This window comes from Ideonella oryzae, from assembly GCF_024055665.1.
In the GTDB taxonomy this organism is placed as follows: Bacteria; Pseudomonadota; Gammaproteobacteria; order Burkholderiales; family Burkholderiaceae_C; genus Ideonella; species Ideonella oryzae.
Window position 1 is genome coordinate 1 of the sequence record NZ_JAMXMC010000001.1, and the last position, 54,532, is coordinate 54,532.

A 54,532-nucleotide genomic window follows, 5' to 3' on the forward strand; every position below is an offset into this window, starting at 1 on the left:
TTCCGGCAGCAGGCCGTGCGGGGTCTGCTTGGCGCCGGTCTCCGACAGGAACAGCACCTCGTCCTCGGTGACGGGCTGGTTCAGCGGCGCGCCCAGTTCCTTCCAGTTCGGGAACAACTCGGTCAGGGCCTTGGGATCCATCACCGCGCCCGACAGGATGTGCGCGCCAGGCTCCGAGCCCTTCTCCAGCACCACCACATTGACCTCGGCGTCCTTCTCGGCAGCCAACTGCTTCAGGCGGATCGCGGTGGACAGCCCGGCCGGGCCACCGCCGACGATCACCACGTCATATTCCATCGATTCGCGGGCGGCATCCATGCTCAGACCCGCTCCAGCACCATGGCAATGCCCTGGCCCACGCCGATGCACATGGTGCACAGCGCGTAGCGCCCGCCCGTCGCGTGCAGGCGGTTGACCGCTGTCGTGGCCAGGCGCGCGCCGGTGGCGCCCAGTGGATGGCCCAACGCGATCGCGCCGCCCCAGGCGTTCACCCGCGCATCGTCATCGGCCAGACCCAGCCGACGCAGCACCGCCAGGCCTTGAGCGGCAAACGCCTCGTTGAGCTCGATCACGTCCATCTGGTCCAGGGTCAGGCCGGTCAGCGCCAGCACCTTTTGTGTGGCCGGCACCGGGCCGATGCCCATCACCCGCGGCGCCACCCCGGCCACCGCCATGCCCAGCACGCGGGCGCGCGGTGTCAGCCCCTGCTGCGTGGCCGCGGCCTCGCTGGCCAGCAGCAGGGCGCAGGCCCCGTCGTTGACGCCGCTGGCATTGCCGGCGGTCACCGTGCCGTCCGGCGTCACCACACCCTTCAGGCGGGCCAGCGCCGCCAGGGTGGTGTCGCGCGGATGCTCGTCCTGCGTCACCTGCAGCAGCTCGCCCTTGCGCTGCGGCACCGGCACGGACGTGATCTCGCGGGCGAGGTGGCCTGACTGCTGGGCCGCCAGAGCGCGCTGCTGGCTGCGCAGCGCGAAGTGGTCCTGCGCCTCGCGCTCGATGGCGTGCTCGCAGGCCACGTGCTCGGCGGTCTCGGGCATGCTGTCCACGCCGTAGCGGGCCTTCATCAGCGGGTTGACGAAACGCCAGCCGATGGTGGTGTCGTACAGGGCGCTGCTGCGGCTGAAGGCGCTCTCGGCCTTGGGCATCACAAAGGGCGCGCGGCTCATGCTCTCGACCCCGCCGGCGATCATCAGCTGGGCTTCGCCGGCCCGGATGGCGCGGGCCGCGCTGCCCACCGCATCCAGGCTGGAGCCGCACAACCGGTTGACGGTGGCCGCGGGCACCTCCGGCGGCAGGCCGGCCAGCAGGCTGGCCATGCGGGCGACGTTGCGGTTGTCCTCGCCGGCCTGGTTGGCGCAGCCCAGGCTCAGGTCGTCCAACGCGGCCCAGTCCACCCCGGGGTGGCGGGCCATCAGGGCCCGGATCGGAATCGCCGCCAGGTCGTCGGTCCGGACGCTGGACAGGGCGCCGCCGTAGCGGCCGATGGGGGTGCGGATGGCATCGCAGATGTAGGCGTGGTGCATGGTGATGAGCAGGTGCAGCGCCGTTGCCGGCAACAGAGGTCCCACCGGCCTGCCGCAGCACGCCGGGGAGCGAAGGAATCAGCGGAAAGCGAGGGGCTGGGGGGCCGGCTCAGACCAGCAGCACGCGCAGGTCCCCCTGGCGGGCGCCAAAGCCGGCGGCCGCGACCAGCGTCGCCAGCTCGTCCGCCAGCGCCACCGGGTCCTGCTGGCGGGCCCAGAACACCGGCCCGCCTTCCCAGCGCGGGAAGCCATAGCCCTGGACCAGCACCACGTCGATGTCGCTGGCGCGGGTGGCCACGCCCTCGGCCAGCAGCAGCGCCGCTTCGTTGACCATGGCCAGCAGCGCGCGGCGCCGGATGGTTTCGGCCGCCAGGGCCTGGGGCGTTCCGCCGCGGGCAGCACGGGCCTGTTCGATCAGGTCGCGCACGGTCGCATCGGTGGCGGGCGCGGCCTGGCCGTCGGTGTAGACGTAGTAGCCGGCCCCGGTCTTGCGGCCCAGCCGGCCGCGTTCACACAGGCCGTCCAGGATGGGCACGTAGCGCTCACGCGGGTCGCGGCTGGTGGCCTGGGCCTGGCGCATGCGCCAGGCGATGTCCAGGCCGGACAGGTCCGCCACCGCGAACGGGCCCATGGCGAAGCCCATGCCGGTCAGGGCCTGGTCCACCTCTTCGGGCCAGGCGCCGTCTTCCAGTATGAACTCGCACTGGCGCCGGTAGGCGTTGTAGATGCGGTTGCCGATGAAGCCGAAGGCATTGCCGCAGCGCACCGGCAGCTTGCCCAGGTGCTGGCCCAGGGCCATGCCAGTGGTCAGCACCTCCGGGGCGGTGGCCTGGCCCTGCACCACCTCCAGCAGCTTCATCACCTGGGCCGGGCTGAAGAAGTGCAGGCCCAGCACATCCGCCGGCCGGCCGGTGGCGGCGGCGATCCCGTCGATGTCCAGGTAGGAGGTGTTGGTGGCCAGCACCGCGCCCGGGCGAGCATGGGCGTCGATGCGCTGGAACACTGCCTGCTTGACCGCCAGATCCTCGAACACGGCTTCCACCACCAGATCGACCTGCGCCAGGGCGGCCCAGTCCAGCGTGGCGGTCAGCCGGGCCAGGGCTTCGCCGGCCCGGGCCGTCGTGAGCTTGCCCGCCGCCACCCGGCTGCTGTAGTGCGCATGGATGCGCTGCACGCCGGCTGCCAGCGCCTCCTGCGCCTGCTCCAGCAGCAACACGCCCAGGCCGGCGTCCAGCGCGCTGATCGCGATGCCAGTGCCCATGGTGCCGGCGCCGATCACCGCCACCCGGTCCACCGGCCGGGGCGGCACCTGCAGCGCGGCAGGCAGTTTCACCACCTCGCGTTCGGCCTTGAACAGATAGCGCAGGGCCCGCGCCTGCGGACTGGCCACCAGGCCGAGGAACAGGGCCCGCTCTCGCGCCAGGCCCGCCTCGAAGGGATCGGCCACCGCGGCCAGGGCGTCCAGCAGAGCCGTGTGGGCGGACTGCAGGCGTTGGCGGGGCTGCAGCCGCGCGCGGGCGGTGTCCACCAGGAACCGCACCGCCGCCGCCTCGGGCTGCCGGTCTCGCGCCAGGGGCCAGGGGGCGCCGGCCTCGGCCTGGCGCAGCGCCACCGTGGCGGCGGCCGGCACCAGGTCGTCGGCCACCACGCGGTCGAACAAGCCCGAGTCGGCCAGCGACCGCGCGGTGCGGGCCTGGCCGGACTGCATCATCTCCAGCGCGGTCGGCAGCCCGACCAGCCGGGGCAGGCGCTGGGTGCCGCCGCCACCGGGGATCAGGCCGATCTGGATCTCCGGCAGGCCCACGCGGGCACCCTCCAGCGCCACCCGGGCGTGGCAGGCCAGCGCCAGCTCCAGGCCGCCGCCCAGGGCCACGCCGGCCAGGGCGGCCACCACCGGTTTGGCTGCCCCCTCCAGGGTCGCCAGCAGTTGGTCCAGCCGGGGTTCGGCCGTCTGCAGCGGGGTGCCCATCTCGCTGACATCGGCACCGGCCGAGAAGGCCCGCGCATCGCCGGTCAGCACGATGGCCCGCACCGCGGCGTCGGCCTGGGCCGCCGTCAGCGCCTGCAGCAAACGGGCCCGCAGGGCATGGCTCAGGGCCTGGACCGGCGGGTGGTCCAGCGTGATGACGGCGACAGCGCCTTGCAGGGTGTAGAGGGACACGAACACGCCTCCGAAAACGATGCACCATTCTTCGGGAGCGAATCTCCTTTGACAATTGGAAAGCCAGTAGACAAACTGTCAAATCCTCTTTGACATTCAAGCCCCATGGACGTCAACGCCCTGCTGCTGCTGGTGGACATCGTCGAGGCCGGCAACCTGAGCCAGGCCGCGCGCAAACGCAAGATGAGCCGGGCCAACATCAGCTACCACCTGACCCAGCTGGAGAAGTCGCTGGGCCAGCAGCTGGTGCGCCGCACCACCCGCCGCATCGACCCGACCGAAGCCGGGCTGCGCCTGTACCGGCATGGCTGCGTGATCCGCGACGAGCTTCAGGCCGCGCAGGAGTCGGTGGCCAGCCTGCGTGAAGGCCTGCACGGCAGCGTGCGCCTGGCCGTGCCCACCGGCTTCGGGCAGCTGGTGATGTCGCACTGGCTGATCGAATTCAAGCGTCAGCACCCCAGCATCCGGCTGGAGCTGTTGTTCGACAACCGGGTGGACGACCTGCTGCGCGACGAGGTGGACCTGGCGATCCGCGTGCTGTCCGAACCGCCGCCGCAGCTGATCGCCCGCGAGCTCAGCCGCATGCGCCACATCGTCTGCGCCTCCCGCCAGTATGCGGACGAGCACCCGCTGCCCACCCGGCTGGAGGACCTGGCGCAGGTGCCGCTGATCACCTCCAACGTGGTGGGGCGCGCGCTGCGGGTGTCGGCCTACCGGGGCGAGGAGCGGCACGAGATCGCGCTGCAGCCCACGCTGGCCTCCGAAAACTTCCAGTTCCTGCACGAGGCCATCCTGGCCGGCCTGGGCGTGGGGCTGGTGCCCGACTACGTGGTGGCCCGTGAACTGGCCACGGGCGAGGTGGTCACCGGTCTGGACGACTGGCGCCTGAGCATCTTCGGCTCGCGCCTGTTCCTGCTGCGCATGCCCGACCGCTACGAGACCCTGGCCACCCGCACGTTGATCGACTTCGTGCTGGCGCAGGCCAAGGCCTGGGCCAGCACCGGAGATCAGGCCGGCAGTTCGAGCACCACCTTGCCGAACTGCTGACCGGAGGCCAGGCGGTCCAAGGCCGCGTGGATGGCCTCCAGCGGATAGCGACTGTCGATCACCGGCCGCAGGCCGGAGCGGGCGACAAAGCGCAACAGCTCGTCGAATTCCTGCACCGTGCCGTAGGTCGAGCCGATGACCTGCAGCTGGCGCACGAACAGGCGGCGCAGGTCGGCCGGCGGCTGGTCGCCACTGGTGGCACCACAGGTCACCAACCGGCCGCCACGCACCAGCGATTTGAGGGCACTGCCCCAGACCGCCTCGCCGACGTTCTCGATCACCAGGTCCACGCCGCGGCCGCCGGTCCAGTCCAGCACGGCCTTCGCCACGTCCTGGGAGGCGCTGTGGATGGCATGGTCGGCGCCCAGCGCCCGCGCCTGGTCCAACTTGGCCTCGTCGCGCGAGGTGACGATCACCCGTGCGCCCACCTGCCGGGCCAGCTGCAGCGCAGCAAGCGACACCCCACCGCCGATGCCGAACACCAACACCGTCTCCCAGGGCTGCAGGCGTCCGCGGGTGAACAGCATGCGCCAGGCGGTCAGGTGGTTGACGCCCAGCGCCGCGCCCTGCACGAAGTCCAGACCCTCCGGCAAGGGCAACACATTGACGGCCGGCAGGCTGACCCACTGGGCGAAGGTGCCGTCGCGGTGTTCGCCCAGCAGCTTCAGCCGGGTGCAAAGCACGCCCTCGCCACGGCGGCAGAATTCGCAGCGCCCGCAGGCCACGCCCGCGTGCAGGGCCACGCGCTGACCCACGCGCAGCAGGGGCTCGTCGGCGTCCACCTCGTCCACCCAGCCGGCGCCGTCCAGGCCCATGATCTGCGGCAGCGTGTGGGTGATGCCCGCGCCGCTGTCGCGCATGTAGAGGTCCACCCGGTTCAGCGTGGCCGCCTGCAGGCGCACCAGCACCTCACCCGGCCGCCGCTCGGGCCGGGGCCGCTCGCCCACCTGCACCACCTCGTTGCCACCGTGCCCGATGATGTAGGCTGCTCTCATTCCTGTCCCTCGATTCACCCGAATAAATGACAACTGATTGTCATTTCTTGGGCACACCTCGACAAGCACCCCGACATGCCCCCCTCCGACAAGAAGACCGACGAAGCCCGTGAAGAGATTGCCAACCGCTTGTTCTTCAAGCTCTATCAGTGCGCCAATCTGCTACACAAGACCGGCACCCGCGCGGTGGAGAGCGAGGGGCTGACGACGCAGCAGTGGGCGGTGCTGGGTGCACTGTCGCTGCCCGAGTCGGCCCAGGGCCGCAGCGTGGGCGATCTGGCGCGCTACCTGCTGGTGAGCCGGCAGAACCTGGCCGGGGTCATCGGTCGCCTGGAGCGCGACGGCCGCATCCGCATCGACCCGGATCCAAGCGACCGGCGCTCCCGTCTGGTTCGACTCACCGAGGCCGGCATGAAGGTGTGGCACCAACAAGCCCAACCCAAGATTCACGCGTACTACGAGCAGGCCACCACCGACTTTTCTTTTGGCGACCTGATCCACACCACCCATTACCTGATGCGGCTGCTCGAGAACATGCAGCGGCTCGACCAGGGCCAGGGCGAAGACGAGCCGGAGGACGACGGCGCCTGAACCCTCAGGCCATCTGGCTGATGGTGCGCCGAAAGCGCGCCAGCGACAGGCCGAACAGCACGCTGCCGATCACCGCCAGCGCCAGGAACTGCACCCACACCACCTCCAGCCCGGCACCGCGGTAGAGGATGGCCTGGCTCAGCTCGGTGAAGTGGGTGGTGGGCGCGGCCAGCATCAGGTCCTGCACGAAAACGGGCATGCTCTCGCGCGGGGTGGTTCCCCCGGAGAGCATCTGCAGCGGAATCAGCGTCAGGATCAGCAACAGGCCGAACTGCGGCATGCTGCGTGCCACGGTGGCCAGGAAGATGCCCATCGAGGTGGTGGCGAACAGGTGCAACAGCGTGCCGAAGAAGAACAGCACCAGAGAGCCCTCGATCGGCACCTTCAGCGCACCCTGGATCACCAGGTTGAGCGACAGCGTGGAGGCGACCACCACCACCAGCGCCATCGACCACACTTTGGACAGCATGATCTCGCCAGGGGTCACCGGCATCACCAGCAGGTGCTCCACCGTGCCGTGCTCGCGCTCGCGGATCAGCGCCGCGCCGGTCAGGATGATGGACAGCATGGTGACGTTGTTCACCACCTCCATCAGCGCGCCGAACCAGCTGCCTTCCAGCGCGGGGTTGAAGCGCATGCGCAGCGCCAGCTCCACCGGCAGCGTGCCACCGCCCCGGTACCGCTGGACGAATTCGTTGACCTCGTCCTGCACGATCTGCTGCACCGCGCCATTGCCGGTGAAGGCCTGGCTCATGCGGGTGGCGTCGATGTTGAGCTGCGCAGCCGGCGCGCGGCCGGCCAGCACGTCGCGCTGGAAGTTGGGCGGGATGTCCAGCACGAAGGTGTAGATGCCGGCATCCATCCCCGGGTCCACCTGGTCACGGGTGATCATGGCCGGCGGGCGGAAGTGCGGCGGGTAGAAGGCCGAGACAATCTGCTGCGACAGCGCGGACTGGTCCTCGTCCAGGATGGCGATGGGCGCCTGGTGCAGGGTCTCCGGCACAGCCGTGGCCGCCACGTAGACCGACACCGTGAAGGTGTAGACGATCAGCACCAGCATCGTCGGGTCGCGCCACAGGCTCCAAAGCTCCTTGATGCCCAGGCGGTAGACATTGGCCAGGTGGCGCCGCCAGGCGGGCCGGTGCGGAGCGGGTGCGTTCGGGGTGGCCATCTCAACGCTCCTGCTTCTTCAGCAGCGCGATGGCGCCGCCGAGGATGACCGGGAAGCTCAGCAGCAGCGGCCAGATCGCCCCCTGCAGATCGCCCAACGACAGGCCCTTGCTGAACACGCCGCGGCTGATGGTGAACATGTAGGTGGCCGGGTAGAGCGTGCCGATCACATGACCCGCGCCCTCCAGCGAACTGACCGGGTTGAGCAAGCCGGAGAACTGCACCGCCGGCAGCATGGTGCCGATCATCGTGAAGAACATCGCGGCGATCTGGCTGTTGGTGACCGTGGAGGCCAGCAGGCCCAGCGCGGTGGAACTGAGGCAGAACAGCACCGTGGCCAGCGCCAGCGTCGCAAAGCTGCCAGTGATGGGCACGCCGAACACGGTGACGGCCAGCAGGCTCATCAGCGCGAAGTTCAGCAGCGCCAGGCCCACGTAAGGCATCTGCTTGCCCAGCAGGAATTCGGTGCGGGTGACCGGCGTGACGTAGAGGTTCAGGATGGAGCCGAGCTCCTTCTCACGCACCACCGCCAGCGCGGTCAGCATGGCCGGCAGCATCAGCAGCAGCAGCGGCATCACGGCCGGCACCATGGCCGGCAGGCTACGCACATCGGGGTTGTAGCGGTAGCGCGTCTCGACCGAGGCCGCCCCTGCCAGCGTCTGGCCGGTGCGGGCGCGGATGCGATCGACCAGCCAGAGCTGGTGCATGGCCTGCACATAGCCCTGGATGGTCTCGGCCCGCTGCGGCATCGCGCCATCGACCCAGGCGCCCACCTGCACCGTCTGGCCGCGCAGCACGCTGCGCTCGAAGCCGGGCGGGATCTCGATCACCAGCGACAGCTCGCCGCTGCGCATGCGCCGGTCCAGCTCGCGGTAGTCCTGCACCGGCGCTTGCTCGGTGAAGTAGCGCGAGCCGCTGAGCTCCAGCGCGTAGCTCTGACTGAGCGGGCTGTCGTCGCGGTCCAGCACCGCGTAGCGCAGGTCCTCCACGTCCAGGCTGATGCCGAAGCCGATCACGAACATCAGCAGCACCGAGCCGCCCAGAGCCATGGCCGCGCGCACCGGGTCGCGCCGCAGCTCCAGCGATTCGCGCCACATGTAGCTGGCCATGCGCCCCAGGCTGGCTCGCCACCGCCGGCCCAGCGAGGGACGGTCCACCGCGGACGCCGGGGCCTGCCAGGCCGCCTCGGCGGCCTCGTCCTGGTCACCGCCCTCGCCCGCTGCGCTGTCACGCAGGTAGCCGATGAAGGCCTCCTCCAGCGTGGCCGCGCCGCGTTTGGCCATCAGCGCGGCCGGCGTGTCGCTGTCCAGCACCCGGCCCGCATCCATCATGGACATGCGGTCGCAGCGCTCCGCCTCGTTCATGAAGTGGGTCGAGATGAAGATCGTGACCTTGTCGCGCCGCGACAGCTCCACCATCAGCCGCCAGAAGGCGTCGCGCGCCACCGGGTCCACGCCGGAGGTGGGCTCGTCCAGGATCAGCAGGTCCGGCTTGTGCACCACGGCCACCGCCAGCGACAGGCGCTGGCGCAGGCCCAGCGGCAGCTTCTCCGGCAGGGTGTCTCGCACCTCGGCCAGGTCGAAGCGGGCAATCATCTCCTCCACCCGGGCCGCCACCTCGGCCTGCGGCACATGGAACAGCTGGGCGTGCAGCACCAGGTTCTGCACCACCGTCAGCTCGCCATAGAGCGAGAAGGCCTGCGACATGTAGCCCACCCGGCGGCGGGTGTCCATGCGGCTGGCGTCCACCGGCTGACTGAACAGGAAGGCCTGGCCCTCGCTGGCCGGCAGCAGGCCGGTGAGCATCTTCATCGTGGTGGACTTGCCGCAGCCGTTGGAGCCGAGAAAGCCGAAGATCTCGCCGCGCCGGATGCGGAAGCTCACATGGTCCACCGCGACGAAGTCGCCAAAGCGCATCGTCAGGTCGCGCGCCTCGATGGCGATGTCCTCGTGGCCATCGTCCAGCGGCGGGATCTCCACTGGCCGGTAGTCGCGCCGCTTGGCCTCGGGCAGCAGGCGGATGAAGGCCTGCTCCAGCGAGCCGGAGCCCGTCTGGGCCAGCAACTCGCCTGGCGAGCCGGTGGCCAGCACCTGGCCGTCGTCCAGCGCCACCAGCCAGTCGAAACGCTGGGCCTCGTCCATGTAGGCGGTGGCCACCAGCACGCTCATGCCCGGGCGCTGCCGGCGGATGCGGCCGATCAGCTCCCAGAACTGGGCCCGGGCCAGCGGGTCCACGCCGGTGGTAGGCTCGTCGAGGATGAGCAGGTCGGGGTCGTGGATCAGCGCGCAGCACAGCCCCAGCTTCTGCTTCATGCCACCGGACAGCTTGCCGGCCGGGCGGTCCAGGAAGGGGTGCAGGCCGGTGCTGCGGGTCAGCGCATCGATGCGCCGGCGCCGCTCGGCCGCATCATGGCCGAACAGCTTGGCGAAGAACTGCAGGTTCTCCTCCACCGACAGGGTGGGATAGAGGTTGCGCCCCAGGCCCTGCGGCATGTAGGCGATGCGCGGGCAGACGGTGTTGCGGTGGGCCACACTGGCCATGTCGCCGCCCAGCGCCTGCACCTGGCCCTGCTGGATGGCCCGGGCGCCGGCCACCAGCGCCAGCAGGCTGGACTTGCCCACGCCATCCGGGCCGATCAGGCCGACCATGACGCCCGCGGGGAGGTCCAGCGTCACGTCGTCCAGCGCCACGCTGCGGCCATACACCTGCCGCACGCCCTGCAGCCGGGCCACCGGAGTGCCCTGGGCCAGGCTCATGGGTGGTTCGCCTCAACCACGTTCTTGTCCAGCGTCGCCGGCCAGGGCTGCTGCGGATCCAGCCGCACCCAGGCCACGCCAGGCAGGCCGGTCTTGACCTGCTGCAGATGCCGGCGCAGCAGCACCGGGTCGATGCGGGCCTTCACCTTGAACATCAGCTTCTGCCGCTCGGTCGCGGTCTCCACGGTCTTGGGCGTGAACTGGGCGATGCTGGCCACGAAGGAGACCTTCGCCGGGATCACGTACTGCGAGGCGGCATCCAGCACCAAGCGCACCTCGCTGCCCAGGGCCACCCGGCCGGCCGCCGTCTCCGGCAGGAAGAAGGTCATGCTCACATCGGTCAGGTCGACCAGGTTCAGCACCTTGCCCCCCGCGCCCACCACCTCGCCCGGTTGGGCGATGCGGTACTGCACGCGGCCGTCGCGGGGCGACTTCAGGATGCTGTCCGCCAGGTCCACGTCGATGCGGTCCACGCTGGCCTGGGCCGCCGAGGCACTGGCCTGGGTCGCGGTGACCTGGGCCTTGGCGGCCGTGACGGCAGCCTGGGCCGAGCGCACCTGGGCCTGGGTGGCCACCAGCGCCGCCTGGGCCCCGCGCATGCGGGCCCGGTCGTCATCCAGCTCCTGACCCGAGGAAGCACCGTCGTGCGACAGTTCCTCCGAGCGCGCCAGCTTGCGGCGGGCCGCGTCCAGCTCCGCCTCCCGCTGGGCCACCTGGGCCACCACGGCCTGCACGTCGCTCTCGCGCAGGGCCACCTGGGCCTGGGCCGAGGCCACCGACTGCACGGCCTGCTGCACCCGGGCCTCGGCCTCGTCGCGCTGGGCCTGCAGGCTCTGGATCTGCATGCTGGCCAGCGGCTGGCCGGCCTTCACGAAGTCGCCTTCGTTGACCAGGATGTCCTCGACCCGGCCGCCCAGCTTGGCGGCCACGTCGATCTCGGTGCCCTCCAGCCGGCCGTTGCCGCTGACGAAGCCGGGGCCCGGGCCGGTATCGTGCAGCCGAGACCAGGCGAAGTAGCCCGCCCCCGCCAGGGCGGCCACGGCGAGCAGGGGAAGAAACTTGGCAAGCTTGGGGTTCATGGCTGGAGGAGCTGGGAGGAGTCGGAAGAAGCGGTGGCGATCTGGGTGCCGCCACCCAGGGCGGTGTAGAGCGCCACCCGCGCGCTCAGCAGGGCCCGGCGCGCCTGCACCAGGCTCTGTTCGGCGCTGAGGCGGTCGCGCTCGGCGTCCAGCACCTCCAGGTAGCGCACGGCCCCGGCGTCGTAGCGCAGCTGGGCCAGGCGGGTTCGTTCGTTCTGCATCGCCAGCATGCGGGTCAATGTCTGCACCTGGTCGGACAGGCCGCGCTGGGCGGCCAGGGCATCGGCCACATCGCGGAAGGCGCCCTGCACCGCCTGGTCATAGGCCACCAGCGCCTGCTGCTGCCGCACCTCGGCCAGCGCCAGTGCACTGGCGCGCCGGCCGCCATCGAACAGCGGCAGGCTCAGCCCGGGGCCGAAGGACCAATCGCCGCTGCCGGACTTGAACAGACCGTCGAGCTGGCTGCTGGCCGTGGCATAGGACCCGGTGAGCGCAATGCGGGGGAAGTAGGCCGCCCGTGCCGCGCCGATGTTGGCATCGGCCGCCCTCAGGCCGTGCTCGGCGGCCAGGATGTCCGGGCGGGCCAGCAGCAGGTCCGAGGGCAGGCCCGGCGTCAAACCGGCCATCACCGCCTTGTCGTCCAAGTGCCCGACGGCGGGTGAAACGCTGCTGCCGGCCCCCACCAGCAAGGCCAGCGCATGGGCCTGTTGGGCCCGGGCCTGGACCAGCTGCGCCACCAGCACTTCGGCCTGCTGCGACAACAGTTCGACCTGGGTCAGCTCCAGCCGCGAGGTGGCGCCCACCTCGGTGCGGCGGCGGAAGATGCGCAGCGACTCGGTCCGGCTGGTAGCCGTTCGGCGGGCCAGGTCCAGCCGCTCGTCCAACTCACCCAGGGCCAGGTAGCTGTTGGCCACCTGGGCGATCAGGCCCAGCGTGGTGGCCCGGCGGGCCTCGTCGGTGCTGAGGTAGTTTTCCAGCGCCGCATCGCTGAGACTGCGCACCCGGCCCCAGAAATCCAGCTCCCAGCTGCTCGCAGCCAGGCCGACCGAGAACTGGTTGCCGGTGACGGCCCGCCCGATCGGGCTGAGGTCGGCCGGCGTGCGGCCGCGCGCGGCCTGCGCCGTGCCGGCCAGCGTGGGCCACTGGTCGGCCCGCTGGATGTCGTAACCGGCCCGGGCCTCGGCCACCTTCAGCACCGCCAGACGCAGATCGTGGTTGTTCGCCAAGGCCTGACGGATCAGGCCACGCAGCGTTGCATCCAGGAAGTAGCTTTCCCAGCCCAGCGTCGCCGCCCGCGGCCCGGCTGGCCCCCCGACAGGGTCGACCACATCGGCAGGGTAGTGGTCCGGCAGCGACGCCGAAGGCGGCCTGACCGGCGCCAGCTGGCAGCCGGCCAGCAACAGCAAGGCGAGTCCCCCCGACCAGCGGCCGCGGGCAGTCCAAGAACGAGGTGCGGAGATCATGCGATGGAACTCTTGCCTGCCACGGGAAATCGGGATAACTACCGACCAGTCGGTAGTTATGCTAGCGCAAATCCTGTGCTTCTTGCCGTGCAATGCGCCGGTGCCCAACTGTGGCAGAGTCCTGTCTTCTGAGCCATGACAGTCACCGCCTCTCCTCTGCCCGCTTCAGCGCGCGCATCCCGCACCCGGCTGCGCCTCCCGCCGGAAACCCGCATCCCGCTGATCCTCGACGCGGCGCTGGCGGCCTTTTCCGCGCAGGGCTACGCCGACACCCGCATCGACGACATCGCCCAACAAGCCGGACTGTCCAAGGGTGGGCTGTACGCCCATTTCGACAGCAAGGAGGCGATCTTCCACGCCCTGCTCCAGCGCTCCATGCAACTGCCCACACTGGATGTGGACGCGATGCTGGTGGGGGCGGACACAGCGCAGGTCTTGGCCCAGCGCCTGCTGCAACCGATGTACGAGGCCGTGCAGTCGCCTTCCCTGGTTGCCCTCAGCCGCATCCTGCTGACCGAGGGGCACCGTCTGCCCCCCCAGGTGCAGGACTGGCGGCGCCACGTCCATGCCACCGTCTGCACCCAACTGACCCAGGTGCTGCAGCGTGGCGTGGCCCAGGGCCTGCTGCGCCCCACCGTGCTCACGACCGTGCCAGGGCTGGTCTTGAGCCCCTTGGTCCACTGGATGGTGCAGCACATCTCGGCCGGTCCCGAAGAATGGGTCAACGCGAGCGAGGCCTACCGCATCCATGTGCAGTTGCTGACCGAGCTGCTGACCCCCTGAGCGGCCCCCTGGCGCAGGGCACCATGGGCACGACACGGTGTTCCAGGTGATCACGCGGCGCTAATCGCCGCGGAAAAGCCGTTCGGCTTCGCTCAGAGCTTTGTGCAGAGCGCGCTGATGGTCGCCGAGAGCACCGAATCCCCATCGAGCGCGATGTCGCTCTTGTAGAGCAGTTCGCCGTCGAAGTTCAGGCTGTAGGCCACCCCGAAGCCCCGCTTGCAGTCCGCCAGCGGAAAGACGTACTCGCCATAGGTCACAGTCTTGTTCTTCACGTCCTCGTAGCTGTAGAGCGCCGCGACGGCCGGCTTGTTGTTGTAGACCGTCTTGCGCACCGTGTCGCCCTTGAGCGCGTACTTGTTGCCAGATTCGGCCACGCTGGCCACGACCTCCCAGGTGTCGCCCTTGTCCGCCCGGGACACCTTGCCGGTCTTCTGATCCCAGGAGGTGCAGGCCATGGACCCCAGCGCGTCGGCCACCGTCGTGCCGAACCTCACGAACCCGTCCTTGCCGAGGAACTCGCCTTCCATGCTGTTGTAGTAGACGTAGCCGTAGCCCTTCTTGCAGGACGAGAGTTCGACGAAGAGCTGCTTGTACTCGTAGGTCTTGTCCTTCTTGTTCGAGACCTGGTAGACATAGCTGTAGGCGTTGCCCTTCTGCTTGCCCAGGTTGGCCACATCGCCGCTGCCCTTCTTGCCCAGCCACTGGGCCTTGTCCGTACTGGCGATCTCGACCCAGCGCTCATCGGCTTCGGCGGCCCGTGCGCCCTGTGCCAGCAGCAGACAGGTGAGGACGAACAGGTGGTGCGACGGAATCATGGTGGGGACTTCTTGGAGTGATCACGCCGAGATATTCGGCATCCAGCATCGGGCCTTGAGTCCGAGCCAAGTCATCACGCCCCGGAAAATCCCCCCATCGGCCAGAGACCTGGGCTCAGGCCAGGCCCTCGGCCTTCAATGCCGCCTGCACGGCCGGGCGAGCCGCCACCCGGGCCTGGAAGGCCCCAATCTGCGGCCAGGCCGAGAGGTCCACACCGATCGGCTTCATCCAGCTCAGCACGGTGAACAGGTAGGCATCGGCCACGGTGAAGCCATCGCCCGTCAGGTAGGGACGGCCCTGCAGCTGTTCGTCCACGTAGGACAGGCGACGGTCCAGATTGGCGCGGGCGATGTTCTTCCAGTCGTCCTGGGCCTGCGGATGGAAGAAGGCCGTGCAGGAGCGGTGCAGCTCGGTGCCGATGAAGTTGAGCCAGCTCTGCAGCTGGTAACGGGCCAGGGTGGCCGGCGCGGGCGCCAACCACCGGGCCGGGGCCTGGTCGGCCACGTACTGCAGGATGGCCGGGCCTTCGGTCAGCAGCTCGCCACTGTCCAGCCGCAGGGCCGGCACATAGCCCTTGGGGTTGATCTGCCAGTAGTCCTGGCCGGTGGCGGTCACCTTGGTCTTCAGGTCCACGGCCTCGATCTGATAGGGTAAACCCGTCTCTTCCAGCGCGATGTGTGAGGCCAGCGAACAGGCCCCGGGCTTGTAGTAGAGCTTCATGGCAGAGCGTTCAGAAGGTTGCAGAGGGGCCGCAGGATAGACCCTTGCGCATCCCCCCTGCTGGCCCGTGGCCGGGAAGGCCTTCTTGCCCGGGCTCAGGCGGACGGCGGTGCGCTGACCGGCGCCCCGGCCAGTGCCACGGCATCGGCCCCGGCCGGCAGGCGCAGGGGTGCGCCGGGGTCGGTCACGGCACGCCACACGGCCTCGGCCACATCGGCCACCTCCGTCACGGGCGTCTGGGTGTCTCGCAGGCCGGCGAAGACCTCGGCCTGGAACGCGGCATAAGCCGGGTGGGACTCGGGCGCCATGCGCCGCCGCGCGTTGTCGCCGAAGGCCGTGGCGGGCGCCCGCCCCGGCAGCACCAGGTGCAGCCGCACGCCCAGAGGTGCCAGTTCCAGTGCCACCGATTCGGTGAACGCGTTCACCGCGGCCTTGCTGGCGGTGTAGACCGAGAGCAGCGGCAAGGGTTTGAGCGTGACGCTCGAGCTCACGTTCACCACCACGCCCCGGCCGCGCTGGCGGAACTGCGGCAGCACCGCCTGCGTCATCGCCAGCGTGCCCAGGGTGTTGGTCTCGAAGAGCTCTCGGGCCTGGTCCATCGTCATGCCCTCCAGGGGCGCCAGCAGGCCGATGCCGGCGTTGTTGACCAGGGCGTCGATCGGCCCGGCCTCGGCCACGCAGGCCCGGATGCTGTCGGGATCGGTCGCATCCAGAGGGAGCAGGCGCAGGCGCTCGGAGGCCGGCAGCAGGTCATCGCGCATCTGGCGCAGCGTGGCGACCACGTGCCAGCCACGGGCCAGGAAGAGGCGCGCCGTCTCCAGGCCAAAGCCGGAAGAGCAGCCAGTGATGAGCACGGTCGAGGGTGTGGTCGTGGGGGCGTTCAGGGAGGCGGTCATGGTCAGTTCCGGTGAATAGGAAAGGGAAAGCAAAGGACCCCACGATAGGCAGGGCAGGCCGGACGAACTAGACTCGTTCGTCCATTGTTTTGTCGCCATCGTCCCGAATGACCGATCCCCTGGCCGAAGTCGTGGCCCTGCTCCAGCCCCAGGCGCCGTTCTCCAAGCGGGTGCTGGCCTCGGCGCCCTGGGCGGTGCGCCGCACCGAGCTTGGCCAGCCCTTCTATTTCGCCGTGCTGGAGGGGAGTTGCCAGCTGCACATCGACAGCCCGTCCGGAGGAGACACCCTGGCCCTGCAGACCGGGGACTTTGTGCTGATCCCCGCGGCGCACAGCTTTGCCACCGCCAGCCTGGACCGCCCGCCCCCGCACGCGGACGAGGTCGTCACCACCCCCGTCCAGGCCATGCCGGGCGGCGCCCGCGTGGGCGACCCGACCCGCCCCGTGGACACCTGCCTGCTGGTCGGGCACTGCGTCTTCGGCTCCCCCGACGCGGCCTTGCTGGTGTCGCTGCTGCCGCGCTGGATCCATGCACGGGGCGAGCCCCGCCTGGCCACGCTGATGCAGCTTGTGGGCGACGAGTCTCGGGCCGAGCGCCCGGCCCGCGAGATCGTGCTGGCCCGGCTGCTGGAGCTGCTGCTGATCGAGGCCTTGCGCGCCACGGGCCAGCGCGAGGCCGCCTCCCCCGGGCTGGTGCGGGCCCTGGCAGACCCGCAGCTGGCCCAGGCCCTGCGCCGCCTGCACGAGGCACCGCAAGCGCCCTGGACCGTGGCCCGGCTGGCGCGGGAGGCGGCCCTGTCACGCTCGGCCTTCTTCGAGCGCTTCAGCCGGGCGGTGGGCCAGCCGCCCATGGCCTATCTGCTGGGCTGGCGCATGGCCCAGGCCAAGCAGCTGCTGCGGCAGCAGACGCTGCCGATGGCCGAGATCGCCGAGCGGGTGGGCTACCACTCGGTCAGCGCCTTCGGCGTGGCCTTCACCCGCCATGTGGGCCTGCCCCCAGGGCGCTACGCCCGCGACCCGGCTCCCGTCGACGCGGGCGCGTGATAGCCTGCCCCTTGCACACGGGGCCACCGGTCATCCACGCCGATGGCCGCCCCCATCCACAAGAAGGAGACACACATGCAGATCACCAACCACGTGTTCATCGTCACCGGCGCCGGCTCCGGCCTGGGCGCCGCCACCGCGCAGCGCCTGGTCGACCAGGGCGCCCGTGTGGTGCTGGTGGACATGAACGCCGCCGCCGGCCAGACCCAGGCCGAGGCCCTGGGCGCCAACACCCGCTTCGTGCAGGCCGATGTGTCCGACGCCACCAGCGCCCAGGCCGCGGTGGACACCGCGCTCTCGGCCTTCGGCCAGCTCAACGGCCTGATCAACTGCGCAGGCGTGGCCCCAGCCGAGAAGGTGGTGGGCCGCGAGGGCCCGCACACGCTGGAGAGCTTTGCCCGCACGGTGCAGATCAACCTGATCGGCACCTTCAACATGCTGCGCCTGGCCGCCGACGCGATGGCCAAGGGCCAGCCCGACGTGGGCGGCGAGCGCGGCGTGATCGTCAACACCGCCTCGGTGGCGGCCTTCGACGGTCAGATCGGCCAGGCCGGTTATGCCGCGTCCAAGGGCGGCGTGGTGGCGCTGACGCTGCCGGTGGCCCGCGAGCTGGCGCGCTACGGCATCCGCGTGATGACCATCGCCCCGGGCATCATGGGCACGCCGATGTTGAAGGGCATGCCCACCGAGGTGCAGGACGCGCTGGGCAAGATGGTGCCCTTCCCCCCGCGCATGGGTGAGCCCGACGAATACGCCCGCCTGGTGGCGCACATCATCGACAACACCTACCTCAACGGCGAGGTGATCCGCCTGGATGGCGCCATCCGCATGGCGGCCAAGTAAGGCGGCTCAGGGCGGCCAGGCCATCACCTTGCGCAAGGTGGCCTGGGCCAGGAAGAGCTGCTGACGCAGGTCCAGCGACGCGATCTCCCGCTGCAGGGCGGTTTGGCGGGCGGCCAGCGCATCGGTGCGCCGACCCAGGCCCGCGTCCGCCCGCTGGAGCTGGCGCAGGGCCTGCCGGTGCGCCGCCTCGGCGGCGGCCTGCGCCTGGCGCAACTGGTCCTGCAGGGCCTGCTCGGCCACCAGGGCGTCCTCCACCTCCCGCAGGGCCTGCAGCAGCGTGCCTTGATAGGCCTGGGCTGCCTCGTCCAGCCGGGCCCGGGCCGCATCGGCCTGCGCCTGCCGGCGGCCGCCGTCGAGCACCGACTGACTGATCTGCAGCCCCAGCGACCACACCAGGCTGCCCGGGTCCAGCAGGGTCGACAGGGCACTGGACTCGTGGCCCAGCGAGGTGGTCAGCAGCAGGCTGGGAAAGTCGGCCGCCCGCGCCGCGCCCAGCCGGGCCAGCGCGGCCTGCAGACGCTGATCGGCGGCCTGCACGTCCGGACGGCGCTGCAGCACGCGCGAGGGCACGTCGGACAGCGGCGGCAGCGCCACCGGCACCACCGGCTCGCCCGCCACTGCCGGCAGCTGGTCCACAGCCACCCCGCACAGCACGGACAGGGCATGAAAGTCCTGGGCGTGCTGCTGGCGGATCTGACTGGCCTGCATCTGGGCGTCACGCAGTGCGGCCTCCAGCGCATCGACCTCGCCAGCGTCGCCCAGACCGGCCTGCGCGCTGGCCCGGGCCAGACGCCAGCGCTGCAGCGCCAGCTGGGCCAGCTCGTCCCGCAACAGCAGTTGTCCCTGGTGCACGCGCAGGGCCTCGTAGGTGCTGGCCACCGACAGGGTCAGCGCGCGCCGAGCCGCCTCCAGGTCCAGTGCCGTGGCCCGGGCTTCGAGAGCGGAGGCCCGGGCGGTGTCGTTCAGCCGGCCCCACAGGTCCAGCTCGTAGGAGGCATCCAGCCCCAGCCGCAGGCGGGTGCTGACGGGCTCGGTCGCCACCGTCACGGGGGGTGTCGCGCCGCCCGTGGTGCTGCGGATCTGCCAGGCCGGGTCCAGGTGCTCGGAGCTGCGGCTGCGACCCACGCCGGGCCCGGCGCTGAGCTGCAGGCGGCGGGCGGCCTCGTCCAGACCCGCGGCGGCCCGGCCCTCGTCGATGCGGGCCTTGGCCGCGCCCAGGTCCTGGTTGTGGGCCAGGGCCAGGGCCATCAAGCGGTCCAGCACCGGATCGCCCTGGGCCTGCCACCAGGGTGGCGCCGAGGACGCCGAAGCCGCCGGTGCGGCAGCACTCGCCGGGCCCTGCAGAAACTGCGGGGGTGGCTTGAAGGCGCTCAGCGTGGACAGCGCGGGGGGCTCGGGGGTCTGTGCACAGCCGCCCAGGGCGAGACAGAGCAGGCCGGCCCGGGGAAGCCACCCCCAGCCGCTCATGCAGACCTGGCGGGATTGGCCCTGGGGCACGATGTCAGGCCGTGACGGACGGCGCGGCGGAAGTATCAAGCAAGCGCTCCTTCAGATGACCGTCGTCCATGTCCAGGATGCGGTCGAAGAGGTCGAGACTGCGGTGGTCGTGGGTGACCACCAGCACGGCGGCCCCGGTGTCGCGGGTCACGCGGTGAAACAGGGTCATCACCTGCCGGCCGCGCTGGCTGTCCAAGGCCGCTGTGGGCTCGTCGGCCAGCAGCAGTGGCGGGCGGTTGGCCAGAGCGCGGGCGATGGCCACGCGCTGCTGCTCCCCCCCGGACAGCTGGCTGGGCAGGTTGTCGCGTCGATGGGCCACGTCCAGGTAGCTGAGCAGCTCCATCGCGCGGGCCTTGGCGGGGGCGCCACGCAGGCCGTTGATCTCCAGCGCCAGCAGCACGTTCTCCAGGGCGGTGAGGAAGGACACCAGGTTGGGCTTCTGGAAGACAAAGCCGATGCAGGCCCGGCGAAAGGCCCGGGGATCCCCGATGGCGCGCCGTGCCCCGCTGGCCAGGCGGCCCTGCAGCCACACCTCGCCCTCGGAGGGCTCCTCCAGCAACCCGGCCATCATCAGCAGCGTGGACTTGCCCGCCCCGCTGGGGCCCAGCAGGCCGGCCATCTGCCCGGTCTGCAACTGCACGCTGACCTGAGACAAGGCCGCCACCGCCGTGTCGCCCCGGCCGTAGACCTTGCTCACCCCACGCAGCTCCAGCGCCGGCACGGCGGTGACGGATGCGGTGCTCATGACAGCACCTCCCGCGCCTCGACCTGCATGGCCTTCCAGATGCCCATCAGCGCGCCCAGGCCGCACAGGGTCAGCACGATGGCGGCGAACATCAGGAAGTCCTGCGGCGGCTGCACCAGCCGGCGGGGGAACCAGGGCCAGATCAGCGGCCCCAGCAGCAGCGCGATGGCATAGCCAACCACGCCCAGCGCCAGGGCCTGCTGCAGGATCATCGAGACGATGGGCCCGTTGGGGCTGCCGATGAGCTTGAGCAAGGCGATCTCGTGCCGCTTCTCCAGCGTCATCGTGTAGATGGTCACCGCGATCACCACCGCACTCACCAGCAGCAACACCGCGGTGAACATCAGAATCTGCCCGCGCAGACGGCCCAGCCGCCCGTAGAGGAACACCGTGCGCTGCTCTTCGGCACTCATCACCACCACGTCGCCCCAGCGGTCGATGATGCGACGCACCGCCGCAGCATCCGCCGGGCTGGCCAGGTCCACCATGATGGCCGCCACATTGGCGCCGCGCCCTGTCAGCACCGGCCGCCCGGCCTCGCGGGCGATGGCCACCGCGTCCGGGGGCCGGCGGGTCTGCACGTCCAGCGCGTCGTTGATGCCCAGCGCCACCACCGGGTTGCCGCTGGAGTCCAGGTAGTGGCGCGCCAGGCCCACCACCGTGACGAGGGTGCCATCCAGGTCCAGCACGTCGCCCAGACGCAGACCGGTGGATTCATCGGCGATGGCCTCGCCGCGGCCCGCCGCCAGGGCACGCCCTGCCTGCAGCGGGATCCAGCCGCCCCGGTCGGCGGGGTAGTCCAGCCCGATCAGCGAACCGCGCACGGTGTTGCCGTGGATCTCGAAGCGCCGCGACTGCAGTGTGAACTGGCGCGCCGCCTGCACGCCAGGCACCGCCAGCGTGCGCGCCAGGGTGCGGCGGTCGATGGAGGAGCCCTCGGCGAACGGACCTTCGGTACCCGCCTGGATCACCCACAGGTCGGCCCCCGAGTCGTCGATGATGGCCAGTGCATCGGCCACGATGCCGTGGTACAGCCCCGTCATGGACATGGCCGCCAGCAAGGTCAGCCCCACCCCCAGGCCGGTCAGCAGAAAGCGCGCCAGGTTGGCGCGGATGTCCTTCACCGCCAGGTTCATCGCGCCTCCTTGGCCGGTGCCCGCGGCGGTGTCGCCACGTCGAGACAAGGAGGCGCAAGGCAGTCCCTCCGGGCCGGGGCCGAGGCGGTATGCGCCGCCATCACGCCGGCCAGGTAGGCCTGCCCCGCGATCTGGTCTCCACGAACCCGCAGGTCGGCCAGCACGCTCTGCCACCACAGCCCGGCCAGCAAACTGATCAGGGCCGAGATCACCGCCGCGATGAGGCCGCTCATGGCCAGCGATGGCGCACGCATCACCGCCCTCCCGCCGGCAGGACCGTCGCCTCATGGGGCAGCACCACCATGGCCCGCTCCCCCAGCGCCCAGTTGGGTGGCAGGGTGCTCAGGCGCAGATCGACCGAGAACTCGCGTGTGTCGGCATCCACCGCCCGGTTCAGGCGCACCACCTGCGCCTGCACGGGGGTGTCCGGTTGCGACTTCAGCCACACCTGGGCCGCATCGCCCAGCCGCATGCGGCTCAACAGCGACTCGTCGAACCGGGCCTGCACCCGCAGCGACGCCACGGCCACCACGGTCAGGCAGGACTGGCCCGGCGAGACCACGTCTCCCACGCTGCAGGCACGCGCGGTCACCACCCCGGCAAAGGGTGCACGCAGGCTGGCCTCGGCCAGGCGGGCGCTGGCGGCCTGCCAGGCGGCCCGCGCCTGCACCTGCGCGGCCTCGGTGGCCTGCAGCTGGGCCTGGGCGGCCTGGACGTCGAGTGCGCTGGTGCGCGCCGCGGCCCGGCGGGCGTCCAGCTCGGTGGGGGCCAGGGCATCGGCCGACAGCACCGAGAGCTGCTCCGCACGCTCGCCATCGGCCTGCGCCTGCTGGCGCAGCACCTGGGCCCGCTCCAGCGCCCGCGCTGCAGCCTCGTGGGCCTGGCGAGCGCTGTCCCAGGCGGCGTGGGCCCCTGCCACATCGGCCTGCAGCTCAGCGGCGTCCAGCTGCACCAGGACCTGCCCCTGCGCCACCCTGTCGCCCACGTCGGCCGACAGGGCTGCCACCCGCAGGGCGCTTCGGCTGACCAGGCTGGTCTGGTCCCGGGCCACCAGCTCGCCCGCCCCGCGGGCCGGCGGCGCCGCGGCCACCGAGCCCGGGCCGCCGGACATGTGATCCGGCGGCGGCCGGTGGGCCCATCCACCCAACCCCCACGCCACCAGCAACCCGGCGACCAACGCTCCCACCCCGGCCAACAGCCACCTCACCGTTCGTCCCACAACACGCCCTGGCGGCTCCACGCCGCCGTCACCACCATCCGTCAACATCGCCCCCCGCTCAACGACCGGTGCGCTGCTGCGCGATGTAGCGGGTGATGTCTTCCAGGCGCAGGGCCCCACTGTGGCTGGTGTCGATCGCGTCGTACTGCTGGTAGATGCGGGGCATGCCGGCCTGGGCCTCCTCACGGCTCAGCAGGCCGTCGTGGTTGGTGTCGGCCTTGGCGAAGCGCTGCTGCAGTTCATCCTGCAGGCGTTGCAGGCGGGCATCCCCCTGGGCCTGTGCCCCAGCGGCGCCCAGGGCCAGCCACAGGCCCAGGGTCGGTGCGAGGAAGGTTCGGGACATTGGCGCTCTCCTTGGATGAGGCGGGCCCGTGACCTTGCGGATCGCCCATCGACCCACAGCCACCAGCCCATGACGCCATGGTGGACAGGCGCTGTGGTTCAACCATGGCAGCGCGCGGGGTGCTTGTGGCGGAATGTGGCGACGGCGACGGTTCTGCCATCGTTTGCCACATCTGGCGCTCGCCCGCGCCGGAAGACCCCCCTACCATCGCGGCATGTCAGAGATGGTCAAGGTGCTGGTGGTGGACGACGAGGCGGAGCTGCGCGGCCTGCTGCAGCGCTACCTCGGCGACCAGGGCTGCCAGGTGCGCACCGAACCCCATGCCGAGACGGTGGCCGCATTGCTGGCGCGCGAACGTTTCGACGTGCTGGTGCTGGACCTGATGATGCCGGGTGAGGATGGTCTGAGCCTGTGTCGGCGACTGCGCCACCAGGGCGAGACCATCCCCATCCTGATGCTGACCGCGCGGGGCGACCCGGTGGACCGGGTTGTGGGTCTGGAAATGGGCGCCGACGACTACCTGGCCAAACCCTTCCACCCGCGGGAGCTGCTGGCCCGCATCCAGGCCCTGGTGCGGCGCCAGCAGGTGCTGGGCGCCCACCGCGGGCCGCCAGTGGACACGGTGCTGCGTTTCGGCCCCTACGCCTTGAACCTGGACGCCCGCAGCCTGACCCGCGACGGGCAGGCCGTGCCACTCACGACCGGCGAGTTCCAGCTGCTGCAGGCCCTGGCGCTGAACCCACGCCGTCCCTTGGGGCGCGACCGGCTGATCGAACTGGCCCATGGCCGCGAACACGATGTGACCGATCGCGCCATCGATTCCCAGATCATGCGACTGCGCAAACTCATCGAGACGCAGCCTTCAGCGCCGCGCTTCATCCAGACGGTGTGGGGCGTGGGCTATGTCTTCACCCCCGACGGCCAGAGGCGGCCCGGATGAACTGGCCCCGCACCCTGGTGGGCCGCCACGCCCTGCTGCTGGTGGGCCTGCTGCTCCTGGGCCAACTGCTGGGCGTGGGCCTGGTGAGCCGGCTGGTGTTCCAGCCCCGGGTGGAACACCTGGCCGAACTGGCCGCGCGCCAGGTCGAAGCCCTGCAGGCCGGCCTGGCCGGGCTGCCGCTGGCCCAGCGCCAGGCCTTCGTGGCGCGCTTCAACCGCAATGCTCTGGCGGCAGCCCCTCCGGCAGCCTCGCCCCGCGCGCCCTGGATGGTGCTGCGCCTGCGCCTGGACGACGAGATCATCGCCGCCCTGAGCGAGCGCCTGGCAGGCCAGCAGATGCGCGTGCAGCCCGAGCCTGAGCGCCCAGGCAGCCTGCTGATCACCCTGCCGCTGGAGGGCCAGATCTACCAGATTGTGCTGCCCGAAGTGGTGCCCGACCGCAGCCTGCCGGGTGCGCTGGTGACCATGGCCGGCGTGGGCGTGCTGCTGGCCCTGGCCAGCGCGCTGTGGCTGCAGCGTCGGCTGCACCGGCCACTGGCCCGGGTGGTGGCCGCGGCCGAAGCGGTGGCCCGCGATGATCGGCCGCCCGCACTGCCCGAGGATGGGCCGCTGGAGATCGCCACCCTGGGCCGCAGCTTCAACCAGCTGGTCCACAGCCTGTCCGCCGCCGAGCAGGAGCGCGGCGTGATGCTGGCCGGCATCTCGCACGATCTGCGCACCCCGCTGACCAAGCTGCGCCTGTATGTGGAGCTGCTGCCTCGCGACACCGAGGCCGAGTTGCGCGAGGGCATGGTGCGCGGCATCGACCAGATCGACGAAGCCGTGGGCCAGTTTCTGGATTTCGCCCGCCCCGAAGGCGCCGAGCCAGATCAGCCGCTGCTCCTGAACGAGCTGGGGCAGGCGGTGGCCCGAGACCTGGCCGACCCGCAGCACCCCGTCGCGCTGGACCTGCCGCCGGTGCCACCGGTGCTGGGCCGGCCCCGGGCCTTGCGTCGCGTGCTGAGCAACCTGCTGGGCAACGCCTGGCGGCACGGGCAGGCCCCGGTGTCGCTGCACACCGGGCAGGCCGACGGCGGCGTGTGGATCGAGGTGCGCGACCGAGGGCCGGGCATTGCGGCGGGCGACGCCCAGCGCCTGCGTGCCCCCTTCGTGCGGGGTGAGTCAGCGCGCAGCGGCGCCCCCGGCACCGGGTTGGGTTTGGCCATCGTCGAGCGCATCGCCCAGTCGCATGGGGGGCGCCTGGAACTGTTTCCAGGCACGCAGGGCGGCTTGTGCGCCCGCCTCTGGCTGCCGGCCGCGCCGGCCTCAGGGATCGACGGCTGAGGCCGTGGCCTGCTGGCCGGCCTGCATCGCGGCGTTCAGGTCCTTCTGGATCTGAGCCTCCTGCGCCTTGGCCTGGCTGGCCGCCTGGGCCTCCATCGCCGCGGTGGTGGCTGCGGCGCCGGAGACGTCGGCACCGCAGCCGCCCAGGGCCAGCGCGCCCATCACCGTCCATGCCATTCCTGTACGCATGCCAATCTCCCATGTGATGTGGGCTGGCATGCTAATCCAGGTCTGTGTCCGGCCCTCCGCGGCGCTCAGCTTGGCGCAAGACAAGGGGCGACAGAGGCGTCAACGGCCGCCACCAGGTCCCGTTGAATGATCAAGGTTGGCCACCGATGACCTGACGCCCACGGCGCCACTGCCCCCTGATCCATTCCACATTCAGCGAGTCCACCATGAACCGTTCTCTGCTCCCCCTGATCGCGGCCAGCCTGATGGGTGTCTGCACCCTGACGTCCTTTGCGCAACCCAGTGCCCCGGCGCAGCCGGCCTCCGCCGCCGGCAAGGTGGGTACATGGAGCAAAAACCACCCCTACCGCGCCGAGGTGAATCAGCGTCTGAAGCACCAGGACAAGCGCATCCATGAGGAAGTGGCTGACGGCAAGCTCAGCCATGCCCAGGCGACCAAGCTGCACAAGGAAGACCGCCAGGTCGAGCAGGAAGAGAAGGACATGGCCAGCCAGGACCATGGCCACATCACCCGGCAGGAAAAGAAGACCCTGAACCAGCAGGAAAACAAGATCAACCACCAGATCGGCCAATGAGCGATCTGGCGGGGCCCACCCTCAGCGGCCACGCCCCCGCGTGGTTGCTGGCTGGGCCCCTTTGGTGATCAACCGGGCCCCCTCGCGCCGGATGGCGTCGAAGCCCGGCCCGTCGGCCGCCAGCTTGCCCGACATCTGCAGCACCACCGCGCCGTGCATCGCGGCCCAGTACACATGGCCCAGCAGGTCGGGGTCGCCCTCCAGCTGACCGGCCCGCACCAAGTCCTCCACATAGGCCACCAGGGTCCGGCGCGAGCGGGCATTGGCCGCCGCCAGCTCGGGGTAGGCGTCCTCATGCGGCTGGGTGTAGGCAAAGATCAGCCCGTAGGCGGCCGGCTCGGCGAAAGCGAAGCCCACATAGGCCTGGCCCACCGCACGCGAGCGGTCCCACACATCGCCCGGCCCCTGCTGGGCCGCCTCCAGCGCGGCCGACAGCCGATCCAGCGCGGCGGCACGGGTGGCGGCCAGCAGGGCTTCCTTGCTTTCGTAGTAGCGGTACAGCGCGGTGGCCGTCCAGCCCAGGGCCTGGGCGATGCTGCGCATCGAGGTCTGTTCGATGCCGCGCTCGGCAAACTGCTGCTCGGCCACGGCGCGGATGCGCGCACGGGCTTCCAGGACCTGTTCGGAGGACAACGAAGGGGGCATGGCGCTATCTTACTTAACGCTGTAAACTCATCGCATCAATAACAGTGTTAACCACGCAAGCGTGGCACCCGAAGGAGACCGTCCATGTCCTGGCTCGACAGCGTGCAATCCCGGCTCAGCCTGCCGGTCATCGCCTCGCCGATGTTCATCGTCTCGAACCCGCGCCTGGTGGCCGCGGAGTGCAAGGCCGGCATCGTCGGCTCCTTCCCGGCGCTCAATGCCCGCCCGGCCGAACTGCTGGACGAGTGGCTGACCCAGCTCAAGGCCGAACTGGCCACCCATGACGCGGCCCACCCCGACCGCCCGGCCGCGCCCTTTGCTGTCAACCAGATCTGCCACCGCAGCAACGACAGGCTGATGCGCGACATGGAGACCTGCGTCAAGCACCAGGTGCCCATCATCATCACCAGCCTGCAGGTGTCGGCCGAGCTGGTGGCCGCGGCGCACAGCTACGGCGGCGTGGTCTTCCATGACGTGATCTCCATCCGCCATGCCGAGAAGGCCATCGAGGCCGGCGTGGACGGCCTGATCCTGGTCTGCGCGGGCGCGGGCGGCCATGCCGGCACGCTGAGCCCTTTCGCCCTGCTGCCCGAGATCCGCCGCATCTTCCAGGGCCCCATCGCCCTGGCGGGCGCCATCGCCAACGGCCAGTCCATCCTGGCGGCCCAGGCCATGGGCGCGGACTTCGCCTACATGGGCACCCGCTTCATCGCCACGCAGGAGGCCAACGCGGTGGACGCCTACAAGCAGATGCTGGTGGACACCCGCGCCGAGGACATCGTCTATTCCTCGCTGTTCACCGGCGTGCCGGGCAACTACCTCAAGCCCAGCATCGCCGCCGCCGGCATGGACCCCGACATGCTGCCCAGCGCCGACAAGAGCAAGATGGACTTCGGATCGGGCGGCAACAGCGCCGCCAAGGCCTGGCGCGACATCTGGGGCGCCGGCCAGGGCGTGGGTTCCATCGACAGCGTGCCCAGCGTGGCCGAACTGGTGGACCAGCTCAAGGCCGAGTACCGCGAGGCCCGCGAGGACATCGCCCGCCGGGCCGCGCGCTTCGGCGCCTGACCTGCAAGAAAGAGCCCGCCCCGCGCGGTCGGCGCGGGGCGGGCGTGTCGGGCCGGGCTCAGGCCCTCACTCGTCGCTGCCGCCGATGCCGAACAGGCTCAGCAGGCTGGTGAACAGGTAGAAGAGCGAGACATAGAGGCTGACGGTGGCCAGCACATAGTTGGTCTCACCGCCGTTCACGATGCGGCTGGTCTCGAACAGGATCATCCCGGCCGACAGCAGCGCCACCATGCCCGACACCGCCAGACCCAGGGCCGGCATCTGCAGGAACACCGCGCCCAAGCCGGCGATCAGGGCGATGACCATGCCGGCGAACAGAAAGCCGCCCATGAAGCTGAAGTCGCGCCGGGTCGTCAGCACCCAGGCGGACAAGGCCAGGAAGGTGACACCCGTGGCCGCCAGGGCCAACATCACCGTCTGCGCGCCGCCCGGCAGCGCCAGCATGCGGGCCAGCACCGGGCCGAGCGTGTAGCCCATGAAGCCGGTCAGGGCGAACACCAGGGGCAGCGCCCAGCCGCTGTTCTGCAGCCGGTGGATGCCGAACAGCAGGCCGAAGTAGCCGACCAGCGTCAGCAGCAGCCCCGGGGCCGGCAACTGCCAGGCCACGCCGGCGGCGGCCACGGCCGCGCTGAACAGCAGGGTCATGGCCAGCAGGGCATAGGTGTTGCGCAGCACGCGGTCGGCGCTGGCACTGCGCACGCCGCGCAGGGGCACCGCCACGGCCGGTGCAGCACGGGCGGTCGAAACGTTGGAAGACAGGGGGTTCATGATGGGATCCTCGGTCGGGCTTCAGTCGGGTTTCAAACAGCTTCGGGCAGGCGCTGACGCATGCGACGGGTGTCGCTGCCGCGGCGCCACTGGCGCAGCAGGAAGCGCGCGGCACGCGCCAGCGCGTCGTTGAGCGCCGCGCGCCAGTCGCTCGCCACGGACGTGACGACCACGGCACCGGCACCCTCGGCATGCAGGGCCACCTGGCAGCGCTTGTCGACGCCACCGCGGGGGCCGTTCTCGTCCCACATCTGCACGGGGCACGCGCGCGCCCAGGCGACGCAGCACGAAGCGCACGCGCCGCTCGGTCAGTTCGCGCAGCTCGGCCGCGCCCGGATGGCGGGGTTTGAAGAGCACTTTCATCGGGGTCTCCAGTGAGTGACGGGGTGCCCACACTGTCGGCGCTTTCGGGCGCCTGAAAAAGCAGTGTTTTGAGAACACTTACTTCGGAAAAACAGGAACATTTCCGGAGCCTTCTGGGGCACAGTGCGGCTCGTCGCCCCCCATGGTCGCCCCCCCTCTCATCGGAATGGATCGGAAAGGACCCCGCTCATGCGCAGCTATCCCCGCAACAGCCCTGAAGCCAGCGCCCGCCTCCTCGCGCTGGTGCTGATCTCCGACGGCCATGTCTGCCGCTCGGAGATCGAGGCCCTGCAGCAACTGCAGGTGGAAGCCGCACTCGGGCTGAGGCCTGGCCATTTCGCCCAGGTGATGCACACCCTGTGCGAAGACCTGCTAGCCAGCGCCTATGGCAGCGGCGCGCCGACATGCCGCGTGGACGACGCCACGCTGGCCTCGCTGCTGGCGGAAGTGGACGACCCGCTGCTGCAGGCCAAGGTGATGCGGCTGGCCGACGACCTGGCCCAGGCGGATCGCCATCTGGCCGAAGCCGAAGCCAAGGTGCTGTCGGCCGCGCACCGGCAGTGGCGCATCCCGGGGGCTACTCTGGCCAGCGCCGGCCCGGCGACGCCCTGACCGCCAGCCTGAAGCGCGGTATCCGCTATCAGCCGCCCGCGCGGGCCTGCGCGGCGTCCATCACCTGCTGCACCAGCGGATGGTGCCGCCCACGGCGGGACACGATGGCGTGGATCTCCTCCTGCACGCCTTCGCTGCTGCCCAGCAGGCGCAGGCCGCGCAGCAGGCCCATGTCGTCTGCGCCCAGCCGGCTGACCGGGAACACCCCCAGCCCGCGCGCGGCGAACACGGCCAGCAGCGCGCTGTCCTCGAACTCGCCGACGATGCGCGGCCGCAGGCCCTGCGCCTCGAACCAATGGTCCAGCGTCGCCCGCAGGGCCGAATGGCCGGTGGGCAGCAACACCGGCAGCTCGTCCAGGCACAGGGGAAAGCGCTGGCGCTCGGCCCGCCCCGCCCACTGGGCCGGCCCGTACCAATCGACCGGGGCGTTCACCAGGCGTTCGCTGGACAGGCGCAGATTGGGGTTGCGCGGTGCCGCCTGGCCCGCCAACACCAGATCCAGGTGGTGCAGCGCCAGCTCGCCCAGCAGCTGCTCGAACTCGCCGTCGTGGCAGACCAGGCGCAGGTTCGGGGTGGCCAGCACGGGCGCCAGCAAGGCATGGGCGGCCAGTTTGGAGAGGCCGTCCGAAAAGCCCACCGCCAGACGTACCACCGGGCCGCTGGCGGCCTGCCGCACCTCATCGGGGATGACCTGGCCGATCTGGAAGATCTCCTCGGCCCGGGCGAAGGCGGCCTGGCCCGCCTCGGTGAGCGCCACGCCGCGCCCGGCGGGCTTGAGCAGCTGGTGGCCCAGCGCCTTCTCCAGCTCACGCACCTGGGCGCTAATGGTCTGCACCGCCATGCCCAGGCGATCCGCGGCTCGGGCAAAACCGCCTTCCTTGGTGACCACCCAGAAGTAGTGCAAATGGCGGTAGTTCAGCATGCGGGCCTCGCTGGTGGCAGTTCGGTGCGGGAAATCCGAATCTTAGTGGCGCAAAACGCTGATTTGTTCGCACCCCTTCTCTGCGCACACTGCGCCTCGTCGGTGCCATCACCACAGCCATTTCTGAGAGCCTCGCATGGACCTCCTGCTCCCCTTCCTCTTCGCGGATTTCATGGGCAAGCCGGCCTGGATCTGGCTGCTCTTCATCGCCATCGTCATCGCCCTGCTGGCCTTCGACCTGGGCGTGCTGCACCAGGACGACTGCGAGATCGGCGTGCGCGAGAGCCTGCTGCTGTCGGCCGGCTACATCAGCGTGGCGCTGCTGTTCGGCGCCTGGGTCTGGTGGTATCTGGGCGCACCAAGCGACATGGACTACTGCACCGGTTCATGATCGAGAAGTCGCTGTCCATGGACAACGTCTTCGTGATCGCGCTGATCTTCACCTTCTTCGCCATCCCGCGGCAGTACCAGCACCGCGTGCTGTTCTGGGGCATCCTGGGGGTGATCGTGCTGCGGGCCCTGATGATCGGCCTGGGCGCCACGCTGGTCAGCCAGTTCAACGGCGTGCTCTACCTGTTCGGCGCCTTCCTGGTCATCACCGGCGTGAAGATGTGGTTCATCGCCGACCACACGCCCGACATCGCCCACAACCCGGTGCTGAAGCTCCTGAAGCGGCACATGCGGGTGACCGACGGTCTGCGCGGCAACGCCTTCTGGGTGCGCGAACGCGACGCGGCCACCGGTCAGGTCACGCGCTTTGCCACGCCGCTGCTGCTGGCCCTGGTGCTGGTGGAGTGCGTGGACCTGGTGTTCGCGGTCGATTCGGTGCCGGCCATCTTCGCCATCACCACCGACCCCTTCATCGTCTACACCAGCAACATCTTCGCCATCCTGGGCCTGCGGGCGCTGTCCTTCGCCCCGGCGGCCATGATCCACCGCTTCAAGTACCTCAAGTACGCGCTGGCCCTGGTGCTGGTGTTCATCGGCGGCAAGATCTTCCTGGTGGGCCTGGTCGGCAAGATCCCAGCAACGCTCTCGCTGAGCGTGACCTTCGGCCTGATCGCCGGCGGCGTGCTGGTGTCGCTGTGGAAGACCCGGGCAACCTGAGCCAGCCGAGGCCGCCGAAGACGGCCCCAGGCAGCGGCACTTATCGCCCTCACGCGATAGCCTGAAGATATCTTATGAAGCCGATATCTTGCGTTCATCGCTCAAAGGCGATAAGGTGTGGAAATCGCCTTGAACCGATTCCCCTGTGGACTATCCCCTCCCCCTGTCCAGCCAGCTGCAGCCCCTGCTCAAGTCCCTGCGCAAGGCACGCCGCCTGACCCAGGCCCAGCTCGCCCAGCGCCTGGGCGTGGTGCAGTCACGGGTGGCCGACATCGAGCGCAACCCCGGCGCCATCAGCGTAGAGCAGCTGCTGCAGCTGCTGGCCCTGCTGGATGCCCAGCTGGTGGTGCGGGACGTCCCGCCGCCGCCCGCGGGCCCGGCCACGCTCACTGGCGACGTGAGCGCCAGCCCGCCGCGCGGCCAGTGGTGAACCCATGAGCACGGCCACCGCCAGCGAGCTCTGGGTGTGGATGAACGGCGAGCCGGTGGGCCGCTGGCAGCGCACCCGCAGCGGCGGGCACCGCTTCGTCTACGAAGCCGCCTGGCTCGCTTCGCCCCGGGCGCGGCCGCTGTCGCTGTCCCTGCCCATCACGCCGGACCGCACCGTGGCCGGGCCGGCGGTGGCCCACTTCTTCGACAACCTGCTGCCCGATGACGAGCGCATCCGCCGCCGGGTCAGCGCACGTTTCCAGGTCGGCTCCACCGAGGTGTTCGCGCTGCTGCAGGCCATCGGACGCGACTGCGTGGGTGCGGTGCAGCTGCTGCCGCCCGGTCAGCCGCCCACCGGCTTCGACCGCGTGGCCTGCACGCCCATGGACGAAGCCGCGGTGGCCCGCCACCTGCGCGGCGTGGCTGCCGAACCCGGGCTGGGCGGCCAGCTGCCGGCCGACGATCTGCGCATCTCCATCGCCGGCGCCCAGGAGAAGACCGCGCTGCTGCAGGTGGACGGCCAATGGTGCCGCCCGCAGGGCGCCACGCCCACCACGCACATCCTCAAGCTGCCGCTGGGCCTGGTGGGCGGCCGCCGGCTGGACCTGACGCACTCGGTCCACAACGAATGGCTGTGCGCCCAACTGCTCGGCGCGCTGGGCCTGCCGGTGGCCCGCACCGAGATCGCCCACTTCGGCCGCGAGACGGTGCTGGTGGTTGAGCGCTTTGACCGCCAGTGGGTGGACGGCCCGCAGCCCTGGATCGCCCGCATCCCGCAGGAGGACTTTTGCCAGGCCCTGGGCGTGGCCCCGCAGGACAAGTACGAAGCCCAGGGCGGGCCGGGACTGGAACGCTGCCTGCAGCTGCTGCGCGGCAGTGTGGACGCCGCCAACGACATCCGCCACTTCCTGTGCGCCCAGCTGGCCTTCTGGTTGCTGGCCGCCACCGACGGCCACGCCAAGAACTTCTCGCTCTTCCTGCTGCCGGGCGGGCGCTACCGGATGACGCCGCTGTACGACGTGATCTCGCTGTGGCCGGTCATCGGCCCGGGGGACAACCAGGTGCGCTGGCAGGAGGCCAAGCTGGCCATGGCCTTGCGCTCGAAGAATGTGCACTACGAGCTGGCCCGCATCCAGACCCGCCACTGGCAGGCGCTGGCCCAGCGCAGCGGCGCCGAGGGCTGTTGGGAGGCGATGCAGGCCCTGGTGGCCCGTGCGGGCCCGGCCATCGACGCGGTGCAGGCGCGCCTGCCGGTCGGCTTTCCGCAGCGCACGGCGCGGGCGGTCTTCGACGGGCTGCGCAGGCAGGTGACGGCCTGGGAGGCCGGGCTGCCCGCGCGGGGCTAGCGGGGCGGCGGCTCGGCCATCTCCCCGCCAAGCTGCCGTTCAGGCCCGGCGAAGCGCCTGGGCGAGATCGGCTGGCTGAACGGTCGTCAGGCCGCCGGGGTGGGGAACACCACCTTGGAGGGCTGGGTGCCGTCCGACTTGCGGCGCTTGCGGCCGCTGGCCACCTTGCGGACTTGCTTGGCGGAAACGGTCCGCTTGCCGATGCGCTTCTTCTTGGCCAGAGCCATGACGATCCTTTGGAGTTGGGGGTAAAGACCGCAAGGATACAGCGGTGCTGAAACTTGGCGCCCCTCAGCCCGCCCACGCCCACTCATGCCGCTCCCGGCCCCGCCGGAACATGACTCGCGGCGCAGTGGCCTTGCAGTGCCAGGTCTGCTGGGTGGCGTCCAGGCCGCCGGGCGGCTCGGCCAGGCCGGCCGGGTCGAAGACCACGGCGCAGCGGTGGCCCGGTGCCCGCACCGAGGCATAGGCCAGCCACTGCACGCCGCGGATCTGGGCCGAGCGGGCCACGGCCTGGGGTGCACGGTAGTCGCTGTCGTGGGTCCACAGGGCCTGGGCCTGGTCCCAGGGCGGCTGGGTCAGGTCGATGGCCAGGCCCTGGATGGCGCCCTGGAAAAAGGTGTGCTCGGTCAGCAGCTCGCGCCCGGCCAGGCCGGCGCTGTCCAGGATGAAACGGTGCCGCCAGTAGGCCACCTCGGCGCAGGCGGCATACAGCGTCTGCGCGCCGTACCACTGGCCCGGGCTGTGCGGCTCCCGAAAGCGGCTGGCGTGCGGTGGCCGGTAGCGAAAGGGCGTGGCCAGCAGGTAGTGCAACGGCCGGGCGGCCGGCGGCAGGGCAGGCTTGCTGCCTTCGAGCAGCTGCTCCAGCAGGTCCTGCTCGGCGGCGCTGTCCACCAGGCGCATGGTGGAGACCACATGCTGCGCCTCCACGCCGCGCCAGGCCAGGGTGGCCTGGGGGCGGATGTGCCCCTCGAACCAGTCGGGCTGCCAGTCCATGCCGGGTCCGCGCGGCTGCGGCTCAGGCCGGGGCGCGCATCGCGTCCAGGTAGTTCAGCGTGGCCACCAGGCCCTCGGCCTTCTGGATGAGCTGCAGCGGCTCGCCGCCCAGGGCCTGGTTGTAGGAACCCATCCAGGCCAGGCGCTTCTGGTCGTCGGTGCCCACCAGGGCGTCCAGCGAACGGTAGACCCGCACCAGCAGCAGGGCCAGCTCGCCTTCCTTGGAATCGGGCGCCAGGCCCTTCTGGCCCTTGAGCAGGCGCGACACGGTGGGCTCGCTCAGGCCCAGGGTGCGGGCCAGGGTCACGCCCTTGAGGCCCAGCAGCGCGCTGGCCCGCGCGGTGGCCTTGGCCAGCACGGCGGCGGCATCGGGCGGGGTGATGGCCAAGGTTGAATATTTCACAGGAAATATCTATTCAGAAAATCTTCCATGGAAATACTACCTCAGCAGCGACCTTCATGAAAGCCCCGACGCCATCAACCCGGGGTTTCTGACACCAAGCGACAACGTGCAGCGCGTGTGGCCACGATCGGCAGCCATACCTGGCCGGCACAATGCCGTTGGTCATGTACCCGATGAATCCGGGCGATCACGCAATTCCGGCGAAGGCCCCCGCACGGGGGCAGAGGTGAATGGTTCGCCGGACCAGTGCCTCGTGTTCGTCTTCTGCTCCAGGCTCGTCGTTGCCGCAGGCAATCCGCTTCCGAGAACGCCCGCACAAGCCGCCCCAGCGGCTGCTTCGAGAAACGCGCCAGCAGGCGTTGTATCGGACGCTGCCCCCCGGATCAAAAGCTTCGGTGACCATCACACGCAACGGCAAGGCTGAGCTTCGCGCTCATCGCCTCCAGGGGCCACCGGGCGGGCCGCATAGGCCGCGTCGAAAGCGGCGCGCAGGGCATCGTTGACCCGCGGCAGGCCCTCGACCACCTGCCGGGCCCAGTCGAAGTATTCCTGCCGCCGCGCCAAGTCCCAGCCGGCCGGCGGAGCAGCGGCCATGTCGCGCAGGTTGCAGGTCTTGTCGGCCAGCTTGACCAGGGCGGCGCCGGGGCTCTTGTGCGGCGCATGGGCCACCTGCAGGGCCTTGCGCTCGGCCTTGGCCAGAGCCTTGTCGTCGGTCACCTCCATCACCATGGCGGCCACCGCGGGGCCGAAACGGGCCTGCAGCTCGGCCTCGGTGGTGTCGGTGTCTTCGATGGTGTCGTGCAGGATGGCGGCCTGCAGCACCGCCAGATCGTCCACGCCGCCGGTGGTGGCCAGCAGATGGGCCAGCGCGATCGGGTGGTTGATGTAGGGCGACGCCTCGGCGTCCTTGCGGCGTTGCTGGCGGTGGCGCTCGGCCGCGAACATCACGGCCTCCAGCAGTTCGGCGGCGTGCAGCACCTGGCTCATGCGGACTCCCGTTCCCCTGCGTCGCCGCGAAAACGGCGGCACGGGCCTGATGTTGCACCAAGTTCGATTCCCGAGGTCTGCACCGACTGGCAGCGCGTTCAACCCGCTCAGGGACACACCGCCACCGATGCAGCGCCGACCCCCTGGGTGGCCGCGAGCGTGGGAATGCGCACCCGCCGCACCAGGCTGCGGCGGGTGGACCCGTCGGGCAGGCGCTCGACCTTGACGCACAGGTCGGGGTCCATGCCGATCGCGATGCGCTCTTCGAAGGTGGGCTTGGGGGTGTTGCTGCGCGGGTCCGTCAGGGCAGCATTCTTCGGCGTGCCCTGCATCACCTTGTCATCGGGGGTCAGTGACAAACCACTGGGACTCCTGACTGGGACCGAGCGGGAGGAGGCCGGGCGGCTCGCCGGAGCCGCCACGGTCGCCGCGACCTCCGAGCCGTCCAAGGCCACCCGCCCGCCGCCCGAAGGAACAACCCCGTGCGGAGCCGCCGGCGGCTCCGCAGGCGACCGGGGCTCTGGCGCGGGCAAGACCTGCACGGCGGGTGCGGCCATCTGGTTCCCGGTCGTCGGGCGCGCGGCGGGAGAGTGCCGACGGAGCCCGCCTCCCTGGCGGTCCGCGAAAGCGCGAGGCGCGTCCGTTGGCGTCAGGGCCTGCGGCTGTACAGGCATCAGCCGAAGCTGGGTGATGATCGGCGTGTCCCTCACGACGGGCACCAGCACCTTCAAGGTCCAGCCGAGGTACACGAGCCCCACGTGCACAGCCAGCACCGCCATGGCGATGGTGGCTCGCCTGCGCGCCCAACGCGGGCTCACGCGGCTGCGCTCAGCCGTGGCGGGAACAGAATGCGCGACAGGGAGGCTGCAGGAGAAAGCACCGGAGAAGCATCGCCAGAAGAGGTGGATGGCAAATGCTAGGCAGCACCCCCATCGCGGATGCCGGCCACGGGGTTAAGCTCGGTAAAGCCCCCTGGTCCGCTTGGCCGGCGTGGATCAGCGGCTGATACTTGCAGGATTTCACCGACGCCCACGCATGCACAAGGTACTGATCGTCGATGACGATGTCGACCTCACGGCCATGCTCTGCCGCTACCTGCGCCACGAAAGCTTCGACGCGCACGCCGTGCACAGCGGCGAGACCGGCGTCGCCGAGGCGCTGACAGGACAGTACAGCATCGTCGTGATGGACATCATGATGCCGGGCCTGCCCGGCACCGAAGCCCTGAGACGCATCCGGGCCACCAGTCGTATCCCCGTGCTGATGCTGACCGCCCGTGGCGACAACGTGGACCGGATCGTCGGTCTCGACATGGGCGCTGACGACTACGTGCCCAAGCCCTGCACCCCTGGCGAACTCGTGGCGCGGATCCGGGCGATTCTGCGGCGGGTCGAAGGGCGCGACCTGCCCTCCTCTCCGGGGCCGAAAGTCCTGCAGGCTGGCGGTCTGGTGCTGTGGCCCGGCACGCGGCGGGCTGGTTGGCAAGGCCAGGATCTGGAGTTGACGGGAACCGAGTTCAGCCTGCTGGAAGTGCTGGCCCGGCATGCCGGCCAGTTGGTCAGCAAGCAGGAGATTTCCCAGCAGGCCTTCGGCAAGCCCCTGGCGCCCTATGACCGGCGGATCGATGTCCACATCAGCAGCATCCGGCAGAAGCTGGGGCAGCGCAGCGACGGCCAATCCTGGATCCAGAGCGTGCGCGGAAGAGGCTACCAACTGCTGGAAGACTGAACGGCCATCCCGGCGGCAGCGGCACTTTTACGCTGCCTAACACTGCCGGGCGGCTTGCGGCGGGGTGCCCCCCTAGGATGGGCTCACCCAATGCAGCACGACCCCGTTCGATGAGGAATCCGTTCACAGCACAGCCGCAGTTCTGGCGCACGTGGCTCGCTGTGTCGCTCCACATCTTCCTCAATCTGGTCATCGGCCTCGTCCTGCTCGCGGGGCTGCTCACCTTCCTGGCGAAGGTCCTGCTGCCGCCCCCACCCGTCTGGGAGCCCTGCCCAGAAGTGCAACCCCGGCAGCTGCCAGCCACCGGCTGCTTTCCGCTGGATTGGGATCCCCTTCCACCCCCAGCGCCCGTACCCTCACCCGCACGGAGCACACCGGTCCAGGAGAACCTGAAGCAACCCGGCAGCGCTTCCACCGCGGCCACAACCGCCGGCCTTTACTCCGCTTAACGCCCCCCGAGACTGCCACGCGATCCACCGCCCTACGATGGACCGGGTCTCGATGTCCCACCCCTTCCATGCCTCTATGAAACCGCTCTGGACGGCCTCAATCTTCCTGGCTGTTGCACTGGGCTCGGCCGCCTGCACCACCATCGGGCCTGACTACCGACCCGCGACGCCCGCCGCGCCAAGCGCCTGGACGGCGCCGCTGCCCCACGATGGCAAGACGTCGGAGATGGCCCATTGGTGGAATCAGTTCGATGACCCCACGGTGGGGCGGTTGGTGGCCATGTCCGAGGAAGACAGCCCCAGCCTGGCGAAGGCCTGGGCCAGCATCGAGAAGGCCCGCGCGGCGCTCCAGTCCACCCGCGCGGGCGGATTTCCCTCGGTCACGGCCTCGGCTTCAGCGAGCCGGGAGCGGACGGCTGGCCTGCCCCAGGTCCAGACCGCGCGCAACGCGGGCTTCGATGCCTCCTGGGAAATCGACCTCTTCGGCAAATTGCGCCGCAACGAGGAAGCCGCCGCCGCCCGGGTCGAGGCCCGGACCGGCGACTGGTATGACGCCCGCGTCTCGCTGGCCGCCGAGGTGGCCGACACCTACGTGCAGTGGAAGGCCTGCGGCCTGCTGGTCGAGTCCTACGAGCAGGAGCTTGAGTCCAATGTCCAGACCGATGCCGCGACGCTGGCCGCCGTACGCGCCGGCCTGACGGCATCGGCCGATGGCGCACTGGCCCGTGCCAGTCTGGCCAGTGCCCGCAGCACGCTGTTCGATCAACGGGCCCAGTGCGATCTCCTCGTCAAGGCCCTGGTGTACCTGACAGGGGCGGAAGAGCGTCCCCTGCGGGCGCTGCTGGCGAGCGCACCGCCCGGGCTGCCGGAGCCCCAGCAGGTGGCCGTCAATGCCGTGCCCGCTGAGGTGATCCGACAGCGGCCCGATCTGAGCTCACTCGAACGGGAATTGGCGGCGGCCAGCGCGGAGATCGGCGCGGCCGAGGCCGCGCTGTACCCCAGCCTGTCCCTGAGCGGATCGGTGGGCGTCTCCGCAACCACCGGGTCACCATCGTCGGTCTGGTCGTTCGGTCCCTCGATCTCGTTGCCGATCTTCGACGGCGGGGAAAGGCGGGCCGCGGTGTCCAGTGCAGAGGCCGCCTATCGCTCGGCCTATGCGGCCTATCAACTGGGCGTGCGCCAGATCATCCGGGACGTCGAGGAGGCCATGGTCCACCTGGACAGCGCCGTCAACCGCACCCAACAGGCCGCGATCGCGGAGTCGCAGTACCGGGTGTACTTCCTGGCGACGCAGAGCAACTGGCGAGCAGGAAATGTCAGCCTGTTGACGCTCGAGGAGGCGCGTCGCTCCGCGCTGTCGGCCCGGATCCAGCGCATCACGCTACAGCGCGACCGCATCCAGTACTGGATCGCCCTCTACAAGGCCGTGGGCGGTGGCTGGGAGCCCGGCCAAGTGGCCCAAGCCCCCGCAAGCACCCCCTCTCCATGACGAAGCCCGAGCGATGACGCGCGACACGCCCTCCCTCCCCGTCCAGCGACACGCCCGTGTCACGGCCCTCCGATCCCTGGCCATGGTCGCCATGGCCGCAAGCCTGGCCGGCTGCCAGAAAGGATCGCCGGACACTGCCAGCGCGGCCGCAGCAGCCTCGGCCCCTTCCGCGCTCAGTGTCACCCTGCAGCATCCGCGGACCGAAGTGTGGCCCCAGCAGCTGAAAGGCACGGGGCAGATCGTCGCCTGGCAGGAGGTGGTGATCAGCCCCGAGATCGGTGGACTGCGCCTGAAGGAACTCAAGGTCGACGTCAGCGCCAAGGTCAGGCGCGGTCAGGTGCTGGCCCTGCTCGCCGATGACAGCCTGCAGATCGATCGACAGAAGCAAGCGGCGGTCGTCCAGCAGGCCATCATCAGCCTGGAGCAGGCATCCTCCAACCTGCAGCGCAGCCGCATAACCGAGGGCAGCGGCGCCCTGTCCGATCAGAAGATCGAGGAATACCGCCTGACCGAGGCCACGGCCAGGGCTTCGCTCGCGTCCGCCCGGGCCGATCTGGCCAGCATCGAGCTCCAACTCGCGCAGACCCGGGTCACCGCACCCGATGACGGCGTCGTGTCGTCCAAGAGCGGGGTGTTGGGCAATGTGGTCAGCGCAGGCACGGAGCTCTTCCGCCTGGTCCGCCAGGGACGGGTCGAGTGGCGGCCCGAAATCGACGCAAGCCAGTTGAAGCTGCTCGCACCGGACCAGCAGGCCAGGATCACGCTCCCCACAGGGCACCAGGTGACGGGACGGTTGCGCATCATCGGGCCGACCTTGAGTGCCACCACAGGCCGGGCCACGCTCTACGTCGAGCTGCCCCCGGACAGCCCGGCACGAGCAGGCATGTTCGCCTCCGGCGTGCTGCTGGCCGACACCCAGCCGGCGCTGACCCTGCCGCAGCCGGCCCTGGTGATGCACGATGGACGCTCGTACGTGTACACGGTGGACCCCGCCGGCCTGGCGCACGCGCTTCCCGTGGTGACGGGCCGTCGTGAAGGCGACCGGATCGAGGTGGTGTCCGGCCTGTCGGCCACCGCACAGGTGGTGAGCAGCGGCGGCGCCTTCCTGTCAGAGGGCGCGAAGGTGACGGTGCTATCCGATCGCGATCGCGCGATCAAGGCGGCCGCATCCGGGGTGGCGCCGTGAACGTCTCGTCTTGGTCGATTCGCAATCCGGTCCCGGCCCTGCTGGCCTTCATGCTGCTGTCGGTCTTCGGCCTGCTGGGCTTCCGTGCCCTGCAGGTCCAGGACTTTCCAGACATGGATCTGCCGACGATCAACATCTCCGCCAGCCTGGAAGGGGCTGCCCCCGCCCAGCTGGAGACGGAGGTGGCGCGCAAGATCGAGGACAAGCTGGCCTCGCTGAGCAAGCTCGATCACATCACCACCACCATCACCGATGGCGCAGTGGCCATCAGTGTCTCCTTCGAGATCGACAAGGATGTCGAGGCTGCCTTGAGCGAGGTGCGCAACGCCGTCGACAGCGCCCGCTCCGACCTGCCCTCCGCGATGTCCTCGCCCACGGTGTCCAAGCTCACCGCCGCCGGCTCGGCACTGCTCACCTACAGCATCGCGTCCGATCGCCTGGACGAACAGGATCTGTCCTGGTTCGTGGACAACGACCTGACCAAGGCGCTGCTGGCGGTCAAGGGGGTGGCCTCGGTGGCCCGTGTCGGCGGCGTCGACCGCGAGGTGCATGTGGATCTCGACCCGGCGCTGATGGCGGGCCTGGGGGTCACCGCCGCAGACGTCTCGACGCAGATCAAGGCCGTTCAGCAGGACAGCTCGGGGGGCCAGGGGCGCATCGGCAGCCAGCGTCAGTCCACCCGCACCCTTGGCACCGTGGCCTCGCCCGCCGAAGTGGCCGCCCTGGCGATCCCCCTGTCCGACGGGCGCTGGGTTCGCCTGGACCAGATTGCCCGCATCACCGACAGTCACGCCGATCGCACGACCATCGCCCTGCGCGATGGCAAGCAGGTGCTCGGCTTCCAGGTCACGCGCTCGCGCGGGTATTCGGACGTCGGGGTGGCGGAGGACGTCCGGGCCGCCCTTCGGCAGTTTGCCCTGGCCCATCCGGAGGTGCGCCTCTCGGAGGCCAGCAACACGGTCGACCCCATCCAGGACAACTACGAAGGGTCGATGCACCTGCTGATCGAAGGCGCGCTGCTGGCCGTGGTCGTGGTCTGGTGGTTCCTGCGCGACTGGCGGGCCACCTTCGTCGCGGCGGTGGCCCTGCCCCTGTCCATCCTGCCGGCCTTTGCCGCCATGGCGCTGCTGGGCTACTCGCTCAACACCATCACCCTGCTGGCACTCTCCCTGGTGGTGGGCATCCTCGTCGACGATGCGATCGTGGAAATCGAGAACATCGAGCGGCACCTGCTGATGGGCAAGTCGCCCTACCAGGCCGCGATGGAGGCCGCCGATGAAATCGGGCTGGCGGTGATCGCGACCACCTTCACGCTGGTCGCAGTATTCCTGCCCACGGCGTTCATGGGCGGCATCCCCGGCAAGATCTTCCGCCAGTTCGGCGTGACGGCGTCGATCGCCGTGCTGGCCTCCCTGCTCGTGGCCCGTCTGCTGACCCCGATGATGGCGGCCTACCTGCTGCGCCCCAAACGGCCCGGACACCACGAGGTCTCCACCGATGGCCCCACGATGGGACGCTATCTGAAATGGGCCAGGACGGCCCTGACGCGCCGCAAGGCCACGGTGGCCCTCAGCCTGGCCTTCCTGCTGCTGTCCCTGGGCATCACCCCGTTCATCGCGACGTCCTTCATGCCCGCCCAGGACAAGGCGCAGTCCAGCGTCTCCCTCACCTTGCCTCCTGGCAGCCGGCTCGAAGACACGGTGGCCACGGCCGAACGTGCCTCCGAGCTGCTGCGCAGCCTGCCGGAGGTGCGCGGCATCTTCGTCTCCGCAGGAACCGCCAGCAGCGGTGGCGGGCCGGACGCCTCGTCCAGCGCCGACGTCACCAGCGCCACCTTGACGGTGGACCTGGTCGCCCGCGGCGAACGCGCCCTCAAGCAATCCGAGGTCGAGGCCAGGATGCGCACGCTGCTGCGCAGCCTGCCGGGCGTCCGGGTCTCTGTGGGCGGCGGCAACAGCGGAGAATCGCTGGAGATCACGCTGGCCGGCGACGATCCGCAGGCCCTGGCCGACATGGCCGCCAAGGCGGAAAGCCAGCTGCGAGGCCTGCAGGGCATTGGCAACGTCAGCTCCAGCGCCGCACTGCAGCGGCCGGAAATCCAGCTGCGGCCAGACGCCGACCGGGCGGCGGCCCTCGGCGTCACCACCGACGCGCTGTCCGAGGCCCTGCGCGTGGCCACCTACGGCAACTACGCCACGGCCCTGCCCAAGCTCAACCTGCCGCAGCGGCAGATCGCCATCCGGGTCCGGATGGACCCGGCGCTGCGGACCGACCTGGATGCCATTGGACTGCTGCGCGTCAAGGGCAGCAGCGGCATGGTCAGCCTGGCCTCGGTGGGGACCCTGTCGCTGGGTAGCGGCCCCTCTCAGATCGACCGGATCGACCGCGCGCGCAACGTCACGCTCACCGTCGAACTCAATGGCCGCCCGATCGGCGCGGTCCAGCGCGAGGCGATGGCCCTGCCGGCGTTCCGCCAGCTGCCCGCGGGCGTGCATCTGGTCAGCCAAGGCGAGCTGCAACGCATGTCCGAACTCTTCCAGAGTTTCGGACTGGCCATGGCCATTGGCGTCTTCTGCATCTACGCCGTGCTGGTGCTGCTGTTCCACGACTTCATGCAACCTGGCACCATTCTCTGTGCCCTGCCCCTGGCCCTGGGCGGCGCCATCGTCGCGCTGTGGCTCACCGGACGACCGTTCTCCATGCCGGTGGTGATCGGGGTCCTGATGCTGATGGGCATCGTGACCAAGAATTCCATCCTGCTGGTGGAGTACGCCATCGTGGCGCGCAGAACCCTGGGCATGACACGGCTGGATGCGGTGATGGATGCCTGCCACAAGCGGGCCCGCCCCATCGTGATGACCACCATCGCCATGGGCGCCGGGATGCTGCCCAACGCGCTGGGGCTGGGTGCGGAGCCGAGCTTCCGCCAGCCCATGGCGATCGTCGTCATCGGCGGCCTGCTCACCTCCACGGTGCTGAGCCTGCTGGTCGTGCCGGTGGTGTTCACCTATGTGGACGATGTGCTGGTGTGGGGCCGACGTGTGCTGGCCCAGAAGCTGTTCCACGGCTCAGGCGCGGTGCCATCCTGAGCCCCTTTGGAGACCCCCATGACGAGGATCCTGCTTCTCGACGGATACGCGGGTGTGCGGGCCGGCCTGAGTGGCTGGCATGCACTGGTGGTGCCGGCCGAATTGGCACGGCCGGCAGGTGCGCTGGTCACCCAGGCCGAGTTCGCCCGACGCGCCCCCGGTGTGGCCTGGCCTCCCCACGACCGGCCCATCGACGTCTGCCTGGCGAGATGAGCATGACGCCGTACCGCCTCTTCTGGAAGCTCTTCTTCGCCTTCTGGGCCGCGATGACGCTCTCGTTCGGTGGCGCCGTCGGCTTCATCCTGACGACCAGCGTCGTCCCGCCGCCCCCGCCAAGCGGGAACGTGCCGTGGCACGTTCTCATTCCCCTGGGCTCAGGCGTGGTGACCAGTCTCTTTGCGAGCTTGGCGCTGGCCTGGTACCTGACCCGGCCCCTGCGACATGTGCGGTGGGCCTTGGACCAACTGGCGGGGGGGCACTTCGAGACCCGGGTCAAGCCGCAGATCGGGAGCCGCCGCGACGAGATCGCCGACCTGGGCGGCTATCTGGACGCCACCGCGGAGCGCCTGGAACGGCTGGAGGCCTCGCGCCAGCAACTGCTGTACGACATCTCGCACGAGTTGCGCTCGCCCTTGAGCCGCCTGCGGGCCGCCATCGGCCTGGCACGTACCGACCCTTCGGATGTGCAGGCCATGCTGGCCCGCGTCGATCTCGAGGCCGATCGCCTCAACGGCCTGCTGGACGACCTGCTCACGCTCAACCGCGTCGAGGTCGGCGCCAGCGGCTTGCGTCGCGACAAGATCGATCTCATCGAACTGCTGCACGCCATCGCCACCGATGCGGAGTTCGAGGCCAGGGCCTCGGGCCGCAGCCTGACGCTGGAGGCCCAGGGCGCATTCATCGCCGTGGTGGATGGCGAGCTGATCTACCGCGCACTGGAGAACGTGATCCGCAACGCTGTCAAGTACACCGGGGCAGGCACCGCCGTCGAGGTGAAGGCGAGCCGTGCCGAAGATGCCGGTCTGCTGGAAGTCACCGTCGCGGACCGCGGCCCGGGCGTTCCCGATGAGATGCTCAGTTCGATCTTCGATCCCTTCGTGCGCGTCCAGGCAGAGAAGGGCACCACCACCGGTTTCGGGCTGGGGCTGGCGATCGCCCAACGGGCCCTGCTGGCCCATGGCGGCGAGATCTTCGCAGCTCCCCGCCCCGGTGGCGGATTGATCGTCACCCTGCGGCTGCTTGGCCGCCTCCCGAACACGGCGCCACCGGCAGACACCGCGCCGCTCTGAACCCCACCCTGCTGACACGCCCGCCACCCGTCCTCGCGCCATGACCCAGGCCCCTTCTGAACGCCCCCAGCCGCCCTTGAATGCCGACACCGTCGCCACCCAACTGGGCGTGGATCGGCAGACGACCTTTTTCACCCGTTGGCGACGGACCGGTCTGGCGGTGACTCTGCTGGGCATGGGCGCCCTGGCCTGCCTGCTCCTGTGGATGTGGCAACGCCCTCGCGCCGGGGCACAGTACGAAACCGAGAAAGTCGCCACCGGCGACCTTGTGGTGAAAGTCACCGCCACGGGCAATCTCCAGCCGCTGACCAAGGTCGACGTGGGCAGCGAGCTCTCGGGCACCATCGACCGGGTTCTGGTAAAGGACAACGACAAGGTGTCGCAGGGACAGGTGCTGGCCGTGCTCCAGACCAGCAATCTGCGGGACCAGGTCCAGGAATCTGAAAGCGCATTGCGCAAGGCCCAGGCCTCGCTGCTGCAGTACCAGGCCGCCACCCGAGAAGCGATGGCCACCCTGCGGCGCAACGAGGAGGCCTGGAAGCTCTCCGCCGGCATGGTGCCGTCCAGAAGCGATGTGGAGACGTCCCAGATCGCGCTCGAGAAAGCGCGGGCCAACGAAGCGAACGCGGTGGCGGCCGTCGACGAGGCTCGGGCCACGCTGAACACCAACCGGACCAATCTCCACAAGGCGTCGCTGCGTTCCCCCATCAACGGCGTCGTGCTCAAGCGCTCGGCCGAGCCGGGGCAGACGGTGGCCGCCAGCTACCAGGTCACCACCCTCTTCACGTTGGCCCAGGACCTGACCCAGATGAAGCTCGAGGTCAATGTGGACGAGGCCGATGTCGGCCAGGTCAAAGAAGGCCAGTCGGCGGAGTTCACCGTGGATGCCTATCCGGACCGGACCTTCCCGGCGCGCATCGTGCGGCTGCGCTATGGCTCCGACACCACCAACAATGTGGTGACCTACCAGGCCGTGCTCGAGGTCAGCAACAAGGACCTGAGCCTGCGCCCCGGGATGACGGCCAATGCGCGCATCGTGACCCTCCGACACGAGCGGGTGCTGCAGGTGCCCAACGCGGCGCTGCGCTATGTCCCACCCTCCACCGAGGAAAAGTCCGGCAAGAGCGTGACCAGCCTCCTGATCGCAGTGCCCAAGCAGCAGAAGTCGGCCCAGTCCAGCGCCACGATCGCCAGCGGCAGCGAGCAGACCGTCTGGAAGCTGGAGAGCGACCGCGCCGTGGCCGTCAGGCTGCAGGTGGGCGCCAGCGATGGCCGCATGACCGAGGTGAGCAAAATCCGCGCTGGTACGCTCAGGGAAAGCGACCGCCTGATCGTGGACAGCCGGGAGCCGTCGAAGTGACCCCGCCGAGCACGGCAGCCGAGGTGCCGGTGGTCGCCTATGAAAAGGTGTGCAAGACCTATGGCGAAGGCGCCACGCGCTTTCAGGCGCTCACGGATGTGGACCTGAAGATCCGCCAAGGCGAGTTCGTGGCCATCATGGGACCGAGCGGGTCCGGCAAGTCCACGGTGATGAACATCATGGGCTGCCTGGACACGCTGAGCTCCGGCAGCTACCGCTTTTGCGGCACGCCTGTCGAGTCCCTCAGCCAGGACCAGTGCGCCGTTCTCAGGCGCAGCTATATCGGCTTTGTCTTTCAGGGGTTCAACCTGCTGCGCAGGACGTCGGCCCAGGAAAACGTCGAGCTGCCGCTGGTCTACCGCGGGCAGCGCCCCATCCAACGGGCCGAGCGTGCCAGGGCGGCCCTGGCAGAGGTGGGTTTGAAGGGCTGGGAACACCACACCTCCGCGGAGCTCTCCGGTGGGCAGCAGCAGCGCGTGGCCATCGCGCGTGCCATCGTCACCGAGCCGATGGTGCTGCTCGCCGACGAACCAACCGGAAACCTGGACAGCCATCGCAGCCAGGAGATCATGCAGCTGCTGGTGCGCCTGAACCAGGACCGCGGCATCACCGTGGTGATGGTCACCCACGAACCCGACATGGCGGTCTATGCCGACCGCATCCTGCGCTTCGTCGACGGGCGGCTCGTCGGCGACACCGCCAAGGACCTGGCCACCGGAGCCTTTACAAGCGAGGGAGGCCGGTGATGTGGGGCAACACCGTCCTGCTGGCGCTGCGCGAGATACGGCGCAACCTGATGCGCTCGATCCTGACCATGCTGGGCATCGTGATCGGCGTGGCCGCAGTGGTCACGATGGTGACCCTGGGCAACGGTGCCACGGCCTCCGTCTCCAGCCAGATCTCCAGCCTGGGCAGCAATCTGATCATCGTGATGCCGGGGCAGCGCATGGAGCTGGGGACGAGCACCTCGCCACCCAAGTTCAAGCAGGCCGACGGCGAGGCCATCCTTTCCCAGGTGACGGGGGTCGCGCGGGTGGCGCCGATGGTGACTGCGTCGCTCACCGCGATCTCGAGCGCCAAGAACTGGAAGACCTCGGTCACCGGCTCCAACGGAGACTACCTCGCGGTGAGCAACTGGTCGGTCCGGGATGGCCGAACCTTCACCGACATCGAGCTGCGGGCGGGCAAGTCCGTCTGTCTCGTCGGTGACCGCGTGCGCAAGGAGCTGTATGGCGAGCAGCGTCCGGTGGGGACCGACCTGAGGCTGCAGAACTTCAGCTGCCAGATCATCGGCTTCTTCAGCCCCAAGGGGCAGAGCTCCACCGGCACCGACCAGGACGACTTCATCCTGGTGCCCATCGCCACACTGCAGCGCCGGGTCACCGGCAACACCGATGTGGGCGCCATCCTGGTCTCGGCGCGACAGGGATTCTCGACCGACACCGTCAAGACACGCATCGAGCGCCTGATGCGGGACCGCCGTCACCTGACGGACGGCGAGGACAACAACTTCAACGTCATCGACACCAAGCAGATCTCGGACACGCTCTCCGGCACGACCCGCATCCTCACCCTGCTGCTCGGAGCCGTCGCCGCCGTCAGCCTGCTGGTGGGCGGCATCGGCATCATGAACATCATGCTGGTGAGCGTGACCGAGCGCACGCGCGAGATCGGCATCCGCCTGGCCATCGGGGCGATGGCCCGTGAGGTCCTGATGCAGTTCCTGGTCGAGGCGGTGTCTCTGTCCGCCGTGGGTGGGCTGGTGGGCCTGCTCCTGGCCGCCCTGGCCTCGATCGGGCTGTCCTCGCTGATGGGCCTGCCCTACAGCTTCGACGTCCAGATCAACCTGCTGGCCTTCGCCTTCTCTGCCGCCATCGGCATCGTGTTCGGCTACACGCCGGCCAGGCGGGCCGCGCGACTCAATCCCATCGAGGCGCTCCGACATGAATGATCGCCCGCTGTCGAGGGCCCCGCGGTAGCTCCTGTCGGACGGGGCGCCACCGCCAGGTGGATCTTCGAGCACCCCGAATCGGTGTGCCAGGCCGCCAGACGCGGGGCTCAGGCTCCCGGCATCTGCTGCAGGAAGGCCCGCACCGCCGGATCCCGCTCATGGCGGCGGTACACGGCCCCCAGCTCCGACGGGATGCGCGCCCCCGCCAGCGCGCGAAAGACCACCTGCGGCAGCTCGATCACCCCCTGCAGCAGGCTGGGCACCACCGCCACGCCCACGCCCAGGGACACCTGGGCCAGCACCGCCACCAAGGAGCCCGGCGCCAGCACCACCCGGGGCTCGAAACGTCCCCGCCGCGCCACCTCCTGCAAGCCGAACGTCTGCTCGGGGGCGACGAAGGAGGCCTGCGCCAGGCTGCGCGCGGGCACCGGCGCCTGTGCGGCCGCCAGCGAATGGCCAGCCGGCAGCGCCAGGCAGAAGTGATCGCGCACCAGCACCTGTGCCCGCAACGCCGCCGGCACCGCCATGGGCAGACGCACGAAGGCCACATCCACCTGCCCGTCCTCCAGCATCGCCGGCAGCCGGTCCATCGGCTGCTCCTGGATCTGCAGGGTCACGTCGGGGTGGCTGGTGCGAAAGCGCTCCACCAGGGCCTGCAGCACGCCCGCATAGACCGCCGAGCCCACATAGCCCAGCACCACCCGGCCGAGCGCGCCCTGGCCGGCACGCCGGCCCACCGCCACGCTGCGCTCGAACTGCGCCAGCGTGGCCTGGGCCTCGGCCAGAAAGGCCTCGCCCGCGGGGGTGAGCACCACCGAGCGCTTGGTCCGGCGCAGCAGCAAGGTGCCCAGGTCCCGCTCCAGGGCCTGGATCTGTTCGGTCAGCGCCGGGGCCGACAGGCCCAGGGTCTCCGCCGCGCGGGCGAAGTGCAGGGTCTGGGCGACCGCCACGAAGCCACGCAGGTGGCGCAGTTCCAGGGCCATGTTCTTCCCCTTGAATTCGGTGGAGCCGAATTTTCTCCTGCCTGGCGACGATTGATCCGAGTTTCCAATGCAGGTGCAATGGCCGGCCGATCGCTGCCATCCCGCCATGCCTGCCCTGGTCTCCTCCACCCCGGCCACCACCCACCCGGCCCACCCCGCCGCGCTGTGGTTCACCTCGCTGGTCTGCGCCATGACGGTGCTGGACGCCAATGTGGTGGGCATCGTGCTGCCGGCCCTGTCGCGCGCCCTGGCCCGCTCGGCCACCGAGCTGGAATGGATGGTCAGCGCCTACGCCCTGTGCTTTGCCGCCCTGCTGCTGCCGGCCGGGCGGCTGGCGGACTGCCTGGGCCGGCGCCGGGTGCTGCTGGCCGGCCTGGCGGGCTTTGGCGCCGCCTCGCTGGTGTGCGGGCTGGCCCCCAACGCCCCGGCACTGATCGCCGCCCGCGCCTTGCAGGGCGCCGGGGCCGCGCTGATGCTGGCGCCCGCCCTGGCCCTGGTGGGCCACCAGGCCCCGCAGGAGCCCGCGCGCAGCCAGGCCTGGGCCTTCTGGGGCACGGTGATGGGCCTGACCATGGTGGCCGCGCCGCTGCTGGGCGGAGCGGTGGCCCAGTGGCTGGGATGGCGCTGGGCCTTCTTCCTGAACCTGCCGCTGTGCGCCGGGCTGGCCCTGGGCGTGCGTCGCTGCGTGGCCGAATCGCGCGAGCCAGACGCCGGGCCGCTGGACCGCCCCGGCGTGCTGCTGTTCATCGCGGCGATGTTCGGCCTGACCTGGGCGCTGATCCAGGGCGCCAGCCACGGCTGGACCAGCCCGCAGGTGCTGCTGCGCCTGGGCGCCGGCCTGGCGCTGATGGCCCTCTTCATCGCGGTGGAGCGGCGCCGCGCCCACCCGCTGCTGGACGTGGGCCTGTTCCGCGCCCCCGCGCTGCTGGGCGCGGTGCTGGCCATGTTCGCCTACGCCGCCACGGCCCAGGTCATGACCGCCCTGCTGCCGCTGTTCCTGCAGAGCGCGCGCGGGCACGGCGCGCTGGCGGCCGGCGTGGCCATGCTGCCCTTCTCGCTGGCCATGCTGGTGTTCCCGCGGGTGGCGCGCGCCCTGCACCAGCGCCCGGGCCTGTCCAACCTGCAGCTGCTGGTGCTGGGCCTGGCCGCGGTGGCCCTGGGCAACGCCGTGCTGGCCTGGGCCGCCCCCGGCCGCAGCGGCGGGCTGCTGGGCCTGGGCATGGCGCTGCTGGGCGCCGGGGGCGGGCTGATGAATGGCGAGACGCAGCGGGCCATCATGGGCCAGCTGCCGCCCCAGCGGGCCGGCATGGCCTCGGGCATCAGCACCACCGCCCGCTTCAGCGGCGTGCTGCTGGGCTTCTCGGCCCTGGGCTCGCAAAGCCACGCGCTGGGCTTTGGCGCGGCCTTCGGCCTGGCGGCGGTGGCCGCCGCGGCGGCGGCCCTGCTGGTGCCGGCGCTGTACCGGGCCGGGTCGCCCAGGCCCTGAGCGCCGGACCGGCCGCGAGCTCAGCCCGGGCCGTCGCTCGCGGCCGCCAGGAGCGGCACCAGCACGTCGCTGATGGGCGTCGACAGGCCATGGGCCCGGGCGCGTCGCGCCACCACCCCGTTGCGGATGTCCCACTCGAGCGGCCGGCCGGCCTCGCGGTCGGTGAGGATGGAGGTGCCCATGTCGGCCGGCGCGGCCTGGAACCAGGCCAGGATCGCCTGCGGCACCTCGTCGCCCAGCGCGGCCCCCTCGGCCCGGGCGACGGCCAGGCCCTCCTGCAGGTAGGCCAGGGCCAGCGCGGCGATGTCATCCCGGCCGAACATGCCCGCGCGACGACGGGCCAGCACCATGAGGCCGGCCACCGCGTTCTGCAGCAGCTTGCGCCAGGCCAGCGCCTGGAAGTCCGCGGCCAGGTCCACGGCGCACCGGCTGCCGTGCAGCGCCTGGGCCACCACGCGGGCCGCCGGCCCGTCCGGCAGGCTCAGGCGCGCCTCGCCGCGCAGGCGCACCGAACCATCGGCCTGGGCCTGCGCGGGAAACCACACCACCGCGGGAAGGAACTGCCCACGGGGACAGTGCGGGGCGACCTGCGCCAGCTGCTCGACCCCGTTCTGCAGCACGCACACCACGGTGTCCGGGCCGCTCAAGGCGGCCAGCCAGGGGGCCGCGGCCTCGACCTGCGTCGCCTTGACCGCCAGGAAGACGAGATCGCAGGGGCGGTCGATGCCATGGCGGTCGGTCCGCGCGGGGTCCGTCCAGACCGGACCGGGCACGGTGATGAGGCGGTCGCCATCGTGCAGCGTCAGCTGGGAGCGTGCGGTGCGGCCGCACAGCAGCGGCGTGCGGCCAACCTCGTGGAGCGCCGCCGCGACCGTGGTCCCGATGGCGCCCGGGCCCACGACGGCGATGGAAGGCTGGGGTTCTGTCCTCATGGAAACGGGCTCCTTTGACGCTGACAGTGTGCCAGCGCGCCCCTCAGGGCAGGCCCGCCCCTTCCCGGCAGCGGGCCAGGGCGTCGACCACCGCCTGGAGGGCTCGGCCGCAGTCGTCGCGGGTGAGCGCGCCGCCCAGGCACAGGCGGATGCCCTCGGGCGGCACGCGGTCGGTGGAGAAGGCCTGGCTGGCCACCGCCGCCACGCCCAGCGGACGCAGGGCCGCGGCCAGGTCGGCGCTGGGGCAGCGGCCGTCGTCGCGGTCCTGCAACGGCAGCCACACATGGAAGCCCTGGGGGTGGGTGCGTGCGCCCAGCCCTTCGAGCTGGCTGCGCGCGAACGCGCTGCGCCACTCGCATTCGGCGCGGATGGCCTCCAGCCAGGTCTGGCCCAGGCCGCTCTCCAGCCAGTGGGTCACCAGGCCCATGCTGACGGTGGAGGCCATGACCGTCATCGCCCGCAGGGCGCCGGCCAGGCGCTGAGTGGCCGCGGCGGTGGGGGCCAGCACATAGGCATGGCGCAGCCCGGCGCCCAGCCACTTGGACATGCCGGTGATGTAGTAGGTCAGGCCGGGCGCGAAGTCGGCCAGCGGCGGCGGCACGGCCACCGGCAGCATGCCGTAGGCATCGTCCTCGATGATCGGGATGCTGTAGCGCAGCGCGATGTCGGCCAGCTGCTCGCGCCGGCGCATCGGCAGCGACACCACGGTGGGGTTGTGCAGGTTGGGGCACACATACAGCGCGCCCACCGGCGTGGTCTTGCAGGCGGCCTCGAAGGCCTCGGGCAGCACGCCCTGTTCGTCCATCGGCAGCGGGTGCAGCTGCGTGCCCAACTGGGCCGCGATGGCCTTCAGCCCGGGGTAGGCCAGGGCCTCCACGCACAGGCTCTGGCCCGGGCGGATCAGCAGGCTGACCAGGGCCGTCAGCGCGCTGTGGATGCCGGGGCAGACCAGCACCCGCTCGGCGCTGGCCTCCTGCAGCCACTGGCGCAGCCAGCGGGCCGCCACCTCGCGGTCCTGGGCCGAGCCGCCGAAGTCCTGGTAGCGCATCACGTCGTGCAGCGGCATCTGCGCCATCCACTGTGCCGCGGCCTCCTGCAGGCGCTGCTCGGCCGGGTGGCCCACCAGCTCCGGCGGCATGTTCATCGTCATCTCGGCGCCGGTGCCGCCGCGCAACGGCAGGCCGATGAAGGAGCCGCGGGCGTAGGAGCCCAGGCCGGGGCGCGAGGCGATCAGGCCGCGCTCGCGCGCCTGGGCGAAGCCGCGCACCACCGTCGTGTAGTTCAGGCCCAGCACCTGGGCCAGGTCGCGCAGGGGCGGCAGGCGCTCGCGCGGGGCCAGGCGGCCGTTGCGCAGGTCCTCGGACAGCAGCTCCGGGATCAGCTGGTAGGCGGGCAGCTCGCTGCTGCGCAGGCGGGGAATCCAGTGGGAAAACGGCATGCCATCGCGGGCGGTACGTCAGGTCCGGACGCGCCCCGCCAGTTTGCCCAATGTCAACGCCTTGCGGGGCCTTCACCCCCGCCGGGCCACGACCCCGCGCGGTGCGCGCCGGCCATTGATCGGGTGCATTGATCGCATGGCCGCCTGCCCGGCTTGGTGCGGCACCACCTTGCGCCCGCGCAAACCGGGCCGCGGTCCGGCCCCGGCCACGCCCGGCCCTCGCCCGGTTGATCGGCCATTGATCGCGCCGCCGCACCGCCCGGCGGCACAGGCCTCGCAAGACAGCGCCCGTTGCCGCGTGGCCCGCCACCGCAGCGCCCTTCCTGCCCTCCCTCCCCTGAAAGGACTCCCATGCCCACCGTCACCTACCCGGCCCACCAGATCGGCGACTTCCTGGTCGACTACGAAGAAAAGGTCTTCGAGGACGTCAAGGCCGCGCCGGGCGAGAAGGCCCTGGTCACCTTCCACACCGTGGCCTTCGAAGGCTCGATCGGCCTGGTCAACCTGCTGCAGGCCCTGCGGCTGCAGCGCAAGGGTTTCGAGACCTCCATCCTGCTCTACGGCCCGGGCGTGACCCTGGGCGTCAAGCGCGGCTTTCCCAAGCTGGGCGACGAGGCCTTCCCCGGCCACCAGAACTTCAACAAGCAGCTCGAACGCTTCATGGCCGAGGGCGGCAAGGTCTACGCCTGCCGCTTCGCGCTGCAGGCCCTGTACGGCCACGGCGAAGGCGCGCTAATCGAGGGCATCCGCCCGATCAACCCGCTGGACGTGCTGGACGTGGTGCTGCTGCACCGCCAGCAGAACGCCTTCATCCTGGACACCTGGACCCTCTGACCCCCCGGAGCCCCCATGCCGGCATCCCACACCACGGTCCGGGCCGCCGCCGCCCAGATCGCCCCCGATCTGGACAGCGCCGACGGCACCCTGGCGCGCGTGCTCGAGACGATCGAGCAGGCGGCCCGCCAGGGGGTGGAGCTGATCGTCTTTCCCGAGACCTTCGTGCCCTACTACCCCTACTTCTCCTTCGTGCAGCCGCCGGTGCGGCAGGGGGCCGACCACCTGCTGCTGATGCAGCGCGCGCCCACCGTGCCCGGTCCGCTGACCGACGCGGTGGCCGGCGCGGCCCGGGCCGCCGGCATGGTGGTGGTGCTGGGCGTCAACGAGCGCGACCACGGCAGCCTCTACAACACCCAGCTGATCTTCGACGCCGATGGCCGCCTGCTGCAGAAGCGCCGCAAGATCACCCCCACCTACCACGAGCGCATGGTCTGGGGCCAGGGCGACGGCAGCGGCCTGGCCCCGGTGGACACCCGCGCGGGCCGGGTGGGCGCGCTGGCCTGCTGGGAGCACTACAACCCGCTGGCCCGCTACGCGCTGATGGCCCAGCACGAGCAGATCCACTGCGCGCAGTTCCCCGGCTCGCTGGTGGGGCCGATCTTCGCCGAGCAGATGGGCGTCACCATCCGCCACCACGCACTGGAGTCGGGCTGCTTCGTCGTCAACGCCACCGGCTGGCTGCACGACGCGCAGATCCGCCAGATCATGCCCGACGAGGCCCTGCAGGGCGCGCTGCGCGGCGGCTGCCACACCGCCATCGTCTCGCCCGAAGGCAAGTACCTGGCCGAACCGCTGACCGAGGGCGAGGGCCTGGTGG

The 54,532-nt window shown here is 70.4% G+C and carries 54 protein-coding genes and 1 pseudogene (1 of these 55 cut by a window edge); 25 read left to right on the forward strand and 30 right to left on the reverse strand.

Annotated elements, in window-relative coordinates; translation table 11 throughout:
* From M0L44_RS00005 to M0L44_RS00015, 3 genes are all read right to left on the reverse strand, one after another.
* Positions 1–318: NAD(P)/FAD-dependent oxidoreductase (locus tag M0L44_RS00005; RefSeq protein ID WP_252767550.1), on the reverse strand; the 318-nt coding region annotated here is incomplete at its 3' end.
* 2 nt (positions 319–320) lie between these two features.
* Positions 321–1,523, reverse strand: coding sequence for a 3-oxoadipyl-CoA thiolase (gene pcaF, locus M0L44_RS00010; protein WP_252767551.1), 1,203 nt, complete (start codon positions 1,521–1,523; stop codon positions 321–323).
* A gap of 109 nt (positions 1,524–1,632) precedes the next feature.
* The gene (locus M0L44_RS00015; protein WP_252767552.1) at positions 1,633–3,684 is read right to left on the reverse strand and encodes a 3-hydroxyacyl-CoA dehydrogenase NAD-binding domain-containing protein; all 2,052 of its coding nucleotides are present in this window, start codon (positions 3,682–3,684) and stop codon (positions 1,633–1,635) included.
* 105 nt (positions 3,685–3,789) lie between these two features.
* On the opposite strand from M0L44_RS00015, the gene M0L44_RS00020 reads away from it, so the two are divergent.
* Positions 3,790–4,731: a LysR family transcriptional regulator gene (locus M0L44_RS00020; protein WP_252767553.1), complete on the forward strand. Its 942-nt coding sequence runs from the start codon at positions 3,790–3,792 to the stop codon at positions 4,729–4,731.
* Here M0L44_RS00020 and M0L44_RS00025 read toward each other — a convergent pair.
* Positions 4,692–5,726, reverse strand: coding sequence for a zinc-binding dehydrogenase (locus tag M0L44_RS00025; RefSeq protein ID WP_252767554.1), 1,035 nt, complete (start codon positions 5,724–5,726; stop codon positions 4,692–4,694). The two genes, M0L44_RS00020 and M0L44_RS00025, sit on opposite strands and share 40 nt — an antisense overlap.
* Before the next feature lie 75 nt (positions 5,727–5,801).
* Between M0L44_RS00025 and M0L44_RS00030 the strand changes: the two genes are divergently transcribed.
* Positions 5,802–6,317 (forward strand): MarR family winged helix-turn-helix transcriptional regulator, encoded by a 516-nt coding sequence (locus M0L44_RS00030; protein WP_252767555.1) that lies wholly within the window; start codon positions 5,802–5,804, stop codon positions 6,315–6,317.
* 4 nt (positions 6,318–6,321) lie between these two features.
* Here M0L44_RS00030 and M0L44_RS00035 read toward each other — a convergent pair whose 3' ends face one another.
* From M0L44_RS00035 to M0L44_RS00050, 4 genes are read right to left on the reverse strand one after another with little or no spacing between them, the layout of a single operon-like run.
* Positions 6,322–7,488: an ABC transporter permease gene (locus tag M0L44_RS00035; protein ID WP_252767556.1), complete on the reverse strand. Its 1,167-nt coding sequence runs from the start codon at positions 7,486–7,488 to the stop codon at positions 6,322–6,324.
* 1 nt (position 7,489) lies between these two features.
* The gene (rbbA, locus tag M0L44_RS00040; protein WP_252767557.1) at positions 7,490–10,243 is read right to left on the reverse strand and encodes a ribosome-associated ATPase/putative transporter RbbA; all 2,754 of its coding nucleotides are present in this window, start codon (positions 10,241–10,243) and stop codon (positions 7,490–7,492) included.
* Positions 10,240–11,322: an HlyD family secretion protein gene (locus tag M0L44_RS00045; RefSeq protein ID WP_252767558.1), complete on the reverse strand. Its 1,083-nt coding sequence runs from the start codon at positions 11,320–11,322 to the stop codon at positions 10,240–10,242. The genes rbbA and M0L44_RS00045 overlap by 4 nt, the downstream gene beginning before the upstream one ends.
* Entirely contained in the window at positions 11,319–12,728 is a 1,410-nt protein-coding gene (locus M0L44_RS00050) for an efflux transporter outer membrane subunit (protein WP_354004084.1), read from the reverse strand. Before M0L44_RS00050 ends, M0L44_RS00045 begins: the two co-directional genes overlap by 4 nt.
* Positions 12,729–12,920: 192 nt before the next feature.
* Here M0L44_RS00050 and M0L44_RS00055 point away from each other — a divergent pair, with 192 nt between their 5' ends.
* Positions 12,921–13,568: a TetR/AcrR family transcriptional regulator gene (locus tag M0L44_RS00055; protein WP_252767560.1), complete on the forward strand. Its 648-nt coding sequence runs from the start codon at positions 12,921–12,923 to the stop codon at positions 13,566–13,568.
* 92 nt (positions 13,569–13,660) lie between these two features.
* On the opposite strand, the gene M0L44_RS00060 is transcribed toward M0L44_RS00055, so the two are convergent.
* The 3 genes from M0L44_RS00060 to M0L44_RS00070 form a co-directional block, all read right to left on the reverse strand.
* Positions 13,661–14,383 (reverse strand): hypothetical protein, encoded by a 723-nt coding sequence (locus M0L44_RS00060; protein WP_252767561.1) that lies wholly within the window; start codon positions 14,381–14,383, stop codon positions 13,661–13,663.
* 115 nt (positions 14,384–14,498) lie between these two features.
* The gene (gstA, locus tag M0L44_RS00065; RefSeq protein ID WP_252767562.1) at positions 14,499–15,104 is read right to left on the reverse strand and encodes a glutathione transferase GstA; all 606 of its coding nucleotides are present in this window, start codon (positions 15,102–15,104) and stop codon (positions 14,499–14,501) included.
* Between the two features lie 95 nt (positions 15,105–15,199).
* Positions 15,200–16,000: an SDR family oxidoreductase gene (locus tag M0L44_RS00070; RefSeq protein WP_252767563.1), complete on the reverse strand. Its 801-nt coding sequence runs from the start codon at positions 15,998–16,000 to the stop codon at positions 15,200–15,202.
* A gap of 107 nt (positions 16,001–16,107) precedes the next feature.
* Here M0L44_RS00070 and M0L44_RS00075 point away from each other — a divergent pair, with 107 nt between their 5' ends.
* Entirely contained in the window at positions 16,108–17,043 is a 936-nt protein-coding gene (locus tag M0L44_RS00075; protein ID WP_252767564.1) for an AraC family transcriptional regulator, read from the forward strand.
* A 75-nt stretch (positions 17,044–17,118) separates the two neighbouring features.
* Entirely contained in the window at positions 17,119–17,886 is a 768-nt protein-coding gene (locus M0L44_RS00080) for a 3-hydroxyacyl-CoA dehydrogenase (RefSeq protein ID WP_252767565.1), read from the forward strand.
* A 6-nt stretch (positions 17,887–17,892) separates the two neighbouring features.
* Here the strand turns inward: M0L44_RS00080 and M0L44_RS00085 are convergent, their stop codons facing one another.
* The 6 genes from M0L44_RS00085 to M0L44_RS00110 form a co-directional block, all read right to left on the reverse strand.
* Positions 17,893–19,383, reverse strand: coding sequence for an efflux transporter outer membrane subunit (locus M0L44_RS00085; RefSeq protein WP_252767566.1), 1,491 nt, complete (start codon positions 19,381–19,383; stop codon positions 17,893–17,895).
* A gap of 4 nt (positions 19,384–19,387) precedes the next feature.
* Positions 19,388–20,128: an ABC transporter ATP-binding protein gene (locus tag M0L44_RS00090; protein ID WP_252767569.1), complete on the reverse strand. Its 741-nt coding sequence runs from the start codon at positions 20,126–20,128 to the stop codon at positions 19,388–19,390.
* Positions 20,125–21,264: an ABC transporter permease gene (locus M0L44_RS00095; RefSeq protein ID WP_252767570.1), complete on the reverse strand. Its 1,140-nt coding sequence runs from the start codon at positions 21,262–21,264 to the stop codon at positions 20,125–20,127. Before M0L44_RS00095 ends, M0L44_RS00090 begins: the two co-directional genes overlap by 4 nt.
* Positions 21,261–21,497, reverse strand: coding sequence for a hypothetical protein (locus M0L44_RS00100; protein ID WP_252767572.1), 237 nt, complete (start codon positions 21,495–21,497; stop codon positions 21,261–21,263). The genes M0L44_RS00095 and M0L44_RS00100 overlap by 4 nt, the downstream gene beginning before the upstream one ends.
* 20 nt (positions 21,498–21,517) lie before the next feature.
* Positions 21,518–22,375, reverse strand: a complete 858-nt coding sequence (locus M0L44_RS00105) for an efflux RND transporter periplasmic adaptor subunit (RefSeq protein ID WP_252767573.1) — start codon at positions 22,373–22,375, stop codon at positions 21,518–21,520.
* Positions 22,376–22,541: 166 nt separating this feature from the next.
* A complete protein-coding gene (locus tag M0L44_RS00110) occupies positions 22,542–22,826 on the reverse strand; it encodes an EF-hand domain-containing protein (RefSeq protein WP_252767574.1) in 285 nt (94 codons plus the stop codon).
* A 214-nt stretch (positions 22,827–23,040) separates the two neighbouring features.
* Between M0L44_RS00110 and ompR the strand changes: the two genes are divergently transcribed.
* On the forward strand, positions 23,041–23,766 hold the full coding sequence (ompR, locus tag M0L44_RS00115; protein WP_252767578.1) for an osmolarity response regulator transcription factor OmpR: 726 nt from the start codon (positions 23,041–23,043) through the stop codon (positions 23,764–23,766).
* Positions 23,763–25,088, forward strand: coding sequence for an ATP-binding protein (locus tag M0L44_RS00120; RefSeq protein ID WP_252767579.1), 1,326 nt, complete (start codon positions 23,763–23,765; stop codon positions 25,086–25,088). Before ompR ends, M0L44_RS00120 begins: the two co-directional genes overlap by 4 nt.
* Here M0L44_RS00120 and M0L44_RS00125 read toward each other — a convergent pair.
* On the reverse strand, positions 25,071–25,277 hold the full coding sequence (locus M0L44_RS00125; protein WP_252767580.1) for a hypothetical protein: 207 nt from the start codon (positions 25,275–25,277) through the stop codon (positions 25,071–25,073). The genes M0L44_RS00120 and M0L44_RS00125 overlap by 18 nt on opposite strands.
* A gap of 245 nt (positions 25,278–25,522) precedes the next feature.
* On the opposite strand from M0L44_RS00125, the gene M0L44_RS00130 reads away from it, so the two are divergent.
* Entirely contained in the window at positions 25,523–25,852 is a 330-nt protein-coding gene (locus M0L44_RS00130) for a hypothetical protein (RefSeq protein ID WP_435526377.1), read from the forward strand.
* Between the two features lie 21 nt (positions 25,853–25,873).
* Here the strand turns inward: M0L44_RS00130 and M0L44_RS00135 are convergent, their stop codons facing one another.
* Entirely contained in the window at positions 25,874–26,497 is a 624-nt protein-coding gene (locus M0L44_RS00135; RefSeq protein WP_252767582.1) for a TetR/AcrR family transcriptional regulator, read from the reverse strand.
* An 84-nt stretch (positions 26,498–26,581) separates the two neighbouring features.
* On the opposite strand from M0L44_RS00135, the gene M0L44_RS00140 reads away from it, so the two are divergent.
* The gene (locus M0L44_RS00140; protein ID WP_252767584.1) at positions 26,582–27,565 is read left to right on the forward strand and encodes an NAD(P)H-dependent flavin oxidoreductase; all 984 of its coding nucleotides are present in this window, start codon (positions 26,582–26,584) and stop codon (positions 27,563–27,565) included.
* A 66-nt stretch (positions 27,566–27,631) separates the two neighbouring features.
* Here the strand turns inward: M0L44_RS00140 and M0L44_RS00145 are convergent, their stop codons facing one another.
* Both M0L44_RS00145 and M0L44_RS00150 read right to left on the reverse strand, forming a co-directional pair.
* Positions 27,632–28,333, reverse strand: coding sequence for a Bax inhibitor-1/YccA family protein (locus tag M0L44_RS00145; protein WP_252767585.1), 702 nt, complete (start codon positions 28,331–28,333; stop codon positions 27,632–27,634).
* A gap of 32 nt (positions 28,334–28,365) precedes the next feature.
* Complete coding sequence (locus tag M0L44_RS00150; protein WP_354004085.1) at positions 28,366–28,590, reverse strand: hypothetical protein; 225 nt, start codon at positions 28,588–28,590, stop codon at positions 28,366–28,368.
* 295 nt (positions 28,591–28,885) lie between these two features.
* Here M0L44_RS00150 and M0L44_RS00155 point away from each other — a divergent pair, with 295 nt between their 5' ends.
* On the forward strand, positions 28,886–29,308 hold the full coding sequence (locus tag M0L44_RS00155; RefSeq protein ID WP_252767587.1) for a TerB family tellurite resistance protein: 423 nt from the start codon (positions 28,886–28,888) through the stop codon (positions 29,306–29,308).
* A gap of 28 nt (positions 29,309–29,336) precedes the next feature.
* Here the strand turns inward: M0L44_RS00155 and M0L44_RS00160 are convergent, their stop codons facing one another.
* Entirely contained in the window at positions 29,337–30,230 is an 894-nt protein-coding gene (locus M0L44_RS00160; protein WP_252767588.1) for a LysR family transcriptional regulator, read from the reverse strand.
* A gap of 136 nt (positions 30,231–30,366) precedes the next feature.
* Here M0L44_RS00160 and M0L44_RS00165 point away from each other — a divergent pair.
* From M0L44_RS00165 to M0L44_RS00175, 3 genes and pseudogenes are all read left to right on the forward strand, one after another.
* Positions 30,367–31,337: pseudogene (locus tag M0L44_RS00165) on the forward strand (TerC family protein).
* A 145-nt stretch (positions 31,338–31,482) separates the two neighbouring features.
* Positions 31,483–31,767, forward strand: coding sequence for a helix-turn-helix domain-containing protein (locus M0L44_RS00170; RefSeq protein ID WP_252767589.1), 285 nt, complete (start codon positions 31,483–31,485; stop codon positions 31,765–31,767).
* A 4-nt stretch (positions 31,768–31,771) separates the two neighbouring features.
* Complete coding sequence (locus tag M0L44_RS00175; RefSeq protein WP_252767590.1) at positions 31,772–33,112, forward strand: type II toxin-antitoxin system HipA family toxin; 1,341 nt, start codon at positions 31,772–31,774, stop codon at positions 33,110–33,112.
* 86 nt (positions 33,113–33,198) lie between these two features.
* On the opposite strand, the gene M0L44_RS00180 is transcribed toward M0L44_RS00175, so the two are convergent.
* From M0L44_RS00180 to M0L44_RS00200, 5 genes are all read right to left on the reverse strand, one after another.
* The gene (locus M0L44_RS00180) at positions 33,199–33,339 is read right to left on the reverse strand and encodes a hypothetical protein (protein WP_022980176.1); all 141 of its coding nucleotides are present in this window, start codon (positions 33,337–33,339) and stop codon (positions 33,199–33,201) included.
* Between the two features lie 64 nt (positions 33,340–33,403).
* Positions 33,404–34,108, reverse strand: coding sequence for an RES family NAD+ phosphorylase (locus M0L44_RS00185; RefSeq protein ID WP_252767591.1), 705 nt, complete (start codon positions 34,106–34,108; stop codon positions 33,404–33,406).
* 22 nt (positions 34,109–34,130) lie between these two features.
* Positions 34,131–34,511, reverse strand: a complete 381-nt coding sequence (locus M0L44_RS00190; protein WP_252767592.1) for an antitoxin Xre-like helix-turn-helix domain-containing protein — start codon at positions 34,509–34,511, stop codon at positions 34,131–34,133.
* Positions 34,512–34,913: 402 nt separating this feature from the next.
* On the reverse strand, positions 34,914–35,498 hold the full coding sequence (locus M0L44_RS00195; RefSeq protein WP_252767593.1) for an HD domain-containing protein: 585 nt from the start codon (positions 35,496–35,498) through the stop codon (positions 34,914–34,916).
* 107 nt (positions 35,499–35,605) lie between these two features.
* Positions 35,606–35,857, reverse strand: coding sequence for a hypothetical protein (locus tag M0L44_RS00200; protein ID WP_252767594.1), 252 nt, complete (start codon positions 35,855–35,857; stop codon positions 35,606–35,608).
* A 676-nt stretch (positions 35,858–36,533) separates the two neighbouring features.
* Between M0L44_RS00200 and M0L44_RS00205 the strand changes: the two genes are divergently transcribed.
* From M0L44_RS00205 to M0L44_RS00245, 9 genes are all read left to right on the forward strand, one after another.
* Positions 36,534–37,226, forward strand: a complete 693-nt coding sequence (locus tag M0L44_RS00205) for a response regulator transcription factor (protein WP_252767596.1) — start codon at positions 36,534–36,536, stop codon at positions 37,224–37,226.
* A 525-nt stretch (positions 37,227–37,751) separates the two neighbouring features.
* A complete protein-coding gene (locus tag M0L44_RS00210) occupies positions 37,752–39,164 on the forward strand; it encodes an efflux transporter outer membrane subunit (RefSeq protein ID WP_252767597.1) in 1,413 nt (470 codons plus the stop codon).
* An 82-nt stretch (positions 39,165–39,246) separates the two neighbouring features.
* A complete protein-coding gene (locus M0L44_RS00215; RefSeq protein ID WP_252767598.1) occupies positions 39,247–40,350 on the forward strand; it encodes an efflux RND transporter periplasmic adaptor subunit in 1,104 nt (367 codons plus the stop codon).
* Positions 40,347–43,439, forward strand: a complete 3,093-nt coding sequence (locus M0L44_RS00220) for an efflux RND transporter permease subunit (protein ID WP_252767599.1) — start codon at positions 40,347–40,349, stop codon at positions 43,437–43,439. The genes M0L44_RS00215 and M0L44_RS00220 overlap by 4 nt, the downstream gene beginning before the upstream one ends.
* Before the next feature lie 18 nt (positions 43,440–43,457).
* A complete protein-coding gene (locus M0L44_RS00225) occupies positions 43,458–43,652 on the forward strand; it encodes a hypothetical protein (protein WP_252767600.1) in 195 nt (64 codons plus the stop codon).
* A complete protein-coding gene (locus M0L44_RS00230) occupies positions 43,649–44,728 on the forward strand; it encodes a HAMP domain-containing sensor histidine kinase (protein WP_252767602.1) in 1,080 nt (359 codons plus the stop codon). Before M0L44_RS00225 ends, M0L44_RS00230 begins: the two co-directional genes overlap by 4 nt.
* Positions 44,729–44,768: 40 nt before the next feature.
* Positions 44,769–46,088, forward strand: a complete 1,320-nt coding sequence (locus M0L44_RS00235) for an efflux RND transporter periplasmic adaptor subunit (RefSeq protein ID WP_252767603.1) — start codon at positions 44,769–44,771, stop codon at positions 46,086–46,088.
* 23 nt (positions 46,089–46,111) lie between these two features.
* Complete coding sequence (locus M0L44_RS00240; protein ID WP_252767605.1) at positions 46,112–46,834, forward strand: ABC transporter ATP-binding protein; 723 nt, start codon at positions 46,112–46,114, stop codon at positions 46,832–46,834.
* Positions 46,834–48,039: an ABC transporter permease gene (locus tag M0L44_RS00245; RefSeq protein WP_252767607.1), complete on the forward strand. Its 1,206-nt coding sequence runs from the start codon at positions 46,834–46,836 to the stop codon at positions 48,037–48,039. The genes M0L44_RS00240 and M0L44_RS00245 overlap by 1 nt, the downstream gene beginning before the upstream one ends.
* 107 nt (positions 48,040–48,146) lie before the next feature.
* Here the strand turns inward: M0L44_RS00245 and M0L44_RS00250 are convergent, their stop codons facing one another.
* Complete coding sequence (locus M0L44_RS00250) at positions 48,147–49,022, reverse strand: LysR family transcriptional regulator (protein WP_252767609.1); 876 nt, start codon at positions 49,020–49,022, stop codon at positions 48,147–48,149.
* A gap of 106 nt (positions 49,023–49,128) precedes the next feature.
* Here M0L44_RS00250 and M0L44_RS00255 point away from each other — a divergent pair, with 106 nt between their 5' ends.
* Complete coding sequence (locus M0L44_RS00255; RefSeq protein ID WP_252767611.1) at positions 49,129–50,508, forward strand: MFS transporter; 1,380 nt, start codon at positions 49,129–49,131, stop codon at positions 50,506–50,508.
* Between the two features lie 20 nt (positions 50,509–50,528).
* On the opposite strand, the gene M0L44_RS00260 is transcribed toward M0L44_RS00255, so the two are convergent.
* Positions 50,529–51,440, reverse strand: coding sequence for an oxidoreductase (locus M0L44_RS00260; RefSeq protein WP_252767612.1), 912 nt, complete (start codon positions 51,438–51,440; stop codon positions 50,529–50,531).
* A 43-nt stretch (positions 51,441–51,483) separates the two neighbouring features.
* Entirely contained in the window at positions 51,484–52,878 is a 1,395-nt protein-coding gene (locus M0L44_RS00265) for an aminotransferase-like domain-containing protein (RefSeq protein ID WP_252767613.1), read from the reverse strand.
* A gap of 351 nt (positions 52,879–53,229) precedes the next feature.
* On the opposite strand from M0L44_RS00265, the gene M0L44_RS00270 reads away from it, so the two are divergent.
* Both M0L44_RS00270 and M0L44_RS00275 read left to right on the forward strand, forming a co-directional pair.
* A complete protein-coding gene (locus M0L44_RS00270) occupies positions 53,230–53,712 on the forward strand; it encodes an MSMEG_0572/Sll0783 family nitrogen starvation response protein (protein WP_022980187.1) in 483 nt (160 codons plus the stop codon).
* A gap of 15 nt (positions 53,713–53,727) precedes the next feature.
* On the forward strand, positions 53,728–54,532 hold the 5' portion of the coding sequence (locus tag M0L44_RS00275; RefSeq protein ID WP_252767614.1) for a Nit6803 family nitrilase. The gene runs 212 nt beyond the window's last position; the window shows 805 of its 1,017 coding nt (coding positions 1–805); its start codon is at positions 53,728–53,730; its stop codon lies off the right edge, out of view.

What these genes read in the sequence shown, in the direction of transcription:
- M0L44_RS00235 (WP_252767603.1), top strand. Translation starts at nt 44,769, where the DNA reads ATGACCCAGGCCCCTTCTGAACGCCCCCAGCCGCCCTTGAATGCCGAC.
- M0L44_RS00230 (WP_252767602.1), top strand. Translation starts at nt 43,649, where the DNA reads ATGAGCATGACGCCGTACCGCCTCTTCTGGAAGCTCTTCTTCGCCTTC.
- M0L44_RS00070 (WP_252767563.1), bottom strand. Translation starts at nt 16,000, where the DNA reads ATGACCGCCTCCCTGAACGCCCCCACGACCACACCCTCGACCGTGCTC.
- M0L44_RS00265 (WP_252767613.1), bottom strand. Translation starts at nt 52,878, where the DNA reads ATGCCGTTTTCCCACTGGATTCCCCGCCTGCGCAGCAGCGAGCTGCCC.
- ompR (WP_252767578.1), top strand. Translation starts at nt 23,041, where the DNA reads ATGTCAGAGATGGTCAAGGTGCTGGTGGTGGACGACGAGGCGGAGCTG.
- M0L44_RS00045 (WP_252767558.1), bottom strand. Translation starts at nt 11,322, where the DNA reads ATGAACCCCAAGCTTGCCAAGTTTCTTCCCCTGCTCGCCGTGGCCGCC.
- M0L44_RS00255 (WP_252767611.1), top strand. Translation starts at nt 49,129, where the DNA reads ATGCCTGCCCTGGTCTCCTCCACCCCGGCCACCACCCACCCGGCCCAC.
- M0L44_RS00260 (WP_252767612.1), bottom strand. Translation starts at nt 51,440, where the DNA reads ATGAGGACAGAACCCCAGCCTTCCATCGCCGTCGTGGGCCCGGGCGCC.
- M0L44_RS00100 (WP_252767572.1), bottom strand. Translation starts at nt 21,497, where the DNA reads ATGAGCGGCCTCATCGCGGCGGTGATCTCGGCCCTGATCAGTTTGCTG.
- M0L44_RS00270 (WP_022980187.1), top strand. Translation starts at nt 53,230, where the DNA reads ATGCCCACCGTCACCTACCCGGCCCACCAGATCGGCGACTTCCTGGTC.
- M0L44_RS00215 (WP_252767598.1), top strand. Translation starts at nt 39,247, where the DNA reads ATGGTCGCCATGGCCGCAAGCCTGGCCGGCTGCCAGAAAGGATCGCCG.
- M0L44_RS00145 (WP_252767585.1), bottom strand. Translation starts at nt 28,333, where the DNA reads ATGAACCCCCTGTCTTCCAACGTTTCGACCGCCCGTGCTGCACCGGCC.
- M0L44_RS00175 (WP_252767590.1), top strand. Translation starts at nt 31,772, where the DNA reads ATGAGCACGGCCACCGCCAGCGAGCTCTGGGTGTGGATGAACGGCGAG.
- M0L44_RS00195 (WP_252767593.1), bottom strand. Translation starts at nt 35,498, where the DNA reads ATGAGCCAGGTGCTGCACGCCGCCGAACTGCTGGAGGCCGTGATGTTC.
- M0L44_RS00180 (WP_022980176.1), bottom strand. Translation starts at nt 33,339, where the DNA reads ATGGCTCTGGCCAAGAAGAAGCGCATCGGCAAGCGGACCGTTTCCGCC.
- M0L44_RS00120 (WP_252767579.1), top strand. Translation starts at nt 23,763, where the DNA reads ATGAACTGGCCCCGCACCCTGGTGGGCCGCCACGCCCTGCTGCTGGTG.
- M0L44_RS00225 (WP_252767600.1), top strand. Translation starts at nt 43,458, where the DNA reads ATGACGAGGATCCTGCTTCTCGACGGATACGCGGGTGTGCGGGCCGGC.
- M0L44_RS00020 (WP_252767553.1), top strand. Translation starts at nt 3,790, where the DNA reads ATGGACGTCAACGCCCTGCTGCTGCTGGTGGACATCGTCGAGGCCGGC.
- M0L44_RS00060 (WP_252767561.1), bottom strand. Translation starts at nt 14,383, where the DNA reads ATGATTCCGTCGCACCACCTGTTCGTCCTCACCTGTCTGCTGCTGGCA.
- M0L44_RS00090 (WP_252767569.1), bottom strand. Translation starts at nt 20,128, where the DNA reads ATGAGCACCGCATCCGTCACCGCCGTGCCGGCGCTGGAGCTGCGTGGG.
- pcaF (WP_252767551.1), bottom strand. Translation starts at nt 1,523, where the DNA reads ATGCACCACGCCTACATCTGCGATGCCATCCGCACCCCCATCGGCCGC.
- rbbA (WP_252767557.1), bottom strand. Translation starts at nt 10,243, where the DNA reads ATGAGCCTGGCCCAGGGCACTCCGGTGGCCCGGCTGCAGGGCGTGCGG.
- M0L44_RS00055 (WP_252767560.1), top strand. Translation starts at nt 12,921, where the DNA reads ATGACAGTCACCGCCTCTCCTCTGCCCGCTTCAGCGCGCGCATCCCGC.
- M0L44_RS00155 (WP_252767587.1), top strand. Translation starts at nt 28,886, where the DNA reads ATGCGCAGCTATCCCCGCAACAGCCCTGAAGCCAGCGCCCGCCTCCTC.
- M0L44_RS00185 (WP_252767591.1), bottom strand. Translation starts at nt 34,108, where the DNA reads ATGGACTGGCAGCCCGACTGGTTCGAGGGGCACATCCGCCCCCAGGCC.
- M0L44_RS00105 (WP_252767573.1), bottom strand. Translation starts at nt 22,375, where the DNA reads ATGTCCGGCGGCCCGGGCTCGGTGGCCGCGGCGCCGCCGGCCCGCGGG.
- M0L44_RS00110 (WP_252767574.1), bottom strand. Translation starts at nt 22,826, where the DNA reads ATGTCCCGAACCTTCCTCGCACCGACCCTGGGCCTGTGGCTGGCCCTG.
- M0L44_RS00025 (WP_252767554.1), bottom strand. Translation starts at nt 5,726, where the DNA reads ATGAGAGCAGCCTACATCATCGGGCACGGTGGCAACGAGGTGGTGCAG.
- M0L44_RS00210 (WP_252767597.1), top strand. Translation starts at nt 37,752, where the DNA reads ATGAAACCGCTCTGGACGGCCTCAATCTTCCTGGCTGTTGCACTGGGC.
- gstA (WP_252767562.1), bottom strand. Translation starts at nt 15,104, where the DNA reads ATGAAGCTCTACTACAAGCCCGGGGCCTGTTCGCTGGCCTCACACATC.
- M0L44_RS00075 (WP_252767564.1), top strand. Translation starts at nt 16,108, where the DNA reads ATGACCGATCCCCTGGCCGAAGTCGTGGCCCTGCTCCAGCCCCAGGCG.
- M0L44_RS00250 (WP_252767609.1), bottom strand. Translation starts at nt 49,022, where the DNA reads ATGGCCCTGGAACTGCGCCACCTGCGTGGCTTCGTGGCGGTCGCCCAG.
- M0L44_RS00135 (WP_252767582.1), bottom strand. Translation starts at nt 26,497, where the DNA reads ATGCCCCCTTCGTTGTCCTCCGAACAGGTCCTGGAAGCCCGTGCGCGC.
- M0L44_RS00035 (WP_252767556.1), bottom strand. Translation starts at nt 7,488, where the DNA reads ATGGCCACCCCGAACGCACCCGCTCCGCACCGGCCCGCCTGGCGGCGC.
- M0L44_RS00030 (WP_252767555.1), top strand. Translation starts at nt 5,802, where the DNA reads ATGCCCCCCTCCGACAAGAAGACCGACGAAGCCCGTGAAGAGATTGCC.
- M0L44_RS00125 (WP_252767580.1), bottom strand. Translation starts at nt 25,277, where the DNA reads ATGCGTACAGGAATGGCATGGACGGTGATGGGCGCGCTGGCCCTGGGC.
- M0L44_RS00130 (WP_435526377.1), top strand. Translation starts at nt 25,523, where the DNA reads ATGGGTGTCTGCACCCTGACGTCCTTTGCGCAACCCAGTGCCCCGGCG.
- M0L44_RS00080 (WP_252767565.1), top strand. Translation starts at nt 17,119, where the DNA reads ATGCAGATCACCAACCACGTGTTCATCGTCACCGGCGCCGGCTCCGGC.
- M0L44_RS00245 (WP_252767607.1), top strand. Translation starts at nt 46,834, where the DNA reads ATGTGGGGCAACACCGTCCTGCTGGCGCTGCGCGAGATACGGCGCAAC.
- M0L44_RS00160 (WP_252767588.1), bottom strand. Translation starts at nt 30,230, where the DNA reads ATGCTGAACTACCGCCATTTGCACTACTTCTGGGTGGTCACCAAGGAA.
- M0L44_RS00095 (WP_252767570.1), bottom strand. Translation starts at nt 21,264, where the DNA reads ATGAACCTGGCGGTGAAGGACATCCGCGCCAACCTGGCGCGCTTTCTG.
- M0L44_RS00140 (WP_252767584.1), top strand. Translation starts at nt 26,582, where the DNA reads ATGTCCTGGCTCGACAGCGTGCAATCCCGGCTCAGCCTGCCGGTCATC.
- M0L44_RS00205 (WP_252767596.1), top strand. Translation starts at nt 36,534, where the DNA reads ATGCACAAGGTACTGATCGTCGATGACGATGTCGACCTCACGGCCATG.